The organism is Halotia branconii CENA392 (genome assembly GCF_029953635.1).
Classification (GTDB): domain Bacteria; phylum Cyanobacteriota; class Cyanobacteriia; order Cyanobacteriales; family Nostocaceae; genus Halotia; species Halotia branconii.
On record NZ_CP124543.1, the window covers coordinates 3114262 to 3171932 of the forward strand.

Annotated in this window: 56 protein-coding genes and 1 tRNA gene (2 of these 57 only partly in view); 22 read left to right on the forward strand and 35 right to left on the reverse strand. The window is 40.1% G+C overall.

All coding sequences use genetic code 11. The features are described 5' to 3' along the window. From QI031_RS13605 to QI031_RS13620, 4 genes are all read right to left on the reverse strand, one after another. A protein-coding gene (locus tag QI031_RS13605) for a TldD/PmbA family protein (RefSeq protein ID WP_281486019.1) crosses the window boundary here: on the reverse strand, nt 1-221 show its beginning. The gene continues 1126 nt to the left of window position 1, outside the view; only the first 221 of its 1347 coding nucleotides appear in the window; it begins with the start codon at nt 219-221; its stop codon lies off the left edge, out of view. Between the two features lie 136 nt (nt 222-357). Continuing rightward, nucleotides 358-1797: a TldD/PmbA family protein gene (locus tag QI031_RS13610; RefSeq protein ID WP_281485661.1), complete on the reverse strand. Its 1440-nt coding sequence runs from the start codon at nt 1795-1797 to the stop codon at nt 358-360. Nucleotides 1798-1890: 93 nt separating this feature from the next. Continuing rightward, nucleotides 1891-3072, reverse strand: coding sequence for an AI-2E family transporter (locus QI031_RS13615; RefSeq protein WP_281485662.1), 1182 nt, complete (start codon nt 3070-3072; stop codon nt 1891-1893). Nucleotides 3073-3182: 110 nt separating this feature from the next. Continuing rightward, nucleotides 3183-3254 (reverse strand) — tRNA-Thr (locus QI031_RS13620). Nucleotides 3255-3287: 33 nt separating this feature from the next. On the opposite strand from QI031_RS13620, the gene QI031_RS13625 reads away from it, so the two are divergent. The 3 genes from QI031_RS13625 to QI031_RS13635 all read left to right on the forward strand — a co-directional run bounded on the left by QI031_RS13625 (nt 3288) and on the right by QI031_RS13635 (nt 4945). After that, nucleotides 3288-3545, forward strand: a complete 258-nt coding sequence (locus QI031_RS13625) for a DUF3493 domain-containing protein (RefSeq protein WP_281485663.1) — start codon at nt 3288-3290, stop codon at nt 3543-3545. A gap of 321 nt (nt 3546-3866) precedes the next feature. Next, nucleotides 3867-4436, forward strand: coding sequence for a Crp/Fnr family transcriptional regulator (locus tag QI031_RS13630; RefSeq protein ID WP_281485664.1), 570 nt, complete (start codon nt 3867-3869; stop codon nt 4434-4436). A gap of 83 nt (nt 4437-4519) precedes the next feature. Then, nucleotides 4520-4945 (forward strand): ester cyclase, encoded by a 426-nt coding sequence (locus tag QI031_RS13635; RefSeq protein ID WP_281485665.1) that lies wholly within the window; start codon nt 4520-4522, stop codon nt 4943-4945. A gap of 134 nt (nt 4946-5079) precedes the next feature. On the opposite strand, the gene QI031_RS13640 is transcribed toward QI031_RS13635, so the two are convergent. Beyond that, nucleotides 5080-6771: a DUF1565 domain-containing protein gene (locus QI031_RS13640; protein ID WP_281485666.1), complete on the reverse strand. Its 1692-nt coding sequence runs from the start codon at nt 6769-6771 to the stop codon at nt 5080-5082. Nucleotides 6772-7319: 548 nt separating this feature from the next. Between QI031_RS13640 and QI031_RS13645 the strand changes: the two genes are divergently transcribed. Further along, nucleotides 7320-7856, forward strand: a complete 537-nt coding sequence (locus QI031_RS13645; RefSeq protein WP_281485667.1) for an alpha/beta hydrolase — start codon at nt 7320-7322, stop codon at nt 7854-7856. Here the strand turns inward: QI031_RS13645 and QI031_RS13650 are convergent. The 8 genes from QI031_RS13650 to QI031_RS13685 all read right to left on the reverse strand — a co-directional run bounded on the left by QI031_RS13650 (nt 7853) and on the right by QI031_RS13685 (nt 16424). After that, complete coding sequence (locus tag QI031_RS13650) at nt 7853-8050, reverse strand: hypothetical protein (RefSeq protein WP_281485668.1); 198 nt, start codon at nt 8048-8050, stop codon at nt 7853-7855. The two genes, QI031_RS13645 and QI031_RS13650, sit on opposite strands and share 4 nt — an antisense overlap. A gap of 6 nt (nt 8051-8056) precedes the next feature. Continuing rightward, entirely contained in the window at nt 8057-8668 is a 612-nt protein-coding gene (locus QI031_RS13655) for a low-complexity tail membrane protein (protein ID WP_281485669.1), read from the reverse strand. Between the two features lie 80 nt (nt 8669-8748). Further along, a complete protein-coding gene (gene infB / locus QI031_RS13660; protein ID WP_281485670.1) occupies nt 8749-11895 on the reverse strand; it encodes a translation initiation factor IF-2 in 3147 nt (1048 codons plus the stop codon). Nucleotides 11896-12033: 138 nt separating this feature from the next. Next, a complete protein-coding gene (locus QI031_RS13665; RefSeq protein ID WP_281485671.1) occupies nt 12034-12192 on the reverse strand; it encodes a hypothetical protein in 159 nt (52 codons plus the stop codon). A 188-nt stretch (nt 12193-12380) separates the two neighbouring features. Next, nucleotides 12381-12650, reverse strand: a complete 270-nt coding sequence (locus QI031_RS13670; RefSeq protein WP_281485672.1) for a YlxR family protein — start codon at nt 12648-12650, stop codon at nt 12381-12383. A 149-nt stretch (nt 12651-12799) separates the two neighbouring features. Further along, a complete protein-coding gene (gene nusA / locus QI031_RS13675) occupies nt 12800-14071 on the reverse strand; it encodes a transcription termination factor NusA (protein ID WP_281485673.1) in 1272 nt (423 codons plus the stop codon). Nucleotides 14072-14228: 157 nt separating this feature from the next. Then, nucleotides 14229-14690: a ribosome maturation factor RimP gene (gene rimP / locus QI031_RS13680; RefSeq protein ID WP_281485674.1), complete on the reverse strand. Its 462-nt coding sequence runs from the start codon at nt 14688-14690 to the stop codon at nt 14229-14231. A 285-nt stretch (nt 14691-14975) separates the two neighbouring features. Next, the gene (locus QI031_RS13685) at nt 14976-16424 is read right to left on the reverse strand and encodes a hypothetical protein (protein WP_281485675.1); all 1449 of its coding nucleotides are present in this window, start codon (nt 16422-16424) and stop codon (nt 14976-14978) included. A gap of 228 nt (nt 16425-16652) precedes the next feature. Here QI031_RS13685 and QI031_RS13690 point away from each other — a divergent pair, with 228 nt between their 5' ends. After that, the gene (locus QI031_RS13690) at nt 16653-17399 is read left to right on the forward strand and encodes a peptidoglycan-binding domain-containing protein (RefSeq protein ID WP_281485676.1); all 747 of its coding nucleotides are present in this window, start codon (nt 16653-16655) and stop codon (nt 17397-17399) included. Nucleotides 17400-17430: 31 nt separating this feature from the next. Here QI031_RS13690 and QI031_RS13695 read toward each other — a convergent pair whose 3' ends face one another. The 5 genes from QI031_RS13695 to QI031_RS13715 all read right to left on the reverse strand — a co-directional run bounded on the left by QI031_RS13695 (nt 17431) and on the right by QI031_RS13715 (nt 21510). Next, nucleotides 17431-18324, reverse strand: a complete 894-nt coding sequence (locus QI031_RS13695; protein ID WP_281485677.1) for an SDH family Clp fold serine proteinase — start codon at nt 18322-18324, stop codon at nt 17431-17433. 104 nt (nt 18325-18428) lie between these two features. Beyond that, the gene (locus tag QI031_RS13700; protein WP_281485678.1) at nt 18429-19274 is read right to left on the reverse strand and encodes a Uma2 family endonuclease; all 846 of its coding nucleotides are present in this window, start codon (nt 19272-19274) and stop codon (nt 18429-18431) included. A gap of 29 nt (nt 19275-19303) precedes the next feature. Continuing rightward, nucleotides 19304-20083, reverse strand: coding sequence for an ABC transporter ATP-binding protein (locus tag QI031_RS13705; RefSeq protein WP_281485679.1), 780 nt, complete (start codon nt 20081-20083; stop codon nt 19304-19306). 1 nt (nt 20084) lies between these two features. Next, a complete protein-coding gene (locus QI031_RS13710) occupies nt 20085-21089 on the reverse strand; it encodes a FecCD family ABC transporter permease (RefSeq protein WP_281486020.1) in 1005 nt (334 codons plus the stop codon). A gap of 13 nt (nt 21090-21102) precedes the next feature. Then, a complete protein-coding gene (locus QI031_RS13715; RefSeq protein WP_281485680.1) occupies nt 21103-21510 on the reverse strand; it encodes a hypothetical protein in 408 nt (135 codons plus the stop codon). 254 nt (nt 21511-21764) lie between these two features. Here QI031_RS13715 and QI031_RS13720 point away from each other — a divergent pair, with 254 nt between their 5' ends. Continuing rightward, the gene (locus QI031_RS13720) at nt 21765-23699 is read left to right on the forward strand and encodes an iron uptake porin (protein ID WP_281485681.1); all 1935 of its coding nucleotides are present in this window, start codon (nt 21765-21767) and stop codon (nt 23697-23699) included. A gap of 183 nt (nt 23700-23882) precedes the next feature. Here QI031_RS13720 and hisIE read toward each other — a convergent pair whose 3' ends face one another. Both hisIE and QI031_RS13730 read right to left on the reverse strand, forming a co-directional pair. Next, nucleotides 23883-24533, reverse strand: a complete 651-nt coding sequence (gene hisIE / locus QI031_RS13725; protein ID WP_281485682.1) for a bifunctional phosphoribosyl-AMP cyclohydrolase/phosphoribosyl-ATP diphosphatase HisIE — start codon at nt 24531-24533, stop codon at nt 23883-23885. 131 nt (nt 24534-24664) lie between these two features. Further along, nucleotides 24665-24859, reverse strand: a complete 195-nt coding sequence (locus QI031_RS13730) for a ChaB family protein (RefSeq protein ID WP_281485683.1) — start codon at nt 24857-24859, stop codon at nt 24665-24667. A gap of 119 nt (nt 24860-24978) precedes the next feature. On the opposite strand from QI031_RS13730, the gene hemL reads away from it, so the two are divergent. From hemL to QI031_RS13750, 4 genes are all read left to right on the forward strand, one after another. Then, entirely contained in the window at nt 24979-26277 is a 1299-nt protein-coding gene (gene hemL / locus QI031_RS13735) for a glutamate-1-semialdehyde 2,1-aminomutase (protein WP_281485684.1), read from the forward strand. Nucleotides 26278-26678: 401 nt separating this feature from the next. Continuing rightward, nucleotides 26679-28289, forward strand: coding sequence for a serine/threonine-protein kinase (locus QI031_RS13740; protein ID WP_281485685.1), 1611 nt, complete (start codon nt 26679-26681; stop codon nt 28287-28289). A 517-nt stretch (nt 28290-28806) separates the two neighbouring features. Further along, nucleotides 28807-29610 carry an FHA domain-containing protein gene (locus tag QI031_RS13745; RefSeq protein WP_343217860.1) on the forward strand — a complete coding sequence of 268 codons (804 nt, stop codon included), beginning with the start codon at nt 28807-28809 and terminating at the stop codon, nt 29608-29610. A 98-nt stretch (nt 29611-29708) separates the two neighbouring features. Continuing rightward, complete coding sequence (locus QI031_RS13750; protein ID WP_281485686.1) at nt 29709-30491, forward strand: SDR family NAD(P)-dependent oxidoreductase; 783 nt, start codon at nt 29709-29711, stop codon at nt 30489-30491. Nucleotides 30492-30560: 69 nt separating this feature from the next. On the opposite strand, the gene QI031_RS13755 is transcribed toward QI031_RS13750, so the two are convergent. Then, nucleotides 30561-31586: an ABC transporter permease gene (locus QI031_RS13755; protein WP_281485687.1), complete on the reverse strand. Its 1026-nt coding sequence runs from the start codon at nt 31584-31586 to the stop codon at nt 30561-30563. A gap of 568 nt (nt 31587-32154) precedes the next feature. Then, nucleotides 32155-32403, reverse strand: a complete 249-nt coding sequence (locus QI031_RS13760; RefSeq protein ID WP_281485688.1) for a DUF6761 family protein — start codon at nt 32401-32403, stop codon at nt 32155-32157. Between the two features lie 576 nt (nt 32404-32979). On the opposite strand from QI031_RS13760, the gene QI031_RS13765 reads away from it, so the two are divergent. Then, nucleotides 32980-33750 carry a response regulator transcription factor gene (locus QI031_RS13765; RefSeq protein ID WP_281485689.1) on the forward strand — a complete coding sequence of 257 codons (771 nt, stop codon included), beginning with the start codon at nt 32980-32982 and terminating at the stop codon, nt 33748-33750. A 24-nt stretch (nt 33751-33774) separates the two neighbouring features. Here the strand turns inward: QI031_RS13765 and QI031_RS13770 are convergent, their stop codons facing one another. Both QI031_RS13770 and QI031_RS13775 read right to left on the reverse strand, forming a co-directional pair. Next, complete coding sequence (locus QI031_RS13770; protein ID WP_281485690.1) at nt 33775-34563, reverse strand: ABC transporter ATP-binding protein; 789 nt, start codon at nt 34561-34563, stop codon at nt 33775-33777. A gap of 178 nt (nt 34564-34741) precedes the next feature. Next, nucleotides 34742-35308: a hypothetical protein gene (locus QI031_RS13775; RefSeq protein ID WP_281485691.1), complete on the reverse strand. Its 567-nt coding sequence runs from the start codon at nt 35306-35308 to the stop codon at nt 34742-34744. Nucleotides 35309-35624: 316 nt separating this feature from the next. Here QI031_RS13775 and QI031_RS13780 point away from each other — a divergent pair, with 316 nt between their 5' ends. Continuing rightward, nucleotides 35625-36329: a hypothetical protein gene (locus QI031_RS13780; RefSeq protein ID WP_281485692.1), complete on the forward strand. Its 705-nt coding sequence runs from the start codon at nt 35625-35627 to the stop codon at nt 36327-36329. 25 nt (nt 36330-36354) lie between these two features. On the opposite strand, the gene QI031_RS13785 is transcribed toward QI031_RS13780, so the two are convergent. Together QI031_RS13785 and QI031_RS13790 are read right to left on the reverse strand one after the other, a co-directional pair. Beyond that, complete coding sequence (locus tag QI031_RS13785; protein WP_281485694.1) at nt 36355-36816, reverse strand: DUF4079 domain-containing protein; 462 nt, start codon at nt 36814-36816, stop codon at nt 36355-36357. Between the two features lie 178 nt (nt 36817-36994). Beyond that, the gene (locus QI031_RS13790; protein WP_281485695.1) at nt 36995-37387 is read right to left on the reverse strand and encodes a DUF1830 domain-containing protein; all 393 of its coding nucleotides are present in this window, start codon (nt 37385-37387) and stop codon (nt 36995-36997) included. Nucleotides 37388-37970: 583 nt separating this feature from the next. On the opposite strand from QI031_RS13790, the gene QI031_RS13795 reads away from it, so the two are divergent. The 3 genes from QI031_RS13795 to QI031_RS13805 all read left to right on the forward strand — a co-directional run bounded on the left by QI031_RS13795 (nt 37971) and on the right by QI031_RS13805 (nt 41702). Continuing rightward, nucleotides 37971-39545: a photosystem II high light acclimation radical SAM protein gene (locus tag QI031_RS13795; RefSeq protein WP_425526023.1), complete on the forward strand. Its 1575-nt coding sequence runs from the start codon at nt 37971-37973 to the stop codon at nt 39543-39545. Between the two features lie 115 nt (nt 39546-39660). Continuing rightward, complete coding sequence (locus tag QI031_RS13800; RefSeq protein WP_281485697.1) at nt 39661-41061, forward strand: DICT sensory domain-containing protein; 1401 nt, start codon at nt 39661-39663, stop codon at nt 41059-41061. Continuing rightward, nucleotides 41058-41702, forward strand: a complete 645-nt coding sequence (locus tag QI031_RS13805) for a pentapeptide repeat-containing protein (protein WP_281485698.1) — start codon at nt 41058-41060, stop codon at nt 41700-41702. Before QI031_RS13800 ends, QI031_RS13805 begins: the two co-directional genes overlap by 4 nt. 32 nt (nt 41703-41734) lie before the next feature. Here the strand turns inward: QI031_RS13805 and QI031_RS13810 are convergent, their stop codons facing one another. From QI031_RS13810 to QI031_RS13840, 7 genes are all read right to left on the reverse strand, one after another. Then, nucleotides 41735-42019, reverse strand: coding sequence for a PIN domain-containing protein (locus tag QI031_RS13810; RefSeq protein ID WP_281485700.1), 285 nt, complete (start codon nt 42017-42019; stop codon nt 41735-41737). Further along, nucleotides 42016-42150 carry a hypothetical protein gene (locus tag QI031_RS13815; protein ID WP_281485701.1) on the reverse strand — a complete coding sequence of 45 codons (135 nt, stop codon included), beginning with the start codon at nt 42148-42150 and terminating at the stop codon, nt 42016-42018. The genes QI031_RS13810 and QI031_RS13815 overlap by 4 nt, the downstream gene beginning before the upstream one ends. Nucleotides 42151-42474: 324 nt before the next feature. Continuing rightward, nucleotides 42475-42585, reverse strand: coding sequence for an SUMF1/EgtB/PvdO family nonheme iron enzyme (locus tag QI031_RS13820; RefSeq protein ID WP_281485702.1), 111 nt, complete (start codon nt 42583-42585; stop codon nt 42475-42477). 94 nt (nt 42586-42679) lie between these two features. Continuing rightward, nucleotides 42680-43351, reverse strand: a complete 672-nt coding sequence (locus QI031_RS13825; RefSeq protein ID WP_281485703.1) for an SDR family oxidoreductase — start codon at nt 43349-43351, stop codon at nt 42680-42682. Nucleotides 43352-43374: 23 nt separating this feature from the next. Next, nucleotides 43375-44493 carry a mechanosensitive ion channel family protein gene (locus QI031_RS13830; RefSeq protein ID WP_281485704.1) on the reverse strand — a complete coding sequence of 373 codons (1119 nt, stop codon included), beginning with the start codon at nt 44491-44493 and terminating at the stop codon, nt 43375-43377. 103 nt (nt 44494-44596) lie between these two features. Beyond that, entirely contained in the window at nt 44597-45304 is a 708-nt protein-coding gene (locus QI031_RS13835; protein WP_281485705.1) for a class I SAM-dependent methyltransferase, read from the reverse strand. A 35-nt stretch (nt 45305-45339) separates the two neighbouring features. Then, nucleotides 45340-46455, reverse strand: coding sequence for an inosamine-phosphate amidinotransferase 1 (locus QI031_RS13840; RefSeq protein WP_281485706.1), 1116 nt, complete (start codon nt 46453-46455; stop codon nt 45340-45342). An 824-nt stretch (nt 46456-47279) separates the two neighbouring features. Here QI031_RS13840 and QI031_RS13845 point away from each other — a divergent pair. Next, a complete protein-coding gene (locus QI031_RS13845) occupies nt 47280-48269 on the forward strand; it encodes a helix-turn-helix domain-containing protein (RefSeq protein ID WP_281485707.1) in 990 nt (329 codons plus the stop codon). 127 nt (nt 48270-48396) lie between these two features. Here QI031_RS13845 and QI031_RS13850 read toward each other — a convergent pair whose 3' ends face one another. Beyond that, nucleotides 48397-48708 (reverse strand): caspase family protein, encoded by a 312-nt coding sequence (locus QI031_RS13850; protein ID WP_281485708.1) that lies wholly within the window; start codon nt 48706-48708, stop codon nt 48397-48399. Nucleotides 48709-48747: 39 nt separating this feature from the next. Further along, nucleotides 48748-50268, reverse strand: a complete 1521-nt coding sequence (locus QI031_RS13855; protein ID WP_281485709.1) for a phytoene desaturase family protein — start codon at nt 50266-50268, stop codon at nt 48748-48750. Nucleotides 50269-50409: 141 nt separating this feature from the next. Between QI031_RS13855 and QI031_RS13860 the strand changes: the two genes are divergently transcribed. The 6 genes from QI031_RS13860 to QI031_RS13885 all read left to right on the forward strand — a co-directional run. Then, nucleotides 50410-51192: an ABC transporter ATP-binding protein gene (locus QI031_RS13860; protein WP_281485710.1), complete on the forward strand. Its 783-nt coding sequence runs from the start codon at nt 50410-50412 to the stop codon at nt 51190-51192. 80 nt (nt 51193-51272) lie between these two features. Further along, complete coding sequence (locus QI031_RS13865) at nt 51273-52730, forward strand: MlaD family protein (RefSeq protein ID WP_281485711.1); 1458 nt, start codon at nt 51273-51275, stop codon at nt 52728-52730. 130 nt (nt 52731-52860) lie between these two features. After that, entirely contained in the window at nt 52861-53277 is a 417-nt protein-coding gene (gene arfB / locus QI031_RS13870) for an alternative ribosome rescue aminoacyl-tRNA hydrolase ArfB (protein ID WP_281485712.1), read from the forward strand. A 59-nt stretch (nt 53278-53336) separates the two neighbouring features. After that, nucleotides 53337-53897, forward strand: a complete 561-nt coding sequence (locus tag QI031_RS13875; protein WP_281485713.1) for an HD domain-containing protein — start codon at nt 53337-53339, stop codon at nt 53895-53897. 741 nt (nt 53898-54638) lie between these two features. Continuing rightward, complete coding sequence (locus tag QI031_RS13880) at nt 54639-54959, forward strand: DMT family transporter (RefSeq protein ID WP_281485714.1); 321 nt, start codon at nt 54639-54641, stop codon at nt 54957-54959. Nucleotides 54960-55544: 585 nt separating this feature from the next. After that, a protein-coding gene (locus QI031_RS13885; protein WP_281485715.1) for an nSTAND1 domain-containing NTPase crosses the window boundary here: on the forward strand, nt 55545-57671 show its beginning. 2997 nt of this gene lie beyond the right edge of the window; only the first 2127 of its 5124 coding nucleotides appear in the window; it begins with the start codon at nt 55545-55547; its stop codon lies beyond the right edge, outside the window.

Below are 57671 nucleotides of genomic sequence, written 5' to 3' on the forward strand. Positions count from 1 at the left end.
TGCCGAAAACTGCTGCGTTGATCTTCCATCAAATTCAGTTCAATCCAACCATCGGCAACACAACCAGTTTGTCGCACTTTGGCATGATTAAAACGAGTAAATTGGCTGCGTTCACTGCTTAGTTTTATTGTGAATTGTTCGCTTGCTGTTTTTTTCAGCAGTAAAGTTTCAATAAGTTGATTAAAACTGGCTTCTAAAGCTGATAATTCATCAATTTTCATGTTCATAGCGCTTCTTGGTTGTGTGCAACACACTCCAGTAAGGAAAAGGGACTAGGAATTAGGGGTTAGGGGCTAGAGTGGTATATTAGAGGCTAAGATCCCCGACTTTTTAGAAAAGTCGGGGATCTTGTAGTTTTCAACCGCCTCCGCCAAAAACTTCGACATCAGCAAATACACAAACAGGTGAACCATGCCCTACACAAATAGCCTGATTTGGTTCACCTTTGCCACAGTAAGGAGTGCCGTACATTTGCCAGTTGGAGGCATCACCGACTTGAATTAGGCTGTGCCAAAATTCTGGGGTTGTAGCTCGATAATTGGGATTACGGAGGGTTTTAGTAAGTTTGCCGTTTTCGATTAATTTGGCATACTCACAACCAAACTGAAATTTGTAACGGCGATCGTCAATTGACCAAGATCGATTAGACTCCATATAAACGCCGTGTTCTATGTCGGCAATTATTTCTGTAAAACTGGCGTTTCCTGGCTCTAGATTTAAGTTAGCCATGCGGTCTATTGCAGGACGATTCCATGAGCAAGCACGGGCGCAAGCTACCCCTGGTACATCTGCTCTGGCTTGACTTTCTAGGCTACCTAAACCCCGCTGAAGTACGCCTTCTTTAATCACATATTCTTTTGTAGCGACAGCGCCCGTATCATCAAAAGCATAGCTGGCAAATTCACCAGATACAGTCGGATCAAAGGTAATGTTCATTAATGGCGAACCATATACTAGTTTGCCAAAATCAGTTTTATTGACAAAGCTGCCACCGGCGTAGTTGCGCTCATCTCCTAAAATGCGGTCAATCTCTAAAGGATGACCGACACTTTCATGGATTTGCAGCATCATTTGGTCTGGGGCTAAAACTAGTTTGGTGCGTGTGGTTGGGCATTCTTGGGCGGTCAATAATTCTATTGCTTGTTCGCCAATTTGCTGTACCCGATGCCATAAATTCTCTAGTTGTAAAAGTTCCCATCCACCTTGGTAACAGTTGGCTTGCCAACCATTATTAGTGCGTTGCTGCACAATTCCCGCATCTTGGGCAATAACTCCGTAATGGGTTCCTAAAGAAATAATATTTTGATAGACTTCTGAGCCGTTGCTGCTGACAAACCAAGTTTCTCGCTCGATAGTATTAGCGCTGGCGGTGGTTTGGACAATTTTATCGTTAACTTTCAGCGTCTTGCATACGCGAACTAGTAAATCGTTGATATCTCTAGGGCTGAGAGCATCCAATGGTTCTAATAATGGAGAGTTATATTCACCGATGACTTGAGGGCGTTCACTTTCACCAAAGGGATATATCCACCATTCACTGGCTGCTAGAGCTTGTTTATAGGCTGTTTGGGCTGCGATTTGTAAAGATGGTAATTCTAAAGAATTAGTGGCTGCATAACCCAGACAGCCATTAACCATAACTTCTAACATTGCTCCAGTGGTAGAGGTTTTACCGTTGGCTTGGGGTAAGCCGTCTCGAACATAACGAGTAGTAACGTTTTCTTTGACGGCTCTAATACCAATCCAATCAGCAGGAATTTTAAAAGTAGCGATCGCTTTTTTCAGTTCAGACCACATAATTTAATAAATGGGGCATGGGGCATGGGGTATGGGGCATTGGGCATTGGGCATTGGGCATTGGGCATAAGTTGCCGAGAGGTTCTAGGTTATTTAGTAGACCTGTTCCTTTTCATCTGATTTTGATAATTGTTGATTATCTGAGGTTTTTGGCAATTCGTAAGTAGTAACTTTCTCTTCAGCTAAGAGTTTGGGACGCAAATAAAGATTTTCTAAAACTACAGCTACACCGGCAACCCAAGGCGGGACAATCACTGCACCGATAATACCTAAAACTTGTGTTCCTCCTAGCACAGCTAAAAGTTGATATAACGGATGAACTCGCACTGAAGAACCTACCAGTAATGGGTCAAGAACATAACTTTCTAGATTTTGAATAATCACAAATAACAGCAGTACCCAAAGAAAAGTCAATCCCCCTTGAGGAATAGCCACAATCAAAGCTGGAACTGCACCTAATATTGGCCCAACAAAGGGAATTAAATTTGTAAATCCAGCAATTACGCCCAGTGCTAAGGCAAACTCTGACAATCCTAAAAAACTCAAACTTAAGGTGATGACAGAACCTAAAATAGCCGAAACTAAAACTCGACCTTGAACGTAACCACCCATCCGTCGAGAAATGGGTACAACTTGAGCTGCAAGGCGTTCGTCCCAGGGTTTAGGAAACAGTTTTACAAATCCTTGAACTAAATTTTTGCTACCACCGACCATGTAGCCGGAAATGACTAAAGCCAAAATCAGATTAACTACGCTACCTAAAATGCCACGAGTCAAGCCAAAAGAGCGCACAAGTAACTGTTGACTAGAACGAAATAACCAATTGGTCAATGCTTGAATATCAAAGAACTGTTCTATTGTTTCTATCTGAGTAACTCCCATTCGTAGAGCTAAATTTTCAGTCCCTGTTCGCAAGTTCTCTAAATAAATTGGTAATCTACTACCTAATCGCTGAATTTGCTCAGAAACAGATGGACCGATGATCAAACCTGCTCCAATTAATCCAGCAATCAGGCTAATGTATACTACAATTACGCCTAGCCAACGGGGCAAGCGCAATCTTTCAGCAGCGTTAACGATAGGCGCAATCGCCGCTGCTAATACTACCGCAATCATAAAAGTTACAAATAAGCTACGCAATTGCCACAGTAATATGGACAAAAAAACAGTGACAACAATTAGCAAAAGATTAGATAAATAAACAGTCTGACGTTTTTCGAGCATAGGGCATGGGGCATAGAGGATGCGATCGCATATTTTGTACCTTAGAATCAAAATAATAAGTCATTTTATTATTTGGGCGATCGCATTTATTGAGAGGATGTAATCGCTAATTAGTGATTTAGGCGATCGCTTCTAGAAATTTTTATGCAACAATCTTACAAAGCCGATGGCGGGATTTGAACCCGCGACCGCTCGATTACGAATCGAGTGCTCTACCACTGAGCCACATCGGCGCACACGGCTAACGATTATAGCATTATTTACTCATGGTCGAACCAAATCCTAAAACTCGTCTTACTCCTGAACAATATGCCCAGCTAAAAGCAGAAATGGCAACTCCCTATCGCGGCTTGCGACAATTTATCTATCTGGGTTGTGCTGCTTCTGGTTCAATTGGTGCATTTGTCTTCTTTTTCCAATTACTTGCTGGACGAAATGTTGATAGTGCTTTGCCTAACTTGGCTTTGCAAGTAGGAGTAGTTGCTCTGATGATATTTCTTTGGCGTTGGGAACAAAAACGGTAAAAACGGTCTTAAATAGATACAATATTCTTCAAAGTAATTAACTTTTTTATAAGTGATGCAATATAAAGAGAGAAAAATAAAAAAAATATTAGGAAATCCGAAAATACAAAAATTTCTGAGAATAATAGAAATTGTTCAAACGGGGTCAGCCAATATAAAGACCCTGAATATAAACCCATAACATTCAAATGGGGTTAGCTAGATTTATAAACCCCAAAGTTAAAAAAACTCACAATGTTTGAAGCGTCAAGATTACAATGTTAGTCTTGGCGCTTTTAATTTTCTAGCTACAAACTCTATAGGTTACATAATATTGGTCAGATGTATGAACCGTTTTATGAATTTATTCGGCAGTTTTTGCCTGAATTTAAAATTGACGTAACTATTGTTGAGCCATTGCTAGAGTCCAGAAAAGTTTATAAGGGAGAATTTTTGTTTCGGGAGGGTGATGTTTGTGATTTTGTTGGCTTGACGTTGAAAGGTTGTTTGAGAACATTTTTCCTAAAAGATGCAAAAGAATTTACTCTGTTTTTCCATTCTGAACATCAACCGCTAGGTGACTACGAAAGTTTCTCCAAGCAACGACCGGCATGTTTTTCCTGTCAGGCAATTGAAGACTCTGAGGTACTGCTTATCAACCATCAGGTATTGCAAGTTTTTGAAGTAGCACCAGATGGTCAAAAATTCCTTCGACTTTATGCTGAAAGCCTTGCATTCATGTTACGAGATAAATTGCTTTCTCTTTTTAAGGATACTCCTGAACAGCGTTATCTCAACCTTATTCAAACTGAACCTTTAATCTTGCAGCGCATTCCTCAATACTATTTAGCATCCTATCTTGGTATTGAGCCAGAATCCTTGAGTCGATTAAAACGCAGAGTCCATCACTAAAAGGCTTCTTAACTCAAGTTAATGCAGGTGAAGGGCTTAGGAGGTAAATTCACAATGGAACACTTCAAACACAAAAACTTGCAATGTCATTAGAACAAAATAAGTCCATTGTCCTGCAAGCCTACCAAGCATTTGATGTAGGAGATATCGAAAAAGGTAAAGCATTTATCGCTCCAGACATAAAAGGCTATGTGATGGGGAGAAATCAACTCAAAGGTTCTGATGCCTTTTTTGAATATGCACTGATGATGCGTACTGCTTTTCCTGATGGTCGCCACACTTTTGAAGATGTGATTGCTGAAAGTAATCAAGTTGTCACCCGTGGAACGTTTAGTGGAAATCACTCTGGAGGATTTATGGGTATTTCCCCCACAGGAAAGCAAGTCATGTTTTCAGTTATTCATATTGATCGTGTCATGGATGGTAAAATTGTAGAACATTGGGGGCAAGGCGACACAATGGCGTTAATGCAGCAGTTAGGTGTAGCAACGTGGTTGATAAAATTTTAGCCTTTTTCTCTGTGTTCTCTGCATCTCTGTGGTTTGGAAGTAACTTGTTTAACCACAGAGGCACAGAGCAACCAGAGTCAATAAGAATTTTTTGACAACAATCTTACCTACCTTGACAAGGCTAACCCTAGCCCTTATGGAACTGTTACTAAATAGGGTGAGGGAATGGGTTGGACACGTCCAGCATTGACTAGTGCTTGATAAACAAAAGCAGCAACTTCTGCCCTAGTTGCTTCACGATTCGGATTGAGTTGCTTAGCTGTGGGATAGTTGACTACTAATTGTCGTGTAGTCGCTGCTGCTACGGGAGCAGTTGCATAATTAGGAATCTGGCCACTATCAGCGTAAAAGGAAATCACACCTGGATTACTCGCTGTTAAGCCTAGACCATTTGCCAAAGAAACTAAAGCTTGCACTCTAGGAATTTGCTGCTGTGGTTTAAATGTACCACCAGGATAGCCAGAGAGAAATTCACTTTGGTAAGCAGATTGAATTGCAGCATAAGCCCAAAAATCACTTTTCACATCTTTAAAATCAATCACTGAGCGTTTAGCTGGTGGTTTTAAGGCTTTGGTGACAATTGTGGCAAATTGGGCACGAGTTACAGGTTCGTTAGGCTTAAATGTACCATCAGGAAAGCCAGCGATAATATTTTGGGAAGCTAAAGCTTCGATGTAGCTTTTTGCCCAGTAACCTGTGGGTACGTCTTTAAAGGCGACAGGGCCTGAAGGTGGCTCAACAGTGGCTGCAACAAAATCTACTTGACCAGAAATCTTTTTTTGATCGATATCGTTACCAATAGCGACAATCGTATTAGTCTTGGTAGCATTGTTTAAGTCATAACGAGTGTTACTGCGAATTAGATTACCACCAGGATCTTCGTTAGTACCAAGGTTGGGTAGAGCATTAACAGTTGCAACAATACCATCTTGAGTATTGTTTTGGATTACATTCTTACGCAGTACGGGTTGAGCAGATTCTGAGATATAAATCCCGACTTTATTTTGGATAATCTGATTTTCGGCAATTAAAGGTGTAGAAAGACCACCAATTGCCAAACCAAAACCAGTATCTTGAAACAAGTTATTGCGAATTTCTCCTTGGGCAGATTTAGCTACTGAAAGCCCATTACCTTTGTTTTGTACAAAGACGTTACTTTCAATTTTGGGATTACCTGTACCCGTTATAAAAACACCTTCTCTACCGTTGTTAGTAAAGGTACTGTTTTTGACAACAGGATTGGTTGATTCCACCCATACACCTGTACCTCGTTGCGTCGGGTTAGTAACTGTAACGCCTGTGATAGTCGTATCTTGGTCGCCAAGAATTGTAATATCTTGTCTGGCAAAAGTACGACTGGTGTAAAAGCCACTACCTGTAATTAATGTTGCTTGACCTTTATTAGCTTCATCACCTTGTAGTGTCAACCCTGGTTTAAGCAAAATTGGAAATTGTTCTCCGCTTTCACTGTTATAAGTGCCAGGTGCAAGTTGAATGATTGTACCTGGTTGGGCTTGGCTAATGGCGAAGGTGATAGTTTTATAAGGTGTTGCTTGTGTTGTACTAGTACTAGCAGTATCTGCACCAGTGGTTGGGTTTACATAAATCACTGGTGCTGTTGTGGGAACTTGCGCTACTAAAGTTGGGGCGATCGCTTCTTGAGTGATAATACCAGCATTCACTTCCCTAGACAGTAGTGTAGAGCCAGTAGAAATCAATAACAAAGCCGTGAGTCCGGCTCTTAGGGGGAACTTAGATCGAATAAGAATATTAGAAAGAGGGCGAAAATTTTTTGCTGAAGAACAGTGCAAACTCCGGTATTTCATTTTTGTGTCTTGATGTGCTGAATAACAGTTGGTTACATAGGGTTGTATAAAACAGCTGTCAAGCTGTAAAACCCATGCAAAACTATACCGGATGACCAGCATTTAATCAGCTATGTTTCGCAAGAAAATACATAAATAATTTTATTTTGCTCACAAAATTTTACTAAGAGCAACTACGGGATCAGGCGATCGCTCTACCAACACCTAATTTGCAACGTGATATACATTAGTTAATTTTTCTTTAAAAATTTTATTACAGCGTTTTTCAGATGAATAGACCACAGTGAGCAAACCAACCCTAAACATCGTTGGATGAGATTCAATACTTTTGGGTTAAGGATTATAGCGGTTTTCTGATGAATGAAATACATCACTCTAGCCCCTAGCCTCTAGTTCCTAGCCTCTTTTATTTCTGGAGTGTATTCCACGCAACCGAGAAGCGCTATAAATAAAGGTTTCTATACCTAGCAATACCTATAGTCGGATGCTGTAAGCAATGGTGTTGAAATATCATTACAGCAAAAGCAAAGCTTCTAAAAACAAAAAAAATGCATTGCCAATTTTTATCGCTGCATCAGGTATTAATTTTAATTTTCGCTAGCTCTGTTATATTTTTTAGCAATCCTGTCTTTGCTGCTGAACAAGTAGTACTAAAGTACGGTATATTCCGTGAATCGCTGGCTGTAAAGGAGCTATCAAAGTTTGGCGAAACTGGCGAACTTTCAAGGTCACTACGAGTTAATTTAGCTTTAGCGCGACAAAACCCTAGAGACATTCGCCAGTATTTGACGACACCAGTGCAGGTAAGCCCTGTATTTTTAGATAAAGTTTTGAATAGCCAAATTGGTAACGTGATACTCGATGAGCTGAGTCAAGTTATTCATACGCCATCCCGTAAAGCTGACAGACAAGCTTTGCGCTCGGCTTTAGTGCTTTCTGCGAGTCAAGATCAACAGATGACACTGCTAGAAGTAATTCAAAATTATCCCACAACAGAGGTAGAAGTTGAAGGAGAACGCCTAGAGAATGCTTACCTTCTACTGCGCCGCTTGCAAGGCAGTCTCCAAGATTTAATCAATTTTTAATAAGCTAAAGTTTCTAAAGTTTCCCGTAAATAGCGCTGTACTTGCTGATCTAGACGCAAATCTTGTAATTGAGCAGTGCTTTCTAATTGCCAACGCTGAAAACCGGAACTAGCAGCGATCGCGTATTTGAGATTGTGCCATATTTCGCTATCACAAAAAAGTTGGCGATCGCTAGAAGCTTTAATTTTAGCCATAGTTTCTCATTCCTTGGTTTTTACTTTAACAATCCGCTGGGGCAAGATGTTATTAACCCGCACCCCTAAAATTGTGAAATCTTGCTTAATCTTTTCTAAAGATAATGGTTCTATGGCAGCAAATTCTGTGTCATTAGTCACTAAAATCCGCGCTACACTCACGGGAATTTGTAAAAATAGATTACATGCTAAAAAACATAAAGCCGCTAGCAATAAACCTAAAATCCGCCATTGGGGTAAAAACTTACTAATACTAATGACTTGTGGAGCAATTTGATAGATCTCCCATAGCACGCCGATTAATAATATAGCTGTCACCAAGGACAGAATACGATTAAACTTTGTATTAATTAAACAGAGAATTTTGCGTTGCTGTTCAGTCAAGTTTTCTGGTTTGAGAGCTATTCCCAAAATTGCAAATATATAAAAAGGGCGGCGTAATTGCATCCATAAAAGTGGTAAAACACCGATTGTCCCTACTAGACATAGCTCTATCCATACTGGCAAAAGTGGCTTACCTACGGATAGAAACAATAAACACATGATTAACAAAATGGGTAGTGTCGCTAATCCAGCGATATGAATCCATAAGATAGGTTCAGAGCGAAATGACCGCATATAGCATTTAGAAGTGAGTGATGAGCAGTTAGGAGTTACTAGTATTTAACTCCTAACTTTTAAGCATTTTACCCTCAGCACTATTTTGTCAATGTTAGGGTACGACGCTTAGTTACCATTTGGTAGGCTTCGATGATGTCACCTTCAGCCCAGTCATGGAACTTATCAATACCAATACCACATTCGTAGCCGGCATTGACTTCGCGTGCATCTTCTTTCATCCGTTTTAGGGAGTCCAAGACCCCTTCATAAATCACCTTCCCGCCACGACGCACCCGCACTTTGCAGTTGCGAATCAGCTTGCCAGATTGAACGTAGCAGCCAGCAACAGCACCACGGCCAACAGGGAAGACAGCACGGACTTCGGTTTGTCCCAAAGGTTCTTCTACTAACTCTGGTTCCAGCAGACCTTCTAAGGCTCCTTGGATATCTTCTAAGAGTTTGTAGATGATATTGTATTCCCTTACATCGACACCAGCTTCGTCAGCAGCTTGTCTGGCTCCACTAGCGTAGGTAGTGTTGAAACCAATAATTACAGCGTTACTAGCAGCAGCTAAGTCGATGTCTGTCTCGGTGATTTCTCCAGCAGTAGCCAACAACATCCGGATTTGGACTTCGTTTTGCGGGATTTGTCTGAGAGATCCCACAATGGCTTCCACCGAACCTTGTACGTCTCCCTTCAAGATCAAGTTGAGTTCTTTTAACTCGCCTTCTTGTGCTTGAGCTGAGAGTGTTGTCAGGGTAACGCGTCCTTGTAAGAGGCGAGATAGGCGCTGTTTGTCGGCGCGATCGCCTGCTAAAGTTCGTGCTTCTTTTTCGTTAAAGAAGACCTCGAAATCATCGCCTGCTGCGGGTACATCACTTAAGCCCAGCACCTCGACGGCAAAGGAGGGACTAGCAATATCTACTCTCTTACCTCTGTCATCTACCATTGCTCGGACTTTACCAAATGCCGAGCCAGCTACTAACATATCACCCACATGCAAAGTACCATTCTGAATTAGCAAGGTCGCAACTGCTCCTTTTGCTTTGTCCAGATGCGCTTCAATCACAGTACCTCTAGCTGCACGATCTGGGTTAGCAGATAGTTCTCCTACTTCTGCTACCAGCAGAATCATTTCTAAGAGCGTATCTAGATTCTCACCCTTGATAGCGCTCACAGGAACCATGATTGTCTCACCACCCCACTCTTCTGGGGTGAGACCATAGTTAGTCAGTTCTTGTTTTACTCGGTCTGGTTGTGCCCCTTCTTTGTCAATCTTGTTGATTGCTACGACAATTGGCACTTCGGCAGCTTGAGCGTGGCTAATGGCTTCAATGGTTTGAGGTCTAACACCATCATCAGCAGCTACTACCAAAATAGCAATGTCTGTCACCCTAGCTCCCCGTGCCCGCATAGCTGTGAAGGCTTCGTGACCAGGAGTATCTAAGAAGACTATCTGCTGTTTTTTGCCATCATGTTCTATATCCACATGGTACGCCCCAATGTGCTGGGTAATACCACCAGCTTCGCCGGCAGCGACTTTGGTTTTGCGAATCGAGTCGAGTAAGGTAGTTTTACCGTGGTCTACGTGACCCATAATTGTCACCACTGGCGGTCGACGATGGAGGTTTTCTAGATCTTCTACGTCGATCATTTCAGTGACTTTGCGGGCTTCTGCTTCTGGTTCAGCAGTTTCGACTTCTACTTCTAGCTCTTTGCCTACCAAAGTAATTGTCGGAACATCCAGATTTTGGGTGATACTCACCGCCATGCCTTTGAGGAACAGGATTTTGACAATCTCTGTATCGGCTACACCCAAAACATCAGACAGTTCTTGCACTGTCATTGGCCCCATTACCACCACTTTTTCGGGACGCTCGTGTTTGGTCTCAACTTCTTGGTGACGACGATTTTGATCGCGACTGGAGTTTCTTTTTTTGTTTCTAGTGGTAGGAGTACTAGCAAGGGTTGTACCAGCTGCTGATTGTGTTGGTCGTGTTGCCTTGGGCTTGGGAGGACGAGCGATAGAAAGACTAACCTGGACAGTAGCTGGTGTGTCTAGATCTTCATCATCTAACAGATCTTCTTCTTCAAAATCTTCCTCAAGTATCGGCTTGACCCGCTTGCCTTTTACAGCTCCTTTGCCAGCCTTTTCTTTGACTTCGTCTATGATTTCCTCTTCTTGCCACTTTTTCCCACCTTTAGCCAGACGAGGTGGTGTTGGGCGTTTCAAATCGAGGAGATCTGGTGTGACTACATCATCACCTAGTTCCCCTTTTCCAGCTCCCCCTGGCATTGCTCTTGGTGGAGTAGCGGTCGGTATTGCTCCTACAACTTCAGATGGTCGTACTGGCCTACTAGGCCGTTGTCCGTCTCCTAAAGGTACTGGTCCTGGTGGTCTATTACCCCGATGTTCCGGTTTGACTGGTGATGGTGTAGGTCTAGCCTGTTTTTGAACTGGAACCTGTGGCGCTTCTGTCTGTGTCGTTGGTTTTGCCACTCTAGGCTTAACTTGGTCACGTTCGTCTTCGACACGTCGTGAGCGTTTGAGAATTGGCTTTTCTGCTTGACTTGAGTGATCAATGACGGCAGATTTTTCTCCTTCAGGTCTTGCAGGCGGACTAACTAGTTGCGGTTTTTGGGGTTTGTCCGGTTTTGATCTGTGTGGAGTTGTTTTTTCGGGTTTTTCTGCTGCTATTGTTCCGGGGATATTTTCCACCGATTCTTGTGTATTAGTTGCATGTTTTGCTTCTGTAGTAGCAGGTTCTGGTACGGTCTCAGATTGATTCCGGGGTACAGGTCGAGTTGGTGCCGTCGGCTTCATGGGTGAGACAGGTGTAGCGAAAGGTCGTGGAGGTGAAGGAGAATTATTAACTTCAGACGAAGCAACTTGATTGTTGGTAGCGGCTGACGCCTCTGGGGCGTTGGAGGTATGATTTCTCAATATTTTGGGTTTGCGAATTTCCAAAATTTGCTGTTTGTGAGATGGAGCAGGTTGGTTGCGGGAGCCACTTTGTGGTGAATTTGGTTTATAGCTAGTTGTACCTAGTTCTTTTTGGGGCACCACATTCGTAGCTACTAGTTTTTCGGCAGCCGTCCGGATGCGTTCTGCCTCAGAGTCTGAAATTGTGCTGCTATGGCTTTTGACCGCGATATTGAGCTGGTCGCAAATTGCTAATAGCTCTTTATTATCCAAATTCAATTCCTTTGATAATTCGTAGATTCTAACTTTGCCGTTGGTCATCCACTCTTCCCCTTTAATTTACAGTTTTTTAGCGGATGGTTGCCTGGGAGTGCGACATCTCCATCCTTTGATTACTGTTTTTAGGTTGCCGTTAAAATTTTGCCGGTGCCTCCAATCAGGAAAGAGAGATGTTTCGGTTTAATGTTGGCATTTCCACCAAGACTGATGGTTGATAAAAACCCATAAAATTTTTTCATTGAAAAAGTTTTTATGAGCATCCTTAATGCCAAGTTGCGCCTGAGCGCTACCAGGTTGCCATTCTGTAGTTTTTTGTTTTGCTGATTCTGAGTCTTCCACAACACAATCGAGTAAAACTTGTTGGGGGTACTGCTTCGTTTCTCTTTTTTTATAAAGAGCCGCTTGCTACTACACCCATTTACTATTTTGGCACTAACCCTAACAATTGCAGAGGGTGTGATCAGAGCGCGACTAGTTCGGCTTTTGCACAAATCCTCTGGGGATCACTGCCACAAGGTTATTTAACCTTAAACTTGATTTTGGGGATTGCTTTGGGCTAGATGTTGCCACAATGTTTGATACAGCGTTTCTGGCACTGATGCATGTAGCGATCGCCCTAGTCTATTTTTTTTTTGAGCTGCTTGCAAACAGCTCATTTGCGGACAAATATAGGCAGAACGCCCCATGCCCTGATCTAATTGTACCTTCCCCGATGGAAAGACGCGGACAATCCGCCAAAAGTCTTGTTTTAAGCCAACTTTGCGGCAACTGATACAACGCCGATAATTCGGTTTCATTGGTCTTTGTTGACCTAAGGTTAGCATTTTAGTTGTGGAAATAAAGTTGGCAAAACCAATCTTTACTTAATATCCAGTTGCCTTAACCCAAGTAATTATTCAGACTTGTATTAAAGTTAATCGTAACAGAACTCCACAAGGCTCATAAATTACTCGTCATCACTAGTGTCAAAAGATTCATTATCTAGTTCATCTTGATTTTCATCTTCTAGTTCATCAAATTCCATATCATCTTCCTCTGGTTCATATTGGGTACGTGCAGCAGCAAACTTGGCATCTTCTCCGGCATAATCATATTTTGCTTTGTCTTTAATATCAATTTTCCAACCAGTGAGACGGGCGGCCAAACGGACATTTTGTCCTTCTTTACCAATAGCTAGACTCAGTTGGTCTTCTGCCACCAATACGTGAGTTTGTCTAGTTTCAGGGTCCATCAAGCGGACTTCATCAACCCGTGCTGGACTCAGGGCATTGGCAATATACGTTGCTGGGTCTGGAGACCAGCGAATTACATCTATTTTTTCCCCCCGTAGTTCATTGACTACTACTTGGATTCGCGATCCCCTCGCTCCAATACAAGCTCCAACAGGGTCTACATCGCGATCAAGGGTATCTACAGCAATTTTAGTTCGAGGACCTACATAACGGGAAGGAGGGTTAGCCTCCCTGGCTACGGCAACAATCCGTACCACTTCATCTTCAATTTCTGGGACTTCGTTAGCAAATAAATAAACTACTAATCCTGCATCAGCACGGGACACTAACAGTTGTGGCCCTCGTTGTTGACCTTGAGATACTTTTTTAAGATATACCTTAAATGTAGCATTTGCCCGATAATTGTCGTTGGGTAATTGTTCTCGTTTTGGTAATTCAGCTTCGACTTCTGGCTGACCAAAGTTACTGATTACTGCCAAAATTACTGATTGCCTCTCAAAACGCAAAACTCTGGCTTGCAGTACGGTGCTTTCCAAATCTTGAAACTCTTCTTGCACCATTTGGCGTTGCTGATCCCGCAGTTTTTGTGCCAATACTTGCTTAGTTTGCATTGCTGCCATGCGACCAAATTCTCCTTGGTCTGGAGTTACATCCAAAACGACAGAATCTCCCAATTGTGCTTCGGGAGCTACTTGTTGTACTTCCTCTAAAGAAATTTGATGGTCGGTGTTATCAACTTCTTCAACGATACTTTTGGTAGAAAGAACCCGAAACCCTTCGTTTTCAATATCAAGTTCTACTTCAAAGTTTTCAAAGTAATCTTCATCGAACTGTTTTCGTTCCAAGTTTTGGGCACGACGATAACGTTCATAACCTTTAAGTAATGCTTCTCTAATAGCTGATTGAACCGCTAAACGAGGTAAATTACGTTCGCGACTTATACTTTCAATTAATTCTTTTAATCCTGGTAAACTAACCATTGACATAAATATTCTCCTTTAAAATCAGGGGCTAGGGACTAGAGATTAGAGACTAGGGATTAGGGTAGAAATCACGCATCAATAACTGGGGATCAGAGAAAAGTTTGACTCTAGTCCCTAGCTTTTAGCTTCTACTTTTAGTCTCTAATTCCTAATTCCTCGTTTATCGGCGCTCGTCTAACTGCACCCTCGCAATTAGTGAACGAGGGATTTGGATTACACGACCTTTTTGATTTAAGTAAACTGCTGTTTCATCCCGGCGAATTAACTGACCAGTCCACTGTTGCTGTCCGTTGTATGGTTGGGAAGTAAGGATGACTACAGGAAATCCTTTGAAGGAAATAAATTCCCTATCGGTTACTAATTGCCGTGAAATACCAGGACTGGACACTTCCAAGACATAAGCATCTAAAATGATTTGCGCCGCATCTAAAGAGGCTTCCAAAGCACGGCTCATTCGTTCGCAATCATCCAAACCAGTGTCTTGCTGAAGGTTGCGGATATCTACCCGCAGTACTGGGGGACGTTGGTTTGTGTGAAAAACGATGCCAACGACTTCCAAGCCCAGTTCTTCTGCCACTGGTGTCGCCAAATCTATAATTTGTGGGACTAAGGGATGAGTCATGCGAAAATTCAATAAAAAAAGTGGGCGTTGACCCACTTCCTGCGATAGGGATATCTTCCAAGAAGTCTTGTGACGAACCAAATATGGTTCACCTCATTTTGAGTTTAGCGCATTTCTTTAAGAGTCAATAGTTTTTGGGCATGGGGCATGAAAAGGAGGAATTGGGGCAGGGTGCGGGGTGCAAGGGGGATGAAGAAAAATTACCTATTTCTCCCTGCTCCCTGCTCCCCTGCCTCTTGTCTCCTCTGCTCCCTGCACCCTGCCTCCCTGCTTCTGCTTCTCCTGCTACATTTTTCTGGTTTGTGAAAGAGTAGCGCCTCGATTTACTAAAGGCTGAACGGATGCTTGGGTTTTGATTTGTCTTGTTTGCTCCAATATTTGGTCTATATCTTCTTGGGACAAACGCTGAACGTAGTTGAGTTTAATTTCTTCTAAGAAGTCAAAAAGTAAGCTTTGAATTTGTGAAAGGACGTGTTTGTTCTGAACTTCTGCTCCTAAGGCTTTGCTGAAGTGTTGCACTAGTTGACCAGAGAGTTTTGCACCTACGGGATCTTCGACGGCGCTGACTAAAGCATTGTATAAGTTGGTGGCGATTTGAGTTGCCAGTTGTTCACTCAATTGGGTTTCTATTTCTCCTACACCGGGAAAATTTTGGAGATTGCGGTAGACAGGTACTTGCTGGAAGACTGTTGCAATATTATGGCGCAAAATGGCAACAATATCTGGTTGGATTTTGGGTAGTACTTGGTAAACGACGGTTTGCACGAAAATACCTGCGATCGCTTCCACTTCATTGATATTATTAATGTCTATATAAGGACGCAAGTTTTCTTGTTGCGATAGCCAACGAGTCAACTCACCTCGCTGAATCGAACCTTGGATCTGATTAATTACTCTAATTACGACAATTTCTGTAAGTTCTTCAGCAAAATTGGCGACAATTCCTTGATTAATTTGTTGCCGCAATGACTGAAGATTGAATACCCGCGCTTGGTCAAGGCGAATTAATACAGGTATGATTCGTAACCATCGCCAAAAAGGTAGCAGTAGGAATAAATCGTACCAACGCCACAATATTGCATTTACCCAGCTAAAACTTGGATGGCTGCGCCGGAGATAAAAGGAACGCGCCAGCAACTCTGCACCAAACAAAATCACAAATGGTAAGTCAATTAGCCAGAAATCATCAATAAATTCGCCACTTTCGCCGATTTGGCGGTAGTAGTTAGAAGCAATCAATGGACGAATTTTTTGATTGAAAAAATTAATTTCTGAGATCCAGCCTTTTTGTGTTAAGTAAGTCTGACTCCAAAAAGTAGCAAAGGCAGTCTTTGCCGATTTTTGCCTAGTGCGATCGCGTATCCGGTTTTTGATTTTTTCTAGAGTACCACTTTTATCGATTGCCGCAAATGGATTACTGTCAATCATCTCTGTGCTTAGACGGCCAAGCTCCTCCAACTTAGTTTGAACTTGTGGTGATTGTAATCCTGTCTGGCTAACTTGTTCTTCGAGTGAGTTGACTGTTGCTAAATAGTTTTCCGTTTCTCTATGAGGTTCAATACCCTTAATTGGATCATAAATCTGAGTAACTTGAGGAAGTCGTCGCCAGTAAAAATTTCGCCAGGGTATGTAACTTAAATTAAACAAAACTAAGCATAGGTTGACTGTAGCAATAACTGCCATCAACCTCTCAAAATAAAGGTTTCGCAGTTTTAGAGATTTTCGATTAGTCATTTTTAGTTTTGGATTATACAACGGTTACTATAACGCTATCCCTAAACCAAAATACGTCTATAGACAGATAGCAAAAATCTTGATTGAGATGGTATCTACATTTAACCAACAGATATTCAATTAATCAAAAATCATGAATAACAAAGAAAAAAACTTTAAAGAAACGTAAAATGCATCTGTGAACGTTTATATAATGCTGATTCAAGCCAAAGTAAGGAGTTTTCAACTATGTGGTGTGGGTTTAGAAAACCAAATTCAATTATTACTGCTACCTGCTTGATAACTGCTAGCGTAGTAATTTCAAGCACGACTTTTGCTGTTCTTGCGCGTAATTATACGCCACAAGAATTTCGTAATGTGTTGCGGGGATTAGGCTATAACGTTGAAGTCACAAATGCGCCTCTGACTGATGAGGCAACCAAAAAGGCAATTCGTGAATTTCAAAAGGGTTATAAACTAGGTGTTGATGGAATAGCAGGGCCAAAAACTCAAAATTTTGCTGGAAGCATCGTCAAAATTCTGCAAGCAAATCTAAATGCGGTGCTTAAACCAAATCCTCCTCTGCCCCATAATCAATTTTATAGTTCCCGGACAGAAGAGTTAATCAAGGAGTATCAGAAAAAAAATCAATTACAGGAAACTGGAATTGCTAATTTGGCACTCCGTCAACAGTTGAATCAAGAAGCAAAGCAAGTGATTACTCAGCCTGGCAGTAAGCCATCGCCTCAACCTACAGCAACACCAACCCCAACCCCAACCCCAACAGCGACACCAACCCCAACGGTAACGCCAACTCCAACAGCAACACCAACCCCAACCCCAACCCCAACAGCGACACCAACCCCAACAGCAACACCAACTCCAACGGTAACGCCAACCCCAACAGTGACACCGTTAATAATACCAACTCCAACGGCGACACCGACGGCGACACCAACTCCAACAGCGACACCGACGGCGACACCAACTCCTTAAAACATCAGCAAAAAATTATTACCCCAAGATTTTAAATCTTTTGATTTGGTTCTTCCATAGGTCTTCCTTTGGGCGCGGGTAAAATTGGACGGCGGTCGTCGTAAGGCATAGGAATGTATTGAACGGTGGGTCGTCCTCCTTGTGGTTGTGGATACAAATCCATAAGATCGTAAATTGAACGGGGCAGTCCAACGGTTATGGGCAGCCCCATTTCTGTTGCTTCCTCTACAGTGATGGGGTAATCGTGAGTAACGCGTCCGGTTGTCAAGGCTTCGATAATCGGTTCAATATTTTCAGGCAAAACTTTTTGTTTAGGTATGCTATCTTTGAGCAAAGTTCTTACGAAGCGCTGCACTTGTTGAATTGCTTTGCCTGAAAGGTCTGCCATAATTAGGGTTTGGTCGTCAATCTCACTGATGGGTTTATCTTCAACAACTTTCAAAATACTGGCTGCTGGATAGTTGCCTAACTGAGGGTCAACTGGTCCTAATACAGCATTAGTATCCATAATAATTTCATCAGAAGCGAGGGCTAGCATTGTACCACCACTCATTGCGTAATGTGGCACAAAGACTGTAACTTTTGATGGATGGCGAATTAATGCTCTGGCGATTTGTTCGGTAGCTAAGACCAAACCACCGGGAGTGTGTAAAATTAAATCAATGGGAACATCTGGCGGGGTGAGGCGAATTGCCCGCAAGATCTGTTCTGAATCTTCGATAGTAATATAGCGCGATAGAGGAATCCCTAGTAAGCTGATAGACTCTTGACGGTGAATTAGCAAAATCACCCGACTTTTGCGTTCTTGCTGGAACTTTTGTAAGGCGCTTAAACGCCGATATTCCATTTGCCGCTTTTGCCAGATTGGTTGCAGTGAAGAAAGAAGGAGAAAAATCCAGAATAAATCACCTATACCAAAGCTCATGATATTAATTGTGCATAATAACGATTGTCGTCACTAATTGTGACAAGTTTTGAGCGATCGCAGCTCTACCTAGAGGTCTATAAGGATACCTGAAATGAGAATAACTAACCCAATTCATCAGGATTCACACCTAACTGACGCAAACGTTCTGCTAATTTTTCAGCTTTTCTTTTTGCTTCTGTAGCTTCTTGTTTAGCTTCTATAGCTTCTTGTTTAGCTTCTATAGCTTCTTGTTCAGCAAGAATAACTCGTTCAGTAGCAGCAGCAGTTTCTTCCGTGGGTTCACAAATCAATTTTCCTGCTAAAGTGAACCACCTTAACCACAATCTTTCAATATCTCTAAATGACCCTTGCCATAAGCCTAAACTTAAATCTATCTCTGGCATCAGCAAGCGTCCATCAGTTAAGGTCATCGCTTCATAATGACCACCTACTAATTGAAATGCTCTCAGTTCATTGGTATAACGACTAAAAACAACATAGTAGGGAATCCGCAAAATTTGTTCATAAACTTCCCATTTGCTAGGAGGTTTATTTGCTGCACTTTCTCTATTTGTGCCTAAATCTTCGTCTTCCGTACCTGGAGATAATAATTCAACAACCACAAAAGGATTTGCTGGTTCTTGCCAATTTACATAACTTAATCGTAAGTCATGTCCTTTGTAGAGTTTTTGTACTCCCACCACACCAAACCAATCTGGGCGTTTGTACCATAAAGGATGCTGAAGGTCATAATAAAGATTGAGGTCAGCGGCACTATAAACTAGTTCAGGATTCCAGTTAGTTGGTTGAAAAGTTAAATATAAAAGTAAGGGTTGTAAAAAATGAAAATCGTCTGGCAAACCTGGTTCCTCTGGGTTGTCGCTGGGTAAATCATACATGGTTGGTAGGGTTTCCCAAGGAGGACGCGGCGGGTCAGATTGAGGAATGTAAGAAGTATTGTAAGTCAAGTCGCTTCGCTCCAATTAAAAATTAAAAATTAAAAACAAGCAGAAATTGCACAAACTTGTAAGCCGACAGGCGTGTGAATGATTACAGATTCTACCCCAAATACTTGGGCTATGGAGTTTGGTGTCAGAACTGCTTCTGGTCTACCAACTTCCCAAAGCTGACCTTGTTTTAATAAAGCAATCCGAGAACTATAACGCGCTGCCAAATTCAATTCGTGTAAAACTGTGACAATTGTTAATTCTTGTTGTTGATTTAAATTTTGTAGTAATTCTAATAATTGCAATTGATAGTTAATATCTAGAAAAGTTGTAGGCTCATCTAATAATAAGACTTTTGGCTCTTGCGCTAGGGCTAAAGCTAAAAAAGCCCGTTGTCTTTCACCACCTGAAAGTTGTTCAACTAAGCGATCGCTCATTTTTTCTAGTTGCGTTTTTTTGATTGCATCGGTAACTTTTTGCCAATCTTCTGTTGTTAGTTCCCATTGCCACCAATGTTGATGTGGTGTACGTCCTAAACTCACTAATTGTCGCACAGTTAAACCAACAGGAATTGTTTGTTGTTGTGGTAACAATGCCAATTTTTGGGCAACTAAATTTGGAGGTTGAGAATGAATAGCTTTACCATCAAGTAACACTGTTCCCTGTTGAGGAGAAAGAATACGACTAATCAATTTAAGTAATGTTGATTTACCAGAACCATTAGCACCAACTAAACTCAACCATTCTCCCGTTTGCAGAGTCAGGTTAATATCTTGGACAATTGGTATTTTGGTATAACCACCAGTGAGATTTTGTAATTCGAGTGGCATTTTACAATTTACTCACTCCAGCAGAACGACGATAAAGTAACCAGATAAACAAAGGCGAACCTAATAAAGCAGTCACAGAACCTACTGGTAGTTCTACCGAGCCTAATCTAGAAAGTAAATCGGCAAAAGTCAGCAACCATGCACCAGCAAGAGCTGAAAGTGGCAAAACAAAGCGATGATCTGTACCCACAATCATCCGCACACCGTGAGGAACCACAAGACCGACAAATCCAATTAAACCGCTGATGCTAACTGCACCGGCGGCTAGTAAAGTGGCAACACCACCAATTAAAAGACGCGATCGCGTTAACGAAACTCCTAACCCGACAGCCAAATCATCTCCCAAAGCCAACACATTGACTGATCGCGCCAGCAAGCATCCCCCCAGTAAAGCAATAATAATATAAGGGCCAGCCGTGGAAATTTCTTTCCAACCTCGTCCATTTAAGCTACCAACTAGCCAACTCAGAGCAATTTGAATTTTACCGTCTTCGGCTAATAGCAGTAATGTACTTTGGATTGAACCTAACAAAGAACTGACTGCGACTCCACCTAAAATCAATCTTTCAATAGAAATTCCCGATCCTGCACGACCAAGCAAAATCACTACAGCCGAAGTCAAAATTGCTCCCAACCACGCCGCGAAAGGAATCGCTATTGGGAATATCTGCCAAACTATCATCAAAATCACCACGAGTCCTGCACCAGCGGAAATGCCCAAAATAAAAGGGTCAGCGAGACTATTGCGTAACATTCCTTGTAGCAGCGCCCCTGACATTCCCAAGGCAGCACCAACAATTATTGCTGCGGTAATCCGTGGGAGGCGTAAGTCCCAAATAATTGTCTGTTTAATGGGATCGCCTTGATGGAGAATGGCTTGCCATAATTCAGCAACACTTAAAGGTACTGCACCTTGAGATAAGGAAAGCGCTAGAGTTATCACTAATGCTGTACCGAAAAGTAAAATAGCCCAGAATATGCGCTGTTTAGTAAAAACTGTCTGCAATTGCTTAGTCACATCACGATAATTTGAGAAGTGCAGTTGAGTAACAGTAGAGGCTAGGGCGTGTTTTCAAACTAGAACTGTAGGTTGGGGAGCCACTGCGTTGGGGAGACAGCGCCGTGGTGTTAGCGTAGCGGTAGCGACGCAGGAGCGTCGGCAGTCTGGTCTTGGAGGTTTCCCCCATGAGGAACTGCCGAAAGGGTTTCCCGACTTGAGGCGACTGTCGTCGGTTCTGCCGACTTGTAGACGCTTCTGCGGCTACTCTGCGAGTTCTTTGAAGGAGTACCCGCAGGGTAGTAAGTGGCGTTTGACGTAAGGAACCCAACAAAGCAACTTGAACGTCTACATTTTTCCATACTTTTGCGTAAGTCCTGTACTGTAGTTCAAAGCACGAGAGTAATAATCCAAGCAGATAGCAAAACATATAGAGTTATTTCTATATTCTCCATAGAATACTTTTGATAACGCTCCTACCCGTGTACTTAATTTGTCTAAAAAATACTAGCAATTAAAATTATTATAATGGTTTATCACTCTAACAATAAGAAATTCAAATCTTTCTGAAAAAACAAAAATATTTATTTGATACAAAAATATATTCTAATAAGTAAATAAGTAAGTAAGTATTTTCAATTTTAAATTTACTTATTGATCAATAGTTGGGTGTGAGGAAATACCGTGAAAGCAAATCTGCTACTAACTTCTGTTAATGGCGTAAGTTTACTGTGCTTATTGGCAGGGTTGTCGCCTGTACAAGCGATACCTGCTGGTAATGAAAGTCAATATAATACTGAAACTTTCAAACTAGCCGAAAAAATATCTCATGTGAAAACTCAAACTAGTTTCAAAATAAGGAATGAAAATGATCAAACTTTTTCTGTTGAGCAAAAATTGATTTCGTCAAGAGATATTGGCACAAAACCAGATTCACTTATTGCGAATAAACAGCGACAAAATACTAACTTAGCACTCAAGATTTCTGGTGATTCCTCACCTCAATCTGCTTTAACGAGAGCAAACACCATTGCACAAGTTACATCTGTATCGCAACTATCTGATGTGCAGCCCACAGACTGGGCTTTTGGTGCTTTACAATCTTTAGTTGAGCGTTACGGTTGTATTGCTGGCTATCCAAACAGCACCTATCGAGGCAACCGTGCCTTGACTCGTTATGAATTTGCCGCTGGTTTGAATGCTTGTTTAGATAGAGTCAACGAGTTAATAGCTACGGCAACTACTGAGTTAGTAACAAAACAAGATTTAGCCACTTTGCAAAAACTGCAAGAAGAATTTGCTGCTGAATTAGCAACATTGCGGGGTCGAGTAGATGCTTTGGAAGCTCGCACAAGTGAACTAGAGGCGAATCAGTTTTCTACAACTACCAAACTCAATGGAGAAGCAATTATCTCAGCCATTGGGGCTACAGGAGGCGCTCCGGGTAGGAACGACCCCAACATAATTTTAGTAAACAGAGTGCGGTTAAATCTTACCACCAGCTTTACAGGCAAAGATTCACTCATCACTGGGTTGCAAGCTTATAATTTCCTGGGTGGTGTGGATGGAAGCGGTAGCCTACAAGAGAGTTTGGGATTAGCATCACCATTACTCAGTGCTAGCAGCGCTCGTACCAGCTTTGAACCTCAATTTCCAGGGGTCGATCCTAAAACTTTGTCAGGTATAAGTGCAAACTCTCTTCAGCTTTACAAACTGCTTTACATATTTCCTGTCGCTGATAAATTAACATTGTTTGCTGGAACTGCTGCTGAAGTCTCCGATGCTTTTCCTACCATTACACCTTTTTATGGTGAAGGACAAGAAGCGATTTCTCGCTTTGCAAGTTTGAATCCTGTGGTACGTGTCTCTGGCGGTACTTCTGGTTCTGGGCTAGCATCTGCTGCTGGCTTTATTTTTCAGCTTTCCAAGCAATTAGATTTTAGAGCTTTATACGGAAATGCCAATGCCAACATACCTCAACTAGCTGATGACATTCAGCCAGGAATTTCTGGCACACCCTTGGGATCTGGCGCGTTTGGAGGTAGTAGCGTCATAGCAGCCCAATTGACTTTTAGACCAAGTAGTTCTATCGATATTGGTCTCAACTATGCCAATAGTTATCACGAAATCAATATTTTAGGTACAGGATTAACCAGTAGTGACGTTGGTTCTTTAATCGGGCCAGGACTAGATCTGGGTACACCTGTAAAATTAAATTCTTTTGGTGGAACTGTCACTTGGAGGTTTTCGCCAAAGATTGCCTTTTCTGGCTATGGCGCAGCATTTTTCGTTGATGATTCTTCTGGTGCTGTTGATGCTTCTACTACCTTCACCAGTTGGATGGCAGGTATTCATTTTAATGATTTATTCCATCAGGGAAATAATGCGGGCATAATTTTTGGACAGCCACTATATCGCAGCGATACCAGCGGTGTAGCTCAGCTTGCGCCTGATGGGGCTAATAGAGCAGTTCCTTACCACCTAGAGGCTTATTACCGCTTTCGGATAAACGACAATATCAGTATTACCCCAGGTGCGTTTGTCTTATTTAATCCTGAAAGTGATAGTAATAATGACACGACAACTGTAGGTGTACTTCGTACCACTTTCACGTTCTAAATCAAAACAAGCAGGAGTTAGAAGTTGTGAGTTTCTTCTTCATCTTCTCCTGCTCTCATACCATTTCACGAAAAATTTGATGTAAATTACTTTTTTTACTCCCTCTGCCTCCGGTCACTGAGCGAAGCCGAAGTGCTGCTTCCCCTGCTTGCCTAAATATATCAACTTTAAAGTAAAACGGTATTACTTCCGGCGTTCTTGCAACTTGCGATAAACTGCTTTGATATCAACTTGATGATGCGCTAAAGCTACCAGGGTATGATAAAACAAATCTGCAACTTCCCTGGCGATCGCATCTGCGTCATCATCTTTACAGGCCATTACAACTTCTGCGGATTCCTCACCAATTTTCTTCAAAATCTTATTATCACCACCTGCCAATAACTTACAGGTATAAGAATTTTCATTGGGATGATCGCGGCGATCGCATATTACATCAAACAACTGTGATAATGTATCTCCTGGTGGAGGGGCAATTTTTCCTTCTATCTGATGAAAACAACTGCGTTCACCAGTATGACAGGCAATATCTCCTATTTGCTCCACTCCAATTAACAAAGCATCACTATCGCAGTCATAACGAATACTTTGCACTTTCTGAATATGACCAGAAGTCGCTCCTTTGTGCCATAATTCCTGACGGGAACGACTCCAAAAACAAGTTTCTCCCGTTTCTAAAGTCTTTTGCAGCGATTCTTGATTCATCCACGCCATCATCAAAACAGTACCATCCAAATAATCTTGGATAATTGCTGGCACTAAACCCCGTTCATCGTAGCGAATTTTTTCAACAGGGATGGCTTTGTGCAATGAATGCTGTTTAATAGAAAACATACCAGCTGATTTGATCTAATGAGAATGATTCTATTGTTTCACAATATCATTCTGCCATAGGGTAGCTGGCATGATTTTTGCCAAACAACCTTTTTTTCCAGTTAAGTGTTATTTTTACTTTCTTTGTTGTACTAGTTCAATACCAAAACGTTCCTGTCCATAGCAGATTGCATCTTCACAGCGCTCATAGCGACTTGGTGGGCTTTGGAAGCGTCACCATACCAATGAACTGCTGAATTAAACGCTGCCCGATAAAGATCTTGATATGCCTCAGATAATCGAGTCCGAATCTCTAAAGGCAAGTCTTCATTAGACTTGTATAACATTTTGTTATTTTCTTGGTTTAGTTATTTTTATACGATAGAAGTTTCAATCAGTTTTTAACCCTATCCTAAGATAGAGCTTTAGATACAGCTTTTTTATTGCCCACTATCAGGAGAAAGCCTTGGTAAATACCACGATTAAAACCACAAAATCACAAGAAATTTTCACCGCAGCCCAAAATCTCATGCCAGGAGGAGTCAGTTCTCCAGTTCGTGCTTTCAAATCCGTGGGGGGACAGCCCATTGTTTTTGATCGCGTCAAAGGTGCATACATTTGGGATGTGGATGGCAACCAATACATTGATTATGTAGGCACTTGGGGACCAGCTATTTGCGGTCACGCTCATCCTGAAGTGATTGCAGCGTTGCATGAAGCCTTAGAAAAAGGAACTAGTTTTGGTGCGCCCTCAGTCTTAGAAAACGTCCTGGCAGAAATGGTCATTGATGCCGTTCCTAGCATCGAAATGGTAAGATTTGTTAACTCTGGGACTGAGGCTTGTATGTCAGTGCTGCGATTGATGCGGGCTTTTACCCAACGAGAGAAAATTATCAAGTTTGAAGGCTGCTATCACGGTCATGCTGACATGTTCCTAGTCAAGGCTGGTTCTGGTGTCGCTACCCTTGGTTTACCTGACTCGCCAGGAGTACCTAAATCGGCAACTACTAACACATTAACTGCGCCTTTTAATGATCTAGAAGCTGTCAAAGCTTTATTTGAAGAAAACCGCGACGAAATTGCTGGTGTGATTCTGGAGCCAGTCGTTGGTAATGCTGGATTTATTCCTCCCGATGCTGGTTTTCTAGAAGGATTACGGGAACTAACCCAAGAACATGGAGCTTTATTGGTGTTCGATGAAGTCATGACTGGCTTCCGGATTGCTTACGGTGGCGCTCAAGAAAAATTTGGCGTTACTCCTGATTTGACGACTTTAGGTAAGGTAATCGGTGGCGGTTTGCCAGTAGGAGCCTATGGCGGTCGTCGGGATATTATGTCAATGGTTGCTCCTGCTGGTCCTGTTTATCAAGCAGGAACTCTTTCGGGGAATCCCTTGGCGATGACTGCTGGAATTAAAACGCTGGAATTGCTGCAAAAAGCTGGTACTTACGATTATCTAGATCAAATTACTCAAAAACTTGCAGATGGTTTACTGCAAATTGCTAAAGAAACTGGTCATAGCGTTTGTGGCGGTCAGATCAGCGCCATGTTTGGCTTATTCTTCACCTCTGGCCCTGTTCATAACTATGAAGATGCCAAAAAGTCTGATACAGCAAAATTTGGGCGCTTTCATCGCGGGATGTTAGAGCGCGGTATTTACTTAGCACCTTCTCAGTATGAGGCTGGATTCACTTCTTCTGCTCACACTGAAGAAGATATTGAGCAAACTTTAGCAGTTGCACGAGATGTAATGTCTAACTTGTAATCTGTTAAAAAGCTATTAGCAAAAATCACCAATTCTGCTCACTACTTAGCAGAGTTGGTGATTTTACTTAATATTTATAATTATTATGAATACTCTTTAAAAGAGTTTGTATAAACACTGATAAATTTCAAATAGATAATACAAACTATTAGTAATTACGGTTAAAAATGGTTTTAACTATTGGGAATTTATTTGTAAAAAGTGCCTAGACGATAGTTAGAAGCGTAATTACAGTAAATAATTTTATTTTTTAAAATTTGCTTACGTACTCCCTGCTTGACTTTAGTCAATCTTCAAATAATTACCAGCAAAAATCACCTAGCAATAATTAATTCTGCTTTCAATAATTGGAGGAGAGTGTAATACTCCCCGTGATTATTCGTGTAGCGAGTTGACAGTGCATGAGCTACTGCTTAAATCCTATCTGTCCAAATCCCGAAAATGTGGCATATAGCCAAAGGTGTCAATCTTGTGGTTCGCGACTACTCTTGCGCGATCGCTATCGGGTAGTTGAACCATTAGGTCAAGGAGGTTTCGGAGCCACTTTCTTAGCTAATGATGAAGCTTTACCTGGAGAACCAAGTTGTGTAATCAAACAACTACGTCCCTCTGCAACTGCACCCCACGTCTTGCAGATGGCGCGAGAACTCTTTGAGCGAGAAGCTAAAACCCTAGGCAAAATTGGTAATCATCCTCAAGTACCAAGGTTACTAGACTATTTTGAAGAACAAGAACAGTTCTATCTAGTTCAGGAATACATTAGCGGTGCTACCTTACAGCAAGAAGTTAAACTTAAGGGCATTTTGGGTGAAACTGGGGTCAAGCAATTTTTAAGTGAAATTCTGCCATTGCTACAATATATCCATGAGCAAAATGTAATACACCGTGATATCAAGCCAGCAAATTTAATTCGCCGTACCCAAGATGCCAGAATGGTACTGATTGACTTTGGTGCAGTCAAAAACCAAGTTAGCCAAGCTGCGACTAACCAATTTGGACAGACAGCATTAACTGCCTATGCAATCGGTACTCCTGGGTTTGCACCGCCAGAGCAAATGGCTATGCGTCCAGTTTATGCTAGTGATATCTATGCACTAGGCGTAACATGTATTTATCTCTTAACTGGCAAAACTCCTAAAGATATAGATTACAATCCCACAACGGGCGAGATCATGTGGGAAAAACTGGTGCAAGTGAGTGACCACTTGGTTAGTGTGTTACGGAAAATGTTAGATGTGTCTGTACGCAATCGCTACCAGTCAGCCCAGGAAGTACTAAGAGCGTTAGAAATAGAACCATATCTAGAAAGTTTGTCTAAGGGGTTGCTAGTTAAGTCTGATACTGAAGTTAAAGAAAAAACTCACAGTCGTTGGGAAGATTCTGCTGTTTTATGTAGTAATCCTTCTGTCGCTGCTACTGGTTTAGGAGTAGCTCAAGTAGCAGCAGCCATTCGAGCCAGACGAGCCAAGAATGCAGAATCAGATGCAGGAGGAATGCGTCAAGGATCTGCGATAGGCAAATCAACATTTTTATCTAATAGCAACAGTAGTAGTTCACAAAATCAACATTCTAAAATTGTACGTAAATTAGATACCCAAGGTTTACTTACAGCTTATTTGAAGGGAAGACGAGATTTTGCTCTACATAATTTAAATCTATTAAATCTCCAAGGTGTTGACTTATCCGAAACAAATTTCCATTCTGCTCAATTGCAAAAAACCAATCTCCAAGGAGCTAATCTCTATAATAGCGATTTTGGCAGAGCCAGTCTAACTAAAGCTAATCTCAAAGACGCTAATTTGAGCAAAGCTTATTTCAATCATGCTGATTTAGAAGGAGCAGATTTGCGAGGTGCAGACCTCAGCCATGCTTATCTGAGTAATGCTAATCTCCGAGGAACTAATCTGTGTGGTGCTAACCTTAGTGGTGCTAAGATTTCTGATGAACAAATGGCACTAGCGAAGACTAACTGGATGACAATACGTCCCAATGGTAAACGAGGGTTGTTATAATTCGAGGTTGAGATTTAGAATTTTAGATGAAGTTAATTCCAAATTAAAAAATTGATAAATTAATTACCATCAGGACAGCTGAATTGCATCATTAAGCTGTTGTATTAGTATTTTATGACTTTACTGATATTACACTGAGAATAAAACCTATTTTTGCAAGTTGGGTAAGACAAAGTGAAATCCAACCTACGTAAATTTTCAGTATTGGATAATTAGTGCGATCGCAATTAGGGACTTGCGTGAAAATAAAGTACTATTAAACCGATATTAACCCGCAGATCTCCTACCTGATCACGTAGCTTTAAAACTACTTTAATATTTCTTAATAATTACTATCTTTTAAAAAATCAAAACTGTACTTTACAATAAGAAACAAAGCATTACGATAATTTGTTTATAAAAATATTTAATTATATGTATATGAAGACTGCTGGTAAGTAAAAGTTCAGCTTCAATTTTTGGTCATGGCAATAAAAACAAATAATTATCCTTGATTAGGGGTTTAAATAAAATATTTATGATGTCAGAAATTAGTAAATTACATTTATTAGTAGTCAAAAACTTGGCTACGGCGAGTAATCTGCAAAATCAGGAATTAGAACAGCAATTAAGTTTATATCAAATATTCTTGAAGTTATATGAGCAACATAGTACTCTTTTAGATGAAATTCTCCAATTAGAAAACATATATCAGCCATCTTTGAAAAGGGCGAAAACTCATTATGTACAGGGTATAGTAGATGACTCTAGCGTTTATATAGTCACTAACTTGTACGAAAATCAAACGCAAACTTTACAACAACCGCAACAGATTTGGACAATCGGGCGCGATCACAGCAGTGGTATCTGCATTCTGGATCAATATTTGTCTCGTCGCCACGCTGCAATTCAATATGTAGAGCATCAAGGCTTTTACTTAATCGACTTTAATAGTACTAACGGCTCCTTTGTCAACGGTGAACAGACCCATCAATCGATTAAACTAAAAGATGGCGATCGCATCCGTCTAGGTAGCATGACTTTTGATTTTTTCCTTAGTCATTCCAGCCAAGTACTACCAACCGTTGCAATGGAGTTACTGATGCAGCTTATACCACGAGGAGGAGGTACAGACGAAACAGTAGGTGGTATTGTCGGTAAATTACAAAAACTTAAAACTGAAAAATCAAATAAAACTGTAGAGATTTCCCAAGACCTAGACTTAGTTAGAAATTTGAGCAACAATTCTACCAACTTAAATGCAGAGCAACAATCAGAAATTTTAGACCGTTTTTTCAGTAAGTCAACACCTTTTAATCCCAAATTATCCAACAATTCGTAGTTCATATAAGCTTTTTGGCGTATCACTTTGGATAGTTAAAATATGTATTAAATATAGTTACTATCTAAAAGGTGGATAAAAATTTAAGCAATTATAAGATGTCAACTGCTTTAATTACTGGCGCATCTAGTGGTATTGGTAAAGCTTTTGCTGAAGAACTAGCTGTGCGTCAGACAAATCTTGTTCTTGTGTCTCGTTCTGAAGAGAAGCTTCATCAAATAGCCAAACAATTACAAGAGCAATATAAAATTCAAGTAGATGTTATAGTTAAAGATCTCACCGAATCTAATGCATCTAATATTATATTTGATGTTATTAAAAATAAGAATTTAACAATTGATTTACTAATTAATAATGCTGGTTTTGGTGATTATGGTGACTTCGCAGAAAGCGATAGAGAAAGACAAATTAGAATTGTACAACTAAACATTTTGAACTTAGTGGATTTAACCCACAAATTTTTACCTCTGATGCGGCAACGACGTTCTGGAGGTATTATTAATTTATCTTCAATCACTGCATTTCAACCAATGCCATATCTTTCTGTTTATGCTGCCAGTAAAGCTTTTATTCTTAGCTTTAGTCAAGCTTTATGGGCAGAAAACCGTTCTTATGGTGTTCGTATTCTTGTTGCTTGTCCAGGGCCTATAGAAACAAACTTTTTTGCCGAAGCTAACTTTCCTCCAGGTTTAGCAGGAAGTACGAATCAAATGTTTACCAGTGAAGAAGTTGTACGTGCATCTCTTAAGGCTTTAGAAAATGGGCAGCCAACTTTAGTAATTGGTAATGTTAATACTCAATTACAAACTTTATTAGCTCAGTTAGTACCCAGAAAAATTTTGTTAACTATGTTGGCAAAAAAATTTAAAAGTTCAGATTAGTTTTTGATCTTGTAGTCAGGACTTTAGTCCTTACTTTTCTTAGACAAACAAGCAAACCAAACCGTATTTTTAATAACGGATACGTGGATCAACATAAGCATTTAAAATGTCTATCAAAATGCTTGCGCTCACGACGATCGCCCCGAAAAATACTAGTACTCCCTGGACTGTGGGATAATCGCGATCGGAAATTGCTTGATATAGTCGATTGGCTAATCCAGGCCAAGAAAACGTGACTTCAGTCAAAATTGCTCCACCTAATAGAGAAGCAAAGGTCAATCCTAAGACTGTGATTACAGGAATTAGAGCATTTTTTAAGGCATGGGAGACTAAAATCTTATTTTCAGCAACACCTCTGGCTCTAGCTGCTTCTACATAATCTGACTTGAGTGTTTGTTTTAAATTTACTCTGACAATACGTTCAAAAATCCCACTGAGCAAAATGCCTAGAGTGAGACTAGGAAGGGCTAGATGGTGTAAAGCTGTAAAAAACTGATTCCAGTTGCCATTGAGTAAACTATCAATTGTATAGAGGCCAGTGATAGTAGAGGGAACAGGAAGATTAGGTGGGAAACGGTTGGAATTGGGAAACCAGCCGAGTTGAACTGAGAAAATTAATTGTAAAAGCATTCCCGCCCAAAACATGGGCAGTGCGTAGGTAATAATCCCAAATAACCGTCCTCCAACATCAAAAGATGTTCCAGGACGGGAAGCCGAAAGAGTCCCAACCAAAATACCGACAGTGAGTGCAACTGCCATACTAAATACTGCTAATTCCACTGTCGCCGGAAAATATTGACCAATTATGTCCCAAACATTTTGGCCGCGACTTGTTAAAGATGTACCCAAATCAAAACGCAGTATATTTCCCAAATAATTTAAATACTGTAGCCACAAAGGAAGATTTAAACCCAGTTGTTTCCGCAACTCTTCTTTAGCAGCTTCTGGCGCACGTCCACCGAGAATTGCATCTGCTGGATCTCCTGGTGTTGCTCGTAGTAATAAAAATACAATCGTAATAATAGTTAACAGTTGCAGTGGAGCCAGTAACAAACGGGAGACAATGTAATATTGTAAAGCTTTAGAGCGAGACATATTGAGAAAGGATGAAAATTATACCAATTTTATGTGAGGCTGCATCAATTATTCTGACACCAAGTTGCAATCATAGCGTAATATTTTTTTACTGCTTGCTAAAATTAATATTTCTAACAGTATTAACAGAACTATGTTTGCAAAGGATCATTGCAGAGTTGAAATTTGCTAAAGCTTGGTAAGCATAGTGTCATCAACCATAGTTTAAAGACTATAGTTGAGTTTTCTTTTTTAAGACTACCACTTTGTCCAAATTTAGGTAACAAATGAAAATTCAAAAACTAGAGTTGTAATAAAAAATATTTAAAGTATAAATTAGGATATTTTAAAAGTACGAATGTCAGGATCAGTAATTTTTTGACCTTCTGCTTCTTGCCATATAGTTATGTTTATTTATGTTAAAAATCCCCTCAGAATAGTTAGTATAACCTAAGCAAATCCGAGGGGATAATTTTATCAATAAAAATATCTTCAAAAATTCACACCACTAAAACTTTGATAAAGGCAAACGATATGCTATAATCATCTGCATTGATCTATGGTTACTACTTACGCCCTGTTAAAGAAACTAGTAGTAGTCATGCTGTGGTTGTGTTTGAGTCATGAGAAAATTTGATTCATCGTACAGGTAGCGGCTAGCTTCCTCTTCTAAGCGATGAATTAGAAAAGGTTCAATAGCGTTACTCTGACGCAGCGCGGCTAAATATCCATCCAAATACATCCGCATATCATCCATGCGATAACCGCTACTCCATAACCTGGCGAAGGCGTCGGTGATTTTTTGGTAATAGCGAATGGTTTGTGTGTCTTGAAGCATAACTGCTGTATTAATCTCTTTGGAATGAGAATTGTAAATGATTCACGTTGAAATGTGAAGTGTTACTTTTACTCTAGGGTGTCAAATCGAAGCTAAATATATTTCTTTTGGTGGTATCCTCCAGCAGCTAAGACGTAATTCAATCCTATTCTAGAAAACCCGGAATTTTATTATCTGGTAAGCTATTCTTATGATTTCCTCTGTCTACAGCCCGATTTTATTAGCGGGTATTGACATCGTGACATCATTATTTACAATGTAGAAGCCCCTGATACTATCAAGCTAAAAGATAGCTCAGTTGACAGTTACCCTAGTTGTTGACAGTTTTTTGGTATATGACATCCCTACGGAAGCAAGATATTTAACCAAGAGAGCTTTTGATTAGTCTAACAAAAATTTAAGAAAAAATTAAAGAATCTGACTAACTCAGCCTTGGACAAGGCATAAGTTAAAGATATTGCCACTCTTTGTTTGAGGAAATGTAAAGCCAATTGCAACTGAAGTAACAAAGACTACAAAACCTTGAGCATAGGCTTGTTACTTTGAAATTTATCGACGCTAAGGGGTCTTACCACTGTGGGTTCGGTTTGTATTGAAATCGTTGAGGGGAATCCCCATCTGAGGTCGTTACTCGGTTGGCACTTGCAACAGTTAGAGTATAGAGTCCATCAAGCTGCCAGCATTTATCAAGCAAGAGAAGAGTTTTTAGTCCATCAACCGACTCTAGTTATTCTAGATGCGGATCTTCCTGATGGTGATGGTATTGAGTTTTGCCGTTGGTTGCATCGTCAGCAGCAACCTTCGATTTTAATGCTATCTGCGCGTAGTAACGAAGCCGATATCGTCGCAGGTTTAAAGGCGGGAGCAGATGATTACTTAAGTAAACCTTTTGGAATGCAAGAGTTTTTAGCAAGGGTAGAAGCGTTAATTCGCCGGAAGCGCACACCATCTGCGCCAGCTTACCTAGATTATGGCACTTTGCAAATCGATTTGGTTCAGCGCCGCGTTCGATTTCAAGGAGAGTTCATCGACTTAACACCCCAAGAGTTCAGTTTACTGTACGTTTTAGCGCAAGCTGGAGGAGTACCATTAAGTAGGTCGGAATTGCTGCGTCGTGCTTGGCCTGATGCTATTGATAACCCTCGTACTATTGATACTCATGTTTTGTCGCTACGAAAAAAAGTTGAACTTGATCCGCGCCAACCTAGTTTAATTCAAACTATCCGTAATGTGGGATATCGGTTTAATATGGAAATTTTGAATGCCAACATTCCACAGGTACAAACCAAGTTAGCCAAAGAAAAGTTTAGCAATCAACGTTCTACGCTGAGTACTCAACGTTCGTAGAGTTTTCCTTGAGAACAAAAACGTTTAAATCCATTCTTGGGCAGCTTGAGAGTCTGCTTGCATCAAGTTGTTGCGTAAATTAACCCAGTCGATTTCAGAAGCTGTTTGATCTGTTAATAACTGGCCTTGTTGTAAGTGTAACAGGCGACCGCAAAACATCTGATTTAAGTCCATCTGGTGATTAACCATCAAAATTGTAGTTTGATGAGTTTGATTTAACTGAGTTAAGACTTGCATCAGACTAGAAGCTGTAGCAGCGTCTAAGGCAGAGGTTGGCTCATCTAATAGTAAAACTTTTGGCTGGATAATTAAAGCACGAGCGATCGCTACTAGTTGTCGCTGTCCAGCAGCAAGTTGTACTTCAGTGCGTCCCAACCATTCACTAGGAATGTGCAGTTGTTCTATCCAATAATTGACTCGTTGCTGAATTGTTTGTGTGGGTAATCTACGCAAAAGTAAAGGATAGGCCAAAGTTTGTTGAACTGTCATCCCTAGTAGCTTTGATTCTTGTAACACCAGTGTCACCCATTGCCGTAGCTGTGTTATGGGAATTTGGCGGTATTCTTGATTCTCCAGATAGATTTTGCCATTACTGGGTTCAATCAGGCGGTTGATTAGACGCAATAATGAAGTTTTACCAGCACCTGATGAACCCACAATGCTAATGCAATCTCCTGGATATACCTCAAAGGAAATATCCTGCAATATAGGGTATCCCTGAAGCTGGGTTTTGAGTTTCGTGAACAGACTAACTTGTTCTAACCGTAGTTGGGGCATGGGGTATGGGGCATGGGGCAAGTGGGCATGGGGCATGGGAAGAAGGCACACAGAAAAAACTCTTATGCTTCTGTGCCCCGGTCATTGAGTTTCGACTGCGCGGTAGTTGAGCGTAGTCAAAGTGCTGCTCCTCTGCTCCCTGCCTACGCAAGTAATTTCACCAAATCAAACCGGATTCCCATAGCAACTCATAGTTATTTTTCCAAGATGTCTATTAATTTAATTGTCCGGTAGTTAAAGCTGTAGTAATAGTCCAGCCGTCAACTAATAACAAGAGCAGGGTGCATCCTAACAAAATTATATACATCCACGGCTGGGCTAAAGGGCGAATATCTGTGGTGTTAATGCCTGTCTTAGCTTCTACGATTTTCACTAAACGGGTAAATCCAGCTACACGCATGGGGAGTAAATAAGCTTTTCCATCCTGGCTAAGAAAATAATAAACCAATCCTCCTTGACCAGTAGAACGAGGTTTTAATTCTTTGACATCTGCCCAAGGTAAAGTCCAACCTTTACGAAAGAAGCGAGGAACCCAAACCGGATATGCTAACTGGATTTGTTGGTCATTGACAATTACTTGTTCAGTCAATACCGCATATAGACCAACTAAACCTACGCCAATTCCTACCCACAATAATACTGGCGGTATGGGTGCAGCTGTTACCTGAGATAAAAAAGGTAATGGTGCTGTCAGCGCTATATATAAAGTCAATAGGGTAACTCGAATTAGCGGGGAAAGGCGAAAAATAGAAGTAGAAGTATTGGCTGAAGTTGTTGTCACGGCTTTATGAGCATACTTTTTTTTATTGTAAGGTAAACATTTTTTAACTTACCTAAAAATTTGCTGTCTAAAATTATTCCTAAAGGTTTATTTTAAGTATTCCTTGAGACAGTAGCGAAAATTTTATAACTATAAGCTCTATATTTTTTTAGGTAAATTTCATCAAACTTTTAGTCAATTTTTTAAAAAAGTTTAGCTTTAAAATTAAATTTAGTTTATGATTATTTTAATTTAAGATTAAATTAGAATTTAAAGCACTACATAAGCTTTAGAAATAATCACTACGACAAAGTAGTCAGAGTGATTTTGGCTAAATGTGATTAAGGATTTCCGTTCTGTGCTAGGTACAAGATTAAAATATTCGATAAAAGTAAAATTAGACAAAGGTAATTGGGCATTTAAATTATGTTGCTTATTTTTAGCAACAGATGTTGTTTTTATTGTTCTTCATTTAATTTATTCGTATAGCAACTTTATTTCTAATGACGTTTTTTCGTTAGAAACAGATAGAGGGTATTCAGAGATTTTTCAATATGTCAAAGAGTATTGGTCTGCGCTTTTATTAGGTTTATTAGCAGTACAAGGACGTTCACTTCTATACTTAAGTTGGTCTGTACTATTTTTTTATTTGTTGCTTGATGATGCAGGTCAGATACATGAACACTTGGGAGCTTTAATTAGCAGTAAGTTTTCGTTTCACACTATGTTTCATCTTAGAGCAGTTGACTTTGGGGAACTTGTTGTATCTGCTGTCGCTGGTTTATTATTTTTGATTGCCATTGCTATTAGTTATCGCCTAGGCGATCGCTTGTCTAAAAAAGTATCAAAATATTTAATTATATTGCTGTTTACTTTGGCTTTTTTTGGAGTTGCAGCAGATATGTTTCATGTACTATTAAGTTCACCTCTTTTAGATCCTATATTAATTCTTGTAGAAGATGGCGGTGAACTTGTGGTTATGAGCTTGATTGTTTGTTTCGTGTTTTCGTTGTCTTTACAATCAAAGAAGCTGATTGAATAACAAATTATCTGGGATTTCTTTAAGATCAAGGTAAGTACTTTTGTACTACACTCCAACCAGTAATTGACACCCAAGCAAAACCTGCAAACAAGATAATATTTACACCGATATGTAAAGGTCTAGCCCAAGTTCGTCTAGAGCTAATTTGTGTGGCGCTGAAAGCAGACAGCAAAACTAATCCTACTACTATTAACCCAGCAACCAAGTGTGATGACTGCCCCAAGGAACCAAAGTGTCCCAACGTACCAACAATGCCAATTGCCAGTAGTAGCAGCACTAAACTTACCATAGTAATACCGATTGTATAGTGGAGCGATCGCACTGTTGAGCGTCCGCCAATAATCGGTAAAAAACTAGGGAGATTTTGCGAAGTTCTAACGCGAAACATCCAAATCCCAGTAATCGCTAACAGCAAATACGCCATTATCGATAATCCCATTGACCAAGCAGCTATTTTCCACAGCCAGAGAAAAGAAGGTAGATTCATAACATTAATTTTAAACGGCAGAGAGGGAAGAGAGCAGGGGAGGCAGGGGAGGCAGGGGAGGCAGAGGGGGAAATAAGGAAGTAATTTTTCTATGCCCCATGCCCCATGCCCCATGCCCCATTTCAATAAAAAAGGCTGCTAAATTTAGCAACCCTAAAAATTAAAGAAAATTGTTTTTTTAATCAACGGATACTAAACGCGATATTGTTAAAGGTTTTGTTGTATCTCCGACTTTTGTATTAATCGATGACACCATTGATTTATTACTGATAGGGTCTATCCCTACTGAATCTGTATCAAACTCTTTTGCGCTCGGTTGTTCAATTGCCAAGCGATCGCACCGAATGTTATCCGATAAAATTGCACTAGCCATCATACCTGTATGAATCTCCATTTGAGCTTTTGGTGGTGCTTCAAATATGAGTCGTTGTCCAGGAAAAACAACCCTTTCAAAGTACCAGTTAGCAATATTGGAGATGCGAACCACCTGAATTTTGCTCGTGGCATTAACGTAGCAGCAGAGAATATTCTCCGATTGCTCAGGTGGTAGTGGATCTAATATTTGAGCCATAACTGCCGAGGAGCTTTACGCCACAATTTTACATTACATCAGCAAAGCTAACACTTGCTGATCCCCAGATGCTGTAACTCCGACTACCAACTACAATTTTCTACGCTATTTATATCTAAAGATATGTTCAAGTTATGAAAACTAAATAAACAAATCTTCTTTTTGGAAAATTATACACTATGACTGCGGATATATTCTTGTCAACAAAGCTTGTATTTCTCTAAGGGGATTGGGAGTCAGGCTTAGTTAAAGGATCATTGCCTTACCCCTACTTCAGAATTTATTTTTTTGGTTTCATCTATCCCCAGACTTATATCAGGGATCATCGCTTTATGAATAAACTCAATGTTATGGTAAAGATATGTGAAAACTTCGTTCATAAAACCTATTTCTATTTGTTTGATGTTGAGCAAATTTAACTATTCCCACAGTTGTCAATAATAGAGTTATCCTTTATCAAAAAATAGCTTATATGTCAAGCCAAATGTTGATATAGCCAATGTAACTAAAGCAAATACACTTTAAAACGAGATTTTTATCTCGCTTTTCCTTGAAGAACGGCAAGATGGAAATAAAAACCCTCATGATCGAAAATCGAATCCTCTACGTTCGCCTTCCCTGTAATCCCATTTTTCCGATTGGGGTTGTCTACTTGGCAGATCATGTCCACAAGCAATTTCCTGGAATCGAACAGCGCATTTTTGATTTGGGAACAGTGCCACCTTTGGACTACGCTTCTGCCCTGGATGACTGTATCGATGAATTTAAACCAACACTGCTAGTATTTTCGTGGCGGGATATCCAAATTTATGCCCCAGTTGGTGGACGTGGTGGAAACCCGCTGCAAAACGCCTTTGAGTTGTACTATGCCAAAAATCCCTTGATTAAATTACGGGGGGCATTAGGCGGTTTGCGAATCTTCATCGCTTACTATGCAGAACTGTGGCGTAACCAGGGATTAATCAAACGCGGTTTAAAACGCGCCCAAAAATATCATGATAATGCCCGTGCAGTTGTTGGTGGCGGTGCAGTCAGCGTATTTTATGAGCAGTTGGGTAAAAGCCTACCTCCAGGAACAATTATTTCTGTAGGTGAAGGGGAAACTCTGCTAGAAAAACTTTTAAGTGGCGACGAGTTTCAAGATGAACGTTGCTATGTTGTAGGAGAAACTCAACCACGTAACAGGTTGATTCACGAACAACCCACACCCTTAGAAAAGACTGCTTGTAATTATGACTATATAGAAGGTATCTGGCCGGAATTTAATTATTATCTGCAAGAACAAGATTTTTACATCGGTGTCCAAACCAAGCGCGGCTGTCCTCACAACTGCTGTTATTGTGTTTACACCGTCGTCGAAGGCAAACAGGTACGTATTAACCCGGCAGATGAAGTCGTTGCCGAGATGCGCCAACTGTATGATCGCGGCATTCGCAACTTTTGGTTTACCGATGCCCAATTTATCCCCGCCCGCAAATTTATCGACGATGCCATAGAACTTTTGCAGAAAATCGTTGATTCCGGGATGACAGATATCCATTGGGCAGCATACATTAGAGCCGATAACCTGACACCCCAGTTGTGCGAATTGATGGCAAAAACCGGGATGAATTACTTTGAAATTGGCATCACTAGTGGTTCTCAAGAACTCGTGCGAAAAATGCGAATGGGGTACAATCTGCGGACTGTCTTACAAAACTGCCGCGACTTAAAAGCAGCCGGGTTTAATGACTTAGTATCTGTCAATTACTCCTTTAATGTGATTGACGAACGTCTTGAAACTATTCGCCAAACCATCGCCTACCACCGCGAACTAGAACGAATTTTCGGCGTTGATAAAGTTGAACCTGCGATTTTCTTTATTGGATTGCAACCGCATACCCATTTAGAAGAATATGCTTTCAAAGAAGGCATCCTCAAACCAGGATATGATCCTATGAGCTTAATGCCGTGGACAGCCAAGAAACTATTATGGAACCCCGAACCTCTTGGCTCTTTCTTCGGCGAAGTATGCTTGCAAGCTTGGCGACAAAACCCCAATGACTTCGGGCGCGAAGTTATGAAAATCTTAGAAGAAAAGCTGGGTTGTGCCGACTTAGAAGCAGCACTTTCTGCCCCAATTGATACTAAAGAAAAACAATTGGCAGGCATATCATAATGTCTTCTTCGTGTCTTTGTGCCTTTGTGGTTAATATAATTTTTTTGCAACCACAAAGACACAAAGTAAATTTGGGGAATAAAAGCAGATTTTTAATTATGAATAACGAAAGCCCATGTTAGAAGGTTCAATTTTACAACAGCTCGAAGCAGCACACCGTCATAGCACTAGACCAATTCGATTAGGGGTGTACTACAAAAATACCCTAGTATCCCTGTGCCATGCCTTAGAAGACCACATCTTAACTGACAACAGTCAACCTTTAGTAATTGCAGCCTTTCAACAAGGTAAATGGTATCTGCAAGAAGCAGAACGATATGCAGATATTGCTAAGTGCAGCCGCGAAGTTGTGATTATGGCAGGGACAGATACAGGCTTTGCGGAACATTCTACAAGCCAATTACCCAATGTAAATTTAGTAGCATTAGATGCGGCTGATCCGGTATCGCAGGAGTGGCACTTAATTATTCTTGCGCCTAGCTACACAGCAATGGTACTTTGTCAAGAGTTATCAGAAGCTGACTATGGCTTGGGAGGATTGCCAGACACCGATTTAGAGCGTAAATTCTATGGCTTATGGACATTTGAACCAGAATTAGTACAAGAGACAGTAGAATTAGCGATCGCTCACACTCAACAATACAACCCAGAACTAGCAAAAAAACTCGTTACACATCAAAAATCAATCCAGTCTAGTTTAGCTCCACCGAAAAATTTAGGTACAGTTGTCTCTCGCGTAGTTGATTATCTCCAGACAGGACAGGATAATTTATCCATCCCTGTAGCATTACGTCAACAAGCGCTAGACCGCAACTTGGTTTCTAACGAAATCCAGGCATTTTTGCGGATGGCACAACTGATGGACATGGCAGATGTCAACAACCCAATGGCAGCTGCGGAAGTAGTAGCGCTTTCCGAGACAATGGGACAGCTACTAGAACTACCCGCTTGGCAAATTAAAAGATTACGCCTAGCAGGTTTACTGCACCGCATAGATCCATTACAAAAAGCAGACAGCATTTTGACTCCTGGTACATCTACTCGTTATCAAGATGAAGATGCTCCCAGTTGTGCCTTAAGTTGTCCCTTAGTACCAGGAGCGCAGGTATTGCGAACAATGCCTAGGCTGCGAGCAGTTGCCCAAATTATCACTCACCAAGCTGAGTGGTGGGACGGAACAGGAGAACCTGCGGGTTTAGCAGGAGATGAAATTCCTCTAGAGTCGAGAATTGTAGCTTTAGTTGCAGATTTTCAGTGGCGAGTCAATAATATCAAATCTGCCAATCAAACGCGCGAAGAGATATTTACTCAAGCTTTAAACGAATGCAGACAACAACAATCAACCCGCTTTGATCCTAAACTTGTAGATGCTTTAGCTTTATTGGTTATGGGTTTGCAACAGGGATTAGACTTACCTTTGATGTCGCCTAAAATCAGTAGCGGTATGTGGTTAATTGATTCCCGGTGGGATAGCTATAACAAGAGTAGTGAGGAGATTAGTAGTTACCTTAAATGAATATCGAAGACATTAGATCAGGAAAAATTAAGCAACTCCCAGGAGTAAATTTAGAAGACGAGGAACTCTCTCAACTCGACTTAAGCCGCATCAATCTTGCAGGTGCTACCCTTGTGGGTACTGATTTTACAGGTTCCAAACTCGAAGGTAGTCATTTCGAGGGAGCCAACTTAATGCAAGCGAACCTACAAGAAACTGACTTGCGAGCAAACCTCATGGGAGCCAACTTAATGCAAGCAGATTTGACAGGCGCTGATATGCGGGGTAGCAATTTGCGCGGCGCTAACTTGATGGGAGCAAGACTCAACGATGTATCTTTATCTGGTGCTTTTTTGAGTGGCGCTAATTTGATGAACATCAACTTACAAGGCGTTGACTTAAGAGGTGCTGACTTGCGAGGTGCAAACCTAACTGGAGCTAATCTTAAAGGTGCAGACTTGAGCCGTGCTGATTTACAAGGAACATTATTGAGTGGGGCAAATCTTGAAGAAGCCGACTTGCGGGATGCTAATCTAGCAGGGGCAAATTTAACCGATGCTAACTTATTATGTGCGGAATTAGAAGGTACAAATTTGAGAGGTGTAAATTTAGAAAAAGCATGTTTGGTGGGTACAGTGATTGAAACAAATTTAACATCATAAATATAAGGCGTTGCTGAATTAAAATATGAAATTCAAAGATTAACTTTTTTCAAATTTTTGTTTTCTGTATAATACAAATTCGTATTGTGATTCAGCAACGTCAATTGAATTAAGTAGAACGGCGTAAAAAATTCAATAGTTTTACGTTTTTTAGACTCTGGAAGTCGGTAGCATCCGAAAAGTAATTCATGATAAACAATAGTTGCTGTAGCTATTTCATTTTCATGTCGTCGCAGCATTTCGATAACATTGGAGTTGGGAATTGAGCGCAATGGCTCGGAAAGAATATTAGTATCTAATAAAAAGCGTAAGTTCACCAAACCACTTCACGTCCTGGTGAAGAATCTCGAACATGTGTAAAAACTCCAGGTTCAATACTTACTGCTTCTAATTCTTGTTCTTGGCGAAATTTTTCTAAAGATTTCCAGAATTGCGATTCACCACTCACGATTGTTGTAGATTCGTCTAGAATCTCAATAACTATTTATTGTCCATCAGAAATATTTCTATTAATAGCAGCAATGAATCAATTTAAACCCTATTATGCTTCTAGATAATTTCGTTGTTGAACTACTTGCTTATTTCGGAAACTGACAGAATAGGGATATTTATCGGGTGCATCCCAGTTTTTATTTGACAACAAGAGAATAAGTGTCATTGCGAGGAGGAACGACGAAGCAATCGTATTGACTTGTTTGTAGTCAGAGATTTTGCGATTGCTTCACTCCACTTCGTTACGTTCGCAATGACGTTCAAAAAAGTGGGATGCTCCCTATTTATCCATCCAAAAACCACTGACAGTGACGGTGTGAATAGGTCTTTCTTCGGGATATTTACAACTATTTGATCCCATTTGAAATGTTCCCCCCGGTATCCAAATCATGTCTTTTTTTGGGGGGGTTACTAGGAGGGGATGAGAGAGTTTAAGAGGGTTTTGTATTGGAAGTCATGAGGCGTTATGAATATGAATTTAAGGTTTAAATTAACATTGCACCACCATCACTAAGAATGGTAGTCCCTGTTAGATAACTATTGTTCATTAGAAATAAATAGGCTTCTGCTATTTGTGAGAACTTTCCTAGTCCTAGAGGAATTTTGTCTTCCATTTCTTTTAACGTTGTAAACCCTGGAGAAACAGCATTGACTCTAATCGGAGCGATTTCTAAGGCAAGAGCTTTACATAAAGATTCCACTGCACCATTAATCATACTTAGCGTAGAAAAACCAAAATAGGGACGAATGCCCAAACTTCCTGAAGAAAAGACAATACTCCCCCCCGAATTAATTTGTTTATAAGCTAATTTAGCGATATTGTATTGACCCCAAAACTTGGTTTCAAATGCGTGACGGACATCTGGGGTATTTAACTCTAAGAATGGAGCAACAATTAAAGGAGACTTCACTGTTATGGCAATATGATCGATACAACCTACCTTTTCTAATAATTTTTTGATTTCACTTTCTTTAGTAATATCAAACGAAAAGTATTTACACTCTTTGAGCTTGTTAATTTTTCGTAATTCAGGGGCTTGTTGTTCAGCAGATTTGGAAGCAATAATCACATTACTTCCTTGTTGTTTAACTTGTTGAGCTAAGGCTAGTCCAATTCCCGAACTTCCGCCAACAATAAGAACTGTCTGATTTTTCATGTTGATTATAAGTAAAAAAAATTTTAATTATTTGTTGCTTTTTGCTCTTTTTTATTTGTTTCTGGATCGGTTAATAGTTCAATATACAACGAATCAATTCCCTCTTTTTCTAAAAGTTCTAATATGGCTAAGTTTAATTTTCTTTCAGCAGCAAAATAAAAACTAAGAGAACTGACATAAGCTCTAATTTCAATAACACGAGCATTCTGTTCAATTTTTTTAAACCTGACTAAACATTTCTCATAACACCCTGGAATAGATGCTGGCAATTTTTCAATTCCCTCACAAATACGGTGAGTTTGTTGGGCTGAAATACCATCAATATTTAGATGCAAATTAATCCCAAATTTTCCTTCTTCTTCGGCATTTTGTGACCAGTTTGCTACTATTCCAGAAATCATTTTTGAATTCGGCATTTTCGTAATAGAACCCCATACAGTATCATGAATGGTTGTAGTTCTAAAACCAACATTTAATACTTGCACCATGTTTGAAAATCCTGAAATGACCAGCCAATCTCCTTCTTTATAAATCGAATCAGAGTAAATAATTAAGGTACAAAACCAATCATAAAGGATATCTTTGAATAATAAACCTAATGTGATTCCAGCCCCCCCTAATAGTCCAATAAGGGCAGCCGCAGACTGTCCTAAAAATAGCTCGCTTATCTTGAGAGTTATGAGAATAATCGCAATTGCTTGGAAAATTTTGGGCATCAAAGGCTTCAATAATTCATCGAGTTCACTGTCAGTATGCAGCAAAACCTCAGCAATAATTTGGCCGAAGATAGAAGAAGCTCGATAAACAAAATAAGCAATGATTAAAAGAACAATTAGATTAAGAAATTGAGTGAGCGTTTGACTTAACTTAGCGCCTAAGTTTTCTGACAGAATATCTTTACTTAGCCACAATCCACCAATAAGAATTATACCGCTTAAGCAGGGCTTCAAAACACCAATTAACTCATCATAGAATTTACTTTGAGTTTTTCTGGTGACGCGTTCAATGCGTTTGAGAATAATTTTGGTTAAAAACACCCTCAAAAACTGAGTCACCGCTAGAATAATTACAACAATTGCAATTTTACCAATGGGAAAGCCAGAGGCATTAATGTTTGTCAGAGTAGTCCAAAGTGTTTCCATAAATTGATGGGAAAAAAGTTGAGTTTAATTGTTTTAGATGTGTTTGCCCTGGCGATATCGAAATTCCAGAAGGTCAAAAATTATGGGGTATGCAACGGGAGAGTTAAACATCTTTTATCAGAATAGGAATCATTGCTGTTTTATGTTGAAAATATAAACAATCAGAAGGTGGGGAAACTTTAAAGATAACGATACCCTTAATATCGTTTTCTGGAACACCCGCTTCAAGAAGATGAGGAAGTTGAGTTTCATTGAAAAGCTGTTTCCAGGAATCGTATTTATTCTTGAGAACTCCTGTTGAAGTCAAATTACAATAGGTTAAAATTCCACCCTTTTTGAGCAACGGATAAGACTTTTTGATAAAAGTAAATTGGTGGGTGTGTTGTTCATCTGCATTCAAAGGATAAGTATCATAAAAAATACCATCAAATTTTGGCTCATTAAATGATTCTAATACTTCACAAGCTAAACCTAAAATAGGGGTTACTTTATGAGCGGCTGTTTGTTGGAATTCAATCAATCTTTTAAACACATCTTCATTGGCTTCTATAATCGTATGTTCTTCTGGATGATAAGATTGAATCGCATTAGCTGATATTCCTAAGCCAAAACCACATTCTAATATATGACCCCCATTTCGAGTCACCAACTCGGCGAAAGCTTTCATATAAGGAGTTTCCCAACGTTCCATGACTGGATGACCTTCAATCGCTAATTTTTCATCAGTCAGTAATGCTTTTTGCTTAGACCACCGTTTGGGATCGACGCTTTTTTTTAATCCTTGATAACCGCTTTTAAGTTTCTCACTCATTGTTTTTCCTCTCTATAAAAGTCTGAGTTTATGTGTTAGTTAAAGTAATCTTCGAGTAATCCAGAACGTCGCACATCATTAGTTACACAATGAAATCCACCGCCTAATGTGCGAGCATGGCGCAGTTGTAATCCAATTACATTGACACCTCGTTTCTCTAACTCTTTAATTAAAGAAACCTGCCTTTTATCAACAATTGCTAATTCCGGATTAACTACGAGAAAGTTCATCGCAATCCAAATTGATGAAAGAGGATAACCTTCATATCCAATGTCTACGGGTTCCGGACACCAAATTTTATCCCAATTGTGAAATAATGCGGGTAAATTATCATGATTAACTCGTTCTGGATTAATCACAACTAAACCCGGACGAACAACGGTAAAAGTTGTATCAATATGTTTACCGAGATAGACATTTATACATTGATGGACTCGGTAATCGTTTCCTAAAATTGATTGCAACCATTGTCCTCCTAACTGGTTTCCTGAATCGCTAACTTGATAAAGAATATCTTTACCTAAACGAAGAATATTCGCCGCATCAAAAGCAATTTCAGAGTTTAAGAATCCATGTTGTTTACTATTAGGATTTGTGAATAATTCATCGAGTAACATCGGTTTAGGCGCTGAAATCCAACGAGTGCCGGAATGGAAATACTCTAAAAATACTTTTTTATAAGCATTCATTTCAAAATAACGAGAACGGGAAGGAGAGGGGGCTTCGATAATTTGATTGCCTAGTGCTAGAAACACATCACGAGGACAATAATTAAAATGTCCACAAGAAGACCAATTAGGGGTAGAAAAAGAGATGGAATGGTTGGTGATTTCTGGGCGACGAACTTTCACGTTTAATTCTTGCAACGTGGCAACCAAAATAGCAAGGTCTTCTTGAGTTTCTTCTAGGACGCGATCGCTAAATTTTCCGGTGGGAATATCTTCGTCAGCTAATTCAGGAAAATCTACCCCACGTACACTGGGGTCAATTTGAGGAAGTCTGGCATTTTCTACCACTCCGACAATGACTTCTTCTAACGATGACCATTCATCATAAACGGAAACTTTGCAGTTATTTGCTATTGTTGCAGACAATTGATCAAAATCTTTGTTGTGAGAGCCATTGTGGACTTGATCGAGTGTTTTTAACATATTTTTTGATTGAATTTAACGTGAGTTTATAGTGATAGATAGCCAGGGAATATTTACCTTTTTTATGAGTTTTGCTGAAGAGAGCGTCCTCTAAAAAAAACAATACCCACCCTACGAGGTATAAATTTCTCTTATCACCATAACTACGGGAGAGCCGTCCTAGTCTAGTAGGGTGGGTTAGACGGTGATAACTTTGGTAATAATAAGCATTTCCCAATCCGTCGTAACCCACCATGACATAACAGCGCAGTTTAAGGACATAACAGTGTTATGTCCCTACTAGATAGAATTAATCGCGTAGTAACATTCCTCTAAGTTCTTTTTTGTAATTGATCGCACCTGCATCATTTTTAATGGTGACGATCGCTTTTTTCAGTTTTGCGCCTTCAAACTCTTAAGGAATCTCATCTTCGTAGTCTGAGGAAACGGGTTGACCGGCATCTCGCGTCAATCACAAGGTAAAGTATATTGGGTGAACCTTCTGGGGCTTTCGGTTCAGCGTAGGGTTCCCAGTCAGGAACAGAATCTCGAATATTGAGGGAGATTGTCCCATTGAATTGTTTAGTCATTAGATACTATTTATGTTTCTTCAAAAGAGACACGATGCCCACACCACAATAAATTGGGGGGCATTTTTTTATTTGCAAGTCAGTTAACACATGTATATAGCAACTATGTCATTATTTGATGTCAACAAACATTCTAAAATTCCAACTTTTATATGTTTGAATAAACACCACCAAAAAGTGTATAGTTGCCTTATTCTCTTTAATACTCGCTCAAGCTAACGATTACTTTATTTTACTCAACCATAATCTCAATCTATGTCCCTCATCTCAGAGTATGGCTCTCATAACGCTCCTGTGGTCATCACTCGCCAGTTTCACGATCTTGATGCTTTTGCTGAAGCCATCAAACCATTGAATGTGACTGCTAACCAGTTAACCCAAGGTAATTTTAGGGGGAGCGTTAATTTTGCAGACTTTAGGGGTCTGAAGTTTACCGACGTTAATCAAAATCAAGCCTTGAAAGTAACTGGACCTAAGGCTTCTGACGACCTTATATTTGCAATCGCACTTCAAAGCGGTCAGACACAAGTCATGTCTTATGGTTGCCCGATCAAAAAACGCGATATATTTGGGTTCGATCCGGCGCGAGAAACGGATGTCATTGCAGGAAAAGACAGTCTCATAGCCATAGCGAGTGTTAATTTGTCAGTTTTCCAGTCCTTATGTAACCAAATGGGATACGATTTAGGGCAAAAATTTCTCAAACAGAATTTGATTCGTCTCCACCAAGCTACATTGCGCTCTCTAAGAGCTTATTATCAAGCAATCAGTCAAATATTTATCAGCCAACCATCATTACTAACGCAACCACAGATGCGATCAGTGATTATGGAAGATTTTTTGCCATTGCTGGTTAACACGGTGGGTAAAAGTAGACAGAAAAATTCATACAGATTAAAAACCTTCCGCCGTTATTCCCTGGTCAAACAAGCTGAAGAGATTGCTTTATCTTTTCCCGATCGCCCTTTAACCCTGCAACAATTATGTAACGAATTAGGAACTAGCAGCAGCGCCTTATCTTATGGCTTTCGAGAGATTTTTGGCTTAAGTCCAATGGCTTATCTGAAGATTCAACGGCTTAATGGAGTACGTCGCGCTTTAAGAAATAGCGATCCCGATACAACAATGGTGATGCAGGTAGCTCACCAATGGGGATTTTGGAGTGCCGGACATTTTTCTAGAGATTACAAGAAAATGTTTGGTGATTTACCATTGCAAACTCTGCGGACATGGCATAATTCTTAGAGTATGGCGCGGTAAACGAAATGCGCGTTTTCGATAACAAGTATCATACCTCAGTAGAACAGGACTTACGCAACTGGCACAGGCGAACGCTAATTACTAGCACTTTAGTACTACAGAACTAACGTAACTAGCAAAGGCGATCGCTTTTAGCTGTATTTTGAGTTGCTAAATAGAGATGATCTTCATCATTAGTAATACCATGACCAGAGAAAAAGAATAATGCTAAGTCGTCTTTTCCAGCTTCTCTAAACAGCTTTTGAATAGCCTTTCGCATGGCGATCGCATCGGGATTCAGCAGCCGTTCAACTTGTTCAAAACCTCCCATATTGAGGTTTTGCAAAACTCGTTCCATAGCTTCCACATCATTGAGAGCAGATGACAGAGGCGGGATACCTTCACCGTACTCACTGACTCCAATCAGCAGTGCTATCTTAGCCATTACCGCCACCCATTACGGACATGAATATCTCTGACTTCTTCAAGAAGTCGAAGATATTAAAACCAATAAATCTGCTGTTTGCGATCGCTCTACTAAACTATTGGCACACAAAATCCCAGAAGCAGCTACCGCAGGTACACCAATTCCTGGCATAGTGCTATCACCAACACGATATAAACCTTTTATCGGCGTTTGCGTACTGGGAAACATTCCCTTACCCGCAGCAATAGCCGGCCCATAAGTTCCCTGATATCTTCTGAGATAATGGGCATGAGTTAGTGGTGTACCAATAAGTTCTAACACCACACGTTCACGAATATCGGGAATAACTTTTTCTAAAGCACGATATAAAGATTGCGCTTTTTGTTTTTTCTTCTGTTCATACCCATCATTTCGTTGCCAACCAGCAAAAGGTTCCAAGGTGTAAGCATGAATTACATGATGTCCCTCTGGCGCTAAAGTTTTATCCCACACACTAGGAATCGAGATCATGCAAGTATTACCAGGTGTCGTGATATCTTGACTAGAATTGTGAACTACCACATGATGTCCCGTCAAATTATCTAACCCAGTTGCCCGAATACCTAAATGCAAATGCATAAAACTATCAACCGCTGGTGTATTTAAAGCAACTTCTCGGAAAGCAGCTGGTAAATCTTCAGGATTGAGTAAGTGATTGTAAGTATCCCAAATTGTCGCATTGGAAATTACAATTGGCGCTTTCAATACTTCACCATTTTGTAACTTTACACCTACAGCTTTATTAGATTCCACCAAAATTTTTTCAACGTGACATCCCAAACGCAACTGACCACCCCAGCGTTTTAATCCCCGCACCAAAGCATTGACAATTGCTGCACTACCCCCTAAAGGATATTCAACTCCAGCACGGGAACGTTCACCTAGCATAAAAGCGACTTCTGGGGCAATTGTGCCGTGGGCTTTTAACCCAGAAAGCAAAAAACATTCTAAATCAATCAGTTGCCGCACCCAAGTATCTTGAATTGTCGCATCCATGACGTTACCAACAGAAGCTTGCACCAGAGGCAAATGGGGGAGCATTTTCGCCAAAGATGGTAGGTAACGTTGCAGCAATACTAAAATTACTTGCCAATCAGATCTCAAAGCTAAGGTAGGAATACCTTTCATCGCTTCATATAGATCTAATAAGCGTTCTGCAAATCGTTGAAATTCTTTAGCACCTTGGGGCGTAATTTTATGCAGTTCATGACGATACATCTTGGCATTGCTATAAACTGCAAAAGTAGCTTCAGGAAAATGGTAGTGTCCTAAAGGATCATAAGGTATAACTTGAAGGGATTCACCAATAACATCTAAAACTTGTTTGAGAGGGTTCAAACTTTGGGCATTTCTCAGTCCACAATAAAAGGAGGGACCAGAATCAAATTTAAATCCTCGCCGTTCAAAGCTATGGGCTGCACCACCAGCAATTGTATGACTTTCACACACAATTACTCGCTTGCCATGACGAGCCAGCAAACTAGCAGTACATAATCCACCAATACCGCTACCAATAACTATGACATCACTATCTTGCATGTTTGTTAGTTGTTAATTGTTAGTTGTTGGTTGTTGGTTGTTAGTTGTCAGTTGTTAGTTGTTTATTTTCCACTGACCACTGACTACTGACTACTGACCACTGAACATTGACCACTGACCACTGACCACTGACAGTTACTCATGAATGAACCACTAATTGAACTCAAAGGCATTTCTAAGTCTTTTGGTAGTAATAAAGTTTTAGATAATGTAGATTTGACAATTTACCGGGGAGAAGCACTAGGGATTATTGGCCCTTCCGGGACTGGTAAATCGACAGTTTTACGGTTGATAGCTGGGTTATTGAATCCTGATGAAGGAGAAATTTATGTACAAGGGGTACGACGACAAGGGTTAATTGAGGATAGTGCCGATCCTATTGGTATTGGCATGGTGTTTCAACAAGCGGCATTATTTGATTCGTTGACAGTAGATGAGAATGTGGGATTTTTACTGTATCAACATTCCAAGTTACCGCGATCGCGGATTCAAGAACTAGTCAAAGAAAAGTTAGATATGGTTGGCTTGTCGGGAATCAGCAATCTTTATCCATCTGAACTTTCTGGAGGGATGCGAAAACGAGTCAGTTTTGCCCGTGCAATTATGTCTAATCCTGATAGCCTTGCAGAAGGGCCGGAAGTTTTACTATACGACGAACCAACAGCGGGACTTGACCCGATCGCCTCTACCGTGATAGAAGATTTAATCCGTGACTTACAACTTGCACACGGAGTCTGTGGGACTTATGCCATTGTTACCCACCAAGAAAGTACGATTCGTCGCACAGCCGATAGACTGGTGTTTCTCTATCAAGGTAAAGTGCAGTGGCAAGGTACAGTTAATGAAATAGACAGCACAGACCAGCCATTAATCAAACAATTTATGAGTGGGAGTGTGCAAGGCCCTATTCAAGTGGTTGGTTAAAAAGATCAGAGTGATGAGTGAAAAGTTGAACTTAACTCATAAATGCTCACTTCTCATTGGTTGTTGGGTAGAGAAAAAATATGCGAGATTTCATTACAAACCGTTTCACATCTAGACGAACATTGAGAGAAGGTTCAGTAGGGTTGCTAGTCCTTGTCGGACTAGGAGCATTTGTGATGATAATTCTGTGGTTGAATAGATTTACCGCTGCTCGTAGTTCATATAAAGCTATTGTTGAATTTGCTAATGCTGGTGGGATGCAAAAAGGCTCAACAGTTCGATATCGAGGCGTGAAAGTAGGCAGTATTTCTAAAGTTCAACCAGGGCCTAATGCCGTGGATGTAGTGATTGAAATTGCTTCTGCTGATCTTGTGATTCCTCGTGATGTTGTCATTGAAGCTAATCAAAGTGGACTAATTAGCGAAAGCATTATTGACATCACACCAAAAACATCACTACCTGCTGGTACTGTAAATGCAAAACCACTAGATAGCAATTGCGATCGCAGCTTGATTATTTGTAACGGTTCTCGATTACCAGGTCAAATTGGTATTAGTGTTGATGAACTGATTCGCAGTTCAACTGATTTAGCTGCTGCATATAGTAGTCCCAAGTTTTATCAAAGGTTGAATCAACTTCTAGAAAGTTCAACTCAAGCAACTTCTAGTGTTGCACAACTTACTCAAGACCTACGGAGTTTGAGTAAAAATTTTCAAGGACAATTAAGTACATTTTCAGCTACTGCCAATTCAGTCCAACAAGCAACAAATAAATTAACTGCATCCACAACGAAAACGGTAGATCAATTGGGTGTAACCGCCAGTGAATTTAGTACTACTGCAAATAAAGCTAATAGTCTGCTCGGTAATCTAGATAGCTTAGTAACTACAAATCGTTCTACGTTGGTTGGTGCTTTAAATAATATCACCGAAACTAGTAATCAATTGCGTGTGACAGTTAGTAGCTTATCACCTGCTGTTAATCGGTTAACCCAAGGAGAATTACTCCAAAATTTTGAAACTCTTTCAGCAAATGCGGCTCAAGCTTCAGCTAATTTACGCGATGCCTCTAAAACTTTAAATGATCCTAAGAATTTAGTATTACTCCAACAAACATTAGATTCAGCTAGGGTTACATTTGAAAATACTCAAAAACTTACATCTGATTTAGACGAATTGACAGGCGATCCTACTTTTCGAGAAAATTTGCGACAGTTGGTAAATGGTCTCAGTGGCTTGGTATCTTCTACAGATCAAATACAGCAACAAGCAAAAGTTGCTGCTACCTTAGACTCTATGAGAGCAAATGTTAACAAACAAGACGTTGTAACTCCCACTTCTTCAACTCCCAAACAACAAACAGTTACTATTAATCCTTCACCCACTGCTATTAAAGTTTTTGAAAATAACCTCCAGTTAAATCCTAATTCTAGCCCTTTGGCGACTAATTCAGCTTTAGAAAACTCATCCCAAGAAAAACTGTTAAAGCAGTTGCGAGATTATGGAGAACAACGAGAAAAAGAGAATAAAACAAAGTAAAAGCAGTGAGATCAGGTTAACTTTTTTATCAGTAAGCTAAAATTAAGATAGCGGTTTGATGCTAGTGATCGCTTCTGGATGCTTTAAAAAAATGCCGCGCGATCGCACCTTGAAAGCTACATATTAAGTTATGCTGCAAATTTCTCACAAAATAATCATCCCTGATCACGAAATCGAAACTAGCGCGATTCGCTCTCAAGGAGCAGGAGGCCAAAACGTTAACAAGGTTGCGACTGCCATTCATTTACGTTTTAATATTGCAGCTTCATCATTACCCGCTTTCTATAAACAGCAGCTTTTGCAGCAAAACGACCGACGCATTACCCAAGAGGGAGTTATTGTCATCAAGGCTCAAGAACATCGCAGCCAGGAAAAAAACCGAGAAGAGGCGTTGAAAAGGCTTAAAGACTTGATCAAAAGCGCAGTTATATTACCCCAAAAGCGCACACCGACCAAACCAACTCGTAACTCTCAAAAAAGACGACTTGACAACAAAAGTAAACGCGGACAAATTAAGTCTAGTAGAGGGCAAGTTACAGATGATTGAAGTGGAAATTAACATTGAGGATAATCATACTCTGCATCACCTGCTGACAAAATCTAGCAATGGAAAAATCCCAACTTAGCTTACAAAACTGGTCGCCAGAAAATTATATTAAAGCCTATAAATTTGCAGCAAACGCTCATCAAGGTCAAAAAATACCAGGGTCAGAAATACCTTACATTATGCACTTAAGTTTTGTAAGTATGGAAGTAATTGCAGCCCTTAGTAAGGAAAAAGAACACAACGGAGACTTAGCTATTCAATGCGCCATTTTACATGACACAATCGAAGATACTGATATAACTTTTGAGGAAATAAAAGCCGAGTTTTCACAAGTAGTAGCCGATGGAATACTGGCATTGACAAAAGATGAAAGTTTAGCAAAACATCTTCAAATGGCAGATAGTTTGCGGAGGATAAAAGAGCAACCGCAAGAAATTTGGATGGTGAAATTAGCGGATAGAATCAGTAATCTTCAAGCACCCCCGTATTATTGGACTATAGACAAAATTATTCGTTATCGAGAAGAAGGTATTCAAATTTATGAAGCTTTAAAAGATGCAAGTCATTTTTTAGCTTCGCGTTTAGCCAGTAAAATTGCAGATTATCAAGCATTTATCTAGTAATTTAAGGAAAGTGTTTCGACTACGCAGTTATTAAGCATAGTCGCAACTCAACAACCAAGCAGTAGTGGTAAATCAAAAACGGACATGATACTAGCCGATTCGCTACTGTTATAACTGTTGTTCTTCTTCATAAAACCAATTTTCTGCCAATAGCGTTAAACCGATTAGCAATAAAAAGCAAAAAATTGAAAATAAAAATATTCCCATCATTGCTATTACCTCTAACTAAAGTTTGTCAGACATACTTTTAGCAAATGAGACGCATGACTCCTCAAAATTGAAGCAATCAATAATTGCTATATAGCAGTCCTAAATTATTCGTAAAACTCTTTTTCTTCTTCGTGTCCTTTACGCCCTACCCTGCGGGTTCCGCCTTAGCGGTATACGGTTCGTTAAAAACAATGTTTTTCACAACTTAGATAGGATTGCTATATATAAATTATTACTCTGAATACTTGGAATGATTCCCGAAATTAATTTGTTGTAATAATAGCAGAAATGTTTACATTACTAAACATAAAATCTATTAGTTAATATATTTCTGGTACGCAGAGATAATTAAGTTTTCTGTTGATGCTAAGTAAGTAGGTGAAATAAAATCAAACTATGTAAATAAGCTCAAACTCTTTCTCCCCTGTTACTGAGCGCAGTCGAAGTATGCTCCCTGCTCCCTGCTTTATGCCAACGATAATTATTGACATTGACCTACTTATATCTTATTGAGTATCCATAACATTTATGTTAATTAGTTGGATTTATCTGATTGCAGCAATTATGTTTGAAGTTTCTGGCACAACTTGCATGAAACTTTCTGAAGGATTCACTAAAATAGTTCCTTCAATATTAATATTTGTGTTTTATGGAATTTGTTTTACTTTTTTAACTCTTGCCTTAAAAAGACTAGAAGTTAGTGTTGCTTATGCCGTGTGGTCAGGGTTAGGAACCGTCCTAATTGCAAGCATTGGCATTATTTGGTTTCGTGAATCTTTTACACTCATCAAGTTTTTATCCATTGCTTTAATTATCATAGGGGTGATTGGCATTAATTCAGGTAGATAAAAACTCTACCCACAAGGAGATAGAATTTTGTCAGTAGTCGGTAGTCAGTGGAAAAGAAACAACTGACAACTGACCAGCGTAGTGTAAATAAAAATACCCCATCCATCTTAAAATGGACGAGGTAAGCAAGAACTAAACCAACAAGGACTTTTACTAGTTGTTACTTTTGAAGAAAGGAGGAGTTATGACAATCGCTACCACAAGAACAGTAGTAAGCTGTTAGCGAAGCATGTTAAGCAGATTTAAATAAATACTGCTGGAAATGCTTTCCCAGGAGTAGTAAATCTCGAAGGAGAAAACCCTCTTCTCATTTACTGTTCATACTTTAACAGAGGTAATCAAATGTATGTAGCCAAGTTGGCTGATTTTTGAGAAATAATTTAGGTTCAACCTGAAATTTTGAAAAACTGAGTTTTTCAGATCTGAGAGTATGTCAAGATGGTATCTGTAATATAACTATTGACACAAGAATTGCCAGACAAAATCAGTAATCATAGTAACTCTAGGGTAAATATCGCATAAAAGAGCGATCGCCTGTTACCTTGTAAATTACACAATTTCCTACATTCCCAATCCCAAATCGGTATGTCTCCACTCGGTGTTGCTACCAGTCACTCAACTCATATTCTAGAAGTAGGGGAAACTAAACTTTGGCTGTTGCTAGTGGGAGTTAACCAATATCAAGATCACAGACTACCATCTTTACGCTACTCAGCAGTTGATTGTCAAGGTTTAGCAGCCGCTTTAGCAACTGCTACCCAAGGATTTCCCCATAAAGAAGAACGAGTTTATCACGATTTTGCTTCCCAGTTGCCCACACTGACTACTGTGCGTGCCAGCTTAGGCCAAATTACGGCTGCGGCTCAACCACAAGACACAATTTTATTTTATTTTTCTGGACATGGAATATTAGAGGCAAATTCGCAGCAAGCAGTTTTGTGTCTGACAGATACTCAAACAGATAACTTACTTCACACGGGTTTAGGTTTACAAGAACTTTTGCAAGTGTTGGGAGATAGTGAAGCGCAAACTCAGTTAGTCTGGCTAGATGCTTGTCATAGTGGTAGCTTGACATTTAAAGGAGCTAGAAGCAATACAACAGTACCACCTTTGCCCAACCCTACACCCCAGATGGTGGAAGTACTACGTCAAAGAGCCAAACAAAGCAAAGGATTTTACGCTCTCCTTTCTTGTGATACCAATCAACAATCGTGGGAATTTCCCGAATTGGGACATGGAGTAGTTACTTATTATTTAATGCGCGGGTTGCGTGGAGAAGCTGCTGATGCACAGGGTTTAATTGATGCTGACGGACTTTATCGCTATGTTTATCATCAAACACGGCAATATATTGAACAAACAAATCAGCAATTACGGCTAATTAATCAACAAAATAGAACTAGAGGCGATACTAAACTTTATTCTGAATACCCACAGCAAACTCCCAAGCGCATTGTTGAAGGAGTAGGAGAAGTAATTTTAGGATTTAAACCAGCGGTTGTAGAATTATCCCATCCGCGACAAGCGTTAATTTTAGAAGGACTTGCTATAAATCAAACTACCTTGGCTTTGGGCAAACTACTTAAAAGTATTGGTGGTTTTGAATTAGAATACTGGCCGTCTTCGCCAAATAATACTACTAAAGATTTATATGTAACTATTGGGCAGTGTTTATACAGCAATGAACTAGCAACTCAACCCTACCTTGATAGTTTTGCCACAGTACTATTATATCTGCGTGGCAAATTGGCAGAATCTGATGTTGGAGAAGCTGCCTTAATCATGGCAGAAGACACCCGCCTCAGTCGTTCTTGGTTAAGACAACAACTGCGACGTTCTCCTTATACTCAACAAATCATTATTTTAGATTGCTGCATAGAACCACATAGCTGTGAGTCTTTACAAGACTGGGTAGAAGACTTACAACTGGGAACTGAGCAAGGACAGTGTATTATTGCTGCCAATTCTCCTAAAGAAAACCCCGAACAATTTGCTCAGATTTTACACTCAACTTTGCAAGCATCCCAGCAACAACCTAGCTTATCAGCCGCCGCTTGGATTACAGAACTACAATTAGCTTGTAAAGATGTTCTGCAATTAGATGTTTGGTTATCTGGTATACAAGGTGTGATTGAAGTTATACCCGCTAATCAAAGCATTAAGTCCACAGGCGCTATTGATTTAGGAATTTGTCCTTACCGAGGATTGCGGGCTTTTAAAGCAGCAGATTTTCAGTATTTTTACGGTAGAGAAATTATCACTGGGCAACTAATTAGCGATTTGGCATTCAAATCATTTATTGCTGTGGTGGGCGCTTCTGGTAGTGGTAAATCTTCTGTAGTACAGGCGGGTTTAATTGCCCAGTTGCGACTTGGCAAACAGTTACCGGGCAGTCAAGACTGGTGGATGAAAAGTTTTCGCCCTGGTGCAAATCCCTTAGAAGCTTTATCACGGTGCTTGTTAGATAGCGGCACAAAACGAGAAAAATCTTATCAGCAAACGCAATTAGAAGCAATTCTATACCAAGGAGTGAAAGGATTTGCTCATTGGGTACTTCAGCGACCAGAACCAATGGTAGTTTTGGTGATAGACCAGTTTGAAGAATTATTCACCCTCGCACCAAGTGAAGAACGACAGCGTTTTTTAGAAATAGTCTTGGGTACGTTGGAGTATGCACCAGACAAGTTTAAATTGATTATTACTTTGCGAGCA

Coding starts and splice junctions, on each gene's coding strand:
- QI031_RS13610 (WP_281485661.1), bottom strand. CDS start 1,797: ATGTGGTCTGAACTGAAAAAAGCGATCGCTACTTTTAAAATTCCTGCT.
- QI031_RS13625 (WP_281485663.1), top strand. CDS start 3,288: ATGGTCGAACCAAATCCTAAAACTCGTCTTACTCCTGAACAATATGCC.
- QI031_RS13630 (WP_281485664.1), top strand. CDS start 3,867: ATGTATGAACCGTTTTATGAATTTATTCGGCAGTTTTTGCCTGAATTT.
- QI031_RS13635 (WP_281485665.1), top strand. CDS start 4,520: ATGTCATTAGAACAAAATAAGTCCATTGTCCTGCAAGCCTACCAAGCA.
- QI031_RS13640 (WP_281485666.1), bottom strand. CDS start 6,771: ATGAAATACCGGAGTTTGCACTGTTCTTCAGCAAAAAATTTTCGCCCT.
- QI031_RS13645 (WP_281485667.1), top strand. CDS start 7,320: ATGCATTGCCAATTTTTATCGCTGCATCAGGTATTAATTTTAATTTTC.
- QI031_RS13650 (WP_281485668.1), bottom strand. CDS start 8,050: ATGGCTAAAATTAAAGCTTCTAGCGATCGCCAACTTTTTTGTGATAGC.
- QI031_RS13655 (WP_281485669.1), bottom strand. CDS start 8,668: ATGCGGTCATTTCGCTCTGAACCTATCTTATGGATTCATATCGCTGGA.
- infB (WP_281485670.1), bottom strand. CDS start 11,895: ATGACCAACGGCAAAGTTAGAATCTACGAATTATCAAAGGAATTGAAT.
- QI031_RS13670 (WP_281485672.1), bottom strand. CDS start 12,650: ATGAAACCGAATTATCGGCGTTGTATCAGTTGCCGCAAAGTTGGCTTA.
- nusA (WP_281485673.1), bottom strand. CDS start 14,071: ATGTCAATGGTTAGTTTACCAGGATTAAAAGAATTAATTGAAAGTATA.
- rimP (WP_281485674.1), bottom strand. CDS start 14,690: ATGACTCATCCCTTAGTCCCACAAATTATAGATTTGGCGACACCAGTG.
- QI031_RS13685 (WP_281485675.1), bottom strand. CDS start 16,424: ATGACTAATCGAAAATCTCTAAAACTGCGAAACCTTTATTTTGAGAGG.
- QI031_RS13690 (WP_281485676.1), top strand. CDS start 16,653: ATGTGGTGTGGGTTTAGAAAACCAAATTCAATTATTACTGCTACCTGC.
- QI031_RS13695 (WP_281485677.1), bottom strand. CDS start 18,324: ATGAGCTTTGGTATAGGTGATTTATTCTGGATTTTTCTCCTTCTTTCT.
- QI031_RS13705 (WP_281485679.1), bottom strand. CDS start 20,083: ATGCCACTCGAATTACAAAATCTCACTGGTGGTTATACCAAAATACCA.
- QI031_RS13715 (WP_281485680.1), bottom strand. CDS start 21,510: ATGTTTTGCTATCTGCTTGGATTATTACTCTCGTGCTTTGAACTACAG.
- hisIE (WP_281485682.1), bottom strand. CDS start 24,533: ATGTTTTCTATTAAACAGCATTCATTGCACAAAGCCATCCCTGTTGAA.
- QI031_RS13730 (WP_281485683.1), bottom strand. CDS start 24,859: ATGTTATACAAGTCTAATGAAGACTTGCCTTTAGAGATTCGGACTCGA.
- QI031_RS13740 (WP_281485685.1), top strand. CDS start 26,679: ATGAGCTACTGCTTAAATCCTATCTGTCCAAATCCCGAAAATGTGGCA.
- QI031_RS13745 (WP_343217860.1), top strand. CDS start 28,807: ATGATGTCAGAAATTAGTAAATTACATTTATTAGTAGTCAAAAACTTG.
- QI031_RS13750 (WP_281485686.1), top strand. CDS start 29,709: ATGTCAACTGCTTTAATTACTGGCGCATCTAGTGGTATTGGTAAAGCT.
- QI031_RS13755 (WP_281485687.1), bottom strand. CDS start 31,586: ATGTCTCGCTCTAAAGCTTTACAATATTACATTGTCTCCCGTTTGTTA.
- QI031_RS13760 (WP_281485688.1), bottom strand. CDS start 32,403: ATGCTTCAAGACACACAAACCATTCGCTATTACCAAAAAATCACCGAC.
- QI031_RS13770 (WP_281485690.1), bottom strand. CDS start 34,563: ATGCCCCATGCCCACTTGCCCCATGCCCCATACCCCATGCCCCAACTA.
- QI031_RS13785 (WP_281485694.1), bottom strand. CDS start 36,816: ATGAATCTACCTTCTTTTCTCTGGCTGTGGAAAATAGCTGCTTGGTCA.
- QI031_RS13790 (WP_281485695.1), bottom strand. CDS start 37,387: ATGGCTCAAATATTAGATCCACTACCACCTGAGCAATCGGAGAATATT.
- QI031_RS13795 (WP_425526023.1), top strand. CDS start 37,971: ATGATCGAAAATCGAATCCTCTACGTTCGCCTTCCCTGTAATCCCATT.
- QI031_RS13800 (WP_281485697.1), top strand. CDS start 39,661: ATGTTAGAAGGTTCAATTTTACAACAGCTCGAAGCAGCACACCGTCAT.
- QI031_RS13805 (WP_281485698.1), top strand. CDS start 41,058: ATGAATATCGAAGACATTAGATCAGGAAAAATTAAGCAACTCCCAGGA.
- QI031_RS13820 (WP_281485702.1), bottom strand. CDS start 42,585: ATGATTTGGATACCGGGGGGAACATTTCAAATGGGATCAAATAGTTGT.
- QI031_RS13825 (WP_281485703.1), bottom strand. CDS start 43,351: ATGAAAAATCAGACAGTTCTTATTGTTGGCGGAAGTTCGGGAATTGGA.
- QI031_RS13830 (WP_281485704.1), bottom strand. CDS start 44,493: ATGGAAACACTTTGGACTACTCTGACAAACATTAATGCCTCTGGCTTT.
- QI031_RS13835 (WP_281485705.1), bottom strand. CDS start 45,304: ATGAGTGAGAAACTTAAAAGCGGTTATCAAGGATTAAAAAAAAGCGTC.
- QI031_RS13840 (WP_281485706.1), bottom strand. CDS start 46,455: ATGTTAAAAACACTCGATCAAGTCCACAATGGCTCTCACAACAAAGAT.
- QI031_RS13845 (WP_281485707.1), top strand. CDS start 47,280: ATGTCCCTCATCTCAGAGTATGGCTCTCATAACGCTCCTGTGGTCATC.
- QI031_RS13850 (WP_281485708.1), bottom strand. CDS start 48,708: ATGGCTAAGATAGCACTGCTGATTGGAGTCAGTGAGTACGGTGAAGGT.
- QI031_RS13855 (WP_281485709.1), bottom strand. CDS start 50,268: ATGCAAGATAGTGATGTCATAGTTATTGGTAGCGGTATTGGTGGATTA.
- QI031_RS13860 (WP_281485710.1), top strand. CDS start 50,410: ATGAATGAACCACTAATTGAACTCAAAGGCATTTCTAAGTCTTTTGGT.
- QI031_RS13865 (WP_281485711.1), top strand. CDS start 51,273: ATGCGAGATTTCATTACAAACCGTTTCACATCTAGACGAACATTGAGA.
- arfB (WP_281485712.1), top strand. CDS start 52,861: ATGCTGCAAATTTCTCACAAAATAATCATCCCTGATCACGAAATCGAA.
- QI031_RS13875 (WP_281485713.1), top strand. CDS start 53,337: ATGGAAAAATCCCAACTTAGCTTACAAAACTGGTCGCCAGAAAATTAT.
- QI031_RS13880 (WP_281485714.1), top strand. CDS start 54,639: ATGTTAATTAGTTGGATTTATCTGATTGCAGCAATTATGTTTGAAGTT.